The 57,671-nt window shown below is 43.9% G+C and carries 52 protein-coding genes, 1 tRNA gene and 1 pseudogene; 19 read left to right on the top strand and 35 right to left on the bottom strand.

The annotated features are described in order from the left end of the window. Nucleotides 1-73 precede the first annotated feature (73 nt). The 3 genes from ACBR23_RS03805 to ACBR23_RS03795 all read right to left on the bottom strand — a co-directional run bounded on the left by ACBR23_RS03805 (nt 74) and on the right by ACBR23_RS03795 (nt 1,431). Entirely contained in the window at nt 74-535 is a 462-nt protein-coding gene (locus ACBR23_RS03805) for a GTP pyrophosphokinase (protein WP_371115581.1), read from the bottom strand. A 303-nt stretch (nt 536-838) separates the two neighbouring features. Further along, nucleotides 839-1,138: an RNA-binding protein gene (locus ACBR23_RS03800; protein WP_341738481.1), complete on the bottom strand. Its 300-nt coding sequence runs from the start codon at nt 1,136-1,138 to the stop codon at nt 839-841. 110 nt (nt 1,139-1,248) lie between these two features. Continuing rightward, complete coding sequence (locus tag ACBR23_RS03795; RefSeq protein ID WP_371115580.1) at nt 1,249-1,431, bottom strand: hypothetical protein; 183 nt, start codon at nt 1,429-1,431, stop codon at nt 1,249-1,251. A 419-nt stretch (nt 1,432-1,850) separates the two neighbouring features. Here ACBR23_RS03795 and ACBR23_RS03790 point away from each other — a divergent pair, with 419 nt between their 5' ends. Continuing rightward, on the top strand, nt 1,851-2,984 hold the full coding sequence (locus ACBR23_RS03790; protein ID WP_371115579.1) for a cyclopropane-fatty-acyl-phospholipid synthase family protein: 1,134 nt from the start codon (nt 1,851-1,853) through the stop codon (nt 2,982-2,984). A gap of 343 nt (nt 2,985-3,327) precedes the next feature. Here the strand turns inward: ACBR23_RS03790 and ACBR23_RS03785 are convergent, their stop codons facing one another. The 4 genes from ACBR23_RS03785 to ACBR23_RS03770 form a co-directional block, all read right to left on the bottom strand. After that, complete coding sequence (locus tag ACBR23_RS03785; protein WP_371118496.1) at nt 3,328-4,467, bottom strand: fatty acid desaturase; 1,140 nt, start codon at nt 4,465-4,467, stop codon at nt 3,328-3,330. A gap of 473 nt (nt 4,468-4,940) precedes the next feature. Next, on the bottom strand, nt 4,941-6,206 hold the full coding sequence (locus tag ACBR23_RS03780) for a glutamate-5-semialdehyde dehydrogenase (protein ID WP_341738477.1): 1,266 nt from the start codon (nt 6,204-6,206) through the stop codon (nt 4,941-4,943). A 4-nt stretch (nt 6,207-6,210) separates the two neighbouring features. Further along, nucleotides 6,211-6,615 carry a hypothetical protein gene (locus ACBR23_RS03775; RefSeq protein ID WP_371115577.1) on the bottom strand — a complete coding sequence of 135 codons (405 nt, stop codon included), beginning with the start codon at nt 6,613-6,615 and terminating at the stop codon, nt 6,211-6,213. A 335-nt stretch (nt 6,616-6,950) separates the two neighbouring features. After that, nucleotides 6,951-7,022, bottom strand: a tRNA-Gly gene (locus tag ACBR23_RS03770). A gap of 234 nt (nt 7,023-7,256) precedes the next feature. Between ACBR23_RS03770 and ACBR23_RS03765 the strand changes: the two genes are divergently transcribed. Further along, the gene (locus ACBR23_RS03765; RefSeq protein ID WP_340519337.1) at nt 7,257-7,397 is read left to right on the top strand and encodes a hypothetical protein; all 141 of its coding nucleotides are present in this window, start codon (nt 7,257-7,259) and stop codon (nt 7,395-7,397) included. Between the two features lie 264 nt (nt 7,398-7,661). Next, complete coding sequence (locus tag ACBR23_RS03760) at nt 7,662-8,306, top strand: Uma2 family endonuclease (RefSeq protein ID WP_371115576.1); 645 nt, start codon at nt 7,662-7,664, stop codon at nt 8,304-8,306. Between the two features lie 330 nt (nt 8,307-8,636). On the opposite strand, the gene ACBR23_RS03755 is transcribed toward ACBR23_RS03760, so the two are convergent. Both ACBR23_RS03755 and ACBR23_RS03750 read right to left on the bottom strand, forming a co-directional pair. Beyond that, complete coding sequence (locus ACBR23_RS03755) at nt 8,637-8,975, bottom strand: type II toxin-antitoxin system PemK/MazF family toxin (protein ID WP_371115575.1); 339 nt, start codon at nt 8,973-8,975, stop codon at nt 8,637-8,639. Beyond that, the gene (locus ACBR23_RS03750; protein WP_371115574.1) at nt 8,962-9,186 is read right to left on the bottom strand and encodes a CopG family transcriptional regulator; all 225 of its coding nucleotides are present in this window, start codon (nt 9,184-9,186) and stop codon (nt 8,962-8,964) included. Before ACBR23_RS03750 ends, ACBR23_RS03755 begins: the two co-directional genes overlap by 14 nt. A gap of 744 nt (nt 9,187-9,930) precedes the next feature. On the opposite strand from ACBR23_RS03750, the gene ACBR23_RS03745 reads away from it, so the two are divergent. Then, on the top strand, nt 9,931-12,624 hold the full coding sequence (locus ACBR23_RS03745; protein WP_371115573.1) for a tetratricopeptide repeat protein: 2,694 nt from the start codon (nt 9,931-9,933) through the stop codon (nt 12,622-12,624). Nucleotides 12,625-12,646: 22 nt separating this feature from the next. Here ACBR23_RS03745 and rph read toward each other — a convergent pair whose 3' ends face one another. Together rph and ACBR23_RS03735 are read right to left on the bottom strand one after the other, a co-directional pair. Next, nucleotides 12,647-13,366, bottom strand: coding sequence for a ribonuclease PH (rph, locus tag ACBR23_RS03740; protein ID WP_371115572.1), 720 nt, complete (start codon nt 13,364-13,366; stop codon nt 12,647-12,649). Between the two features lie 183 nt (nt 13,367-13,549). Then, nucleotides 13,550-13,825 (bottom strand): adenylate kinase family protein, encoded by a 276-nt coding sequence (locus tag ACBR23_RS03735; protein WP_371115571.1) that lies wholly within the window; start codon nt 13,823-13,825, stop codon nt 13,550-13,552. Between the two features lie 225 nt (nt 13,826-14,050). On the opposite strand from ACBR23_RS03735, the gene ACBR23_RS03730 reads away from it, so the two are divergent. The 5 genes from ACBR23_RS03730 (at nt 14,051) to ACBR23_RS03710 (ending at nt 17,281) form a co-directional block, all read left to right on the top strand. Next, nucleotides 14,051-14,587 (top strand): P-loop NTPase family protein, encoded by a 537-nt coding sequence (locus ACBR23_RS03730; RefSeq protein ID WP_371115570.1) that lies wholly within the window; start codon nt 14,051-14,053, stop codon nt 14,585-14,587. A 273-nt stretch (nt 14,588-14,860) separates the two neighbouring features. After that, the gene (locus ACBR23_RS03725; RefSeq protein ID WP_371115569.1) at nt 14,861-15,769 is read left to right on the top strand and encodes a DMT family transporter; all 909 of its coding nucleotides are present in this window, start codon (nt 14,861-14,863) and stop codon (nt 15,767-15,769) included. A 97-nt stretch (nt 15,770-15,866) separates the two neighbouring features. Next, nucleotides 15,867-16,073 (top strand): hypothetical protein, encoded by a 207-nt coding sequence (locus tag ACBR23_RS03720; protein WP_340519329.1) that lies wholly within the window; start codon nt 15,867-15,869, stop codon nt 16,071-16,073. Between the two features lie 2 nt (nt 16,074-16,075). Then, nucleotides 16,076-16,342, top strand: a complete 267-nt coding sequence (locus tag ACBR23_RS03715) for a type II toxin-antitoxin system YafQ family toxin (protein WP_371115568.1) — start codon at nt 16,076-16,078, stop codon at nt 16,340-16,342. A gap of 45 nt (nt 16,343-16,387) precedes the next feature. Continuing rightward, a complete protein-coding gene (locus ACBR23_RS03710) occupies nt 16,388-17,281 on the top strand; it encodes a DNA cytosine methyltransferase (RefSeq protein WP_371115567.1) in 894 nt (297 codons plus the stop codon). A gap of 51 nt (nt 17,282-17,332) precedes the next feature. Here ACBR23_RS03710 and ACBR23_RS03705 read toward each other — a convergent pair whose 3' ends face one another. The 9 genes from ACBR23_RS03705 to ACBR23_RS03665 form a co-directional block, all read right to left on the bottom strand. Further along, nucleotides 17,333-17,686, bottom strand: coding sequence for a XisI protein (locus ACBR23_RS03705; protein ID WP_371115566.1), 354 nt, complete (start codon nt 17,684-17,686; stop codon nt 17,333-17,335). Beyond that, on the bottom strand, nt 17,674-18,090 hold the full coding sequence (locus ACBR23_RS03700; protein WP_371115565.1) for a XisH family protein: 417 nt from the start codon (nt 18,088-18,090) through the stop codon (nt 17,674-17,676). Before ACBR23_RS03700 ends, ACBR23_RS03705 begins: the two co-directional genes overlap by 13 nt. A gap of 103 nt (nt 18,091-18,193) precedes the next feature. Beyond that, the gene (locus ACBR23_RS03695) at nt 18,194-19,462 is read right to left on the bottom strand and encodes a WcaI family glycosyltransferase (RefSeq protein ID WP_371115564.1); all 1,269 of its coding nucleotides are present in this window, start codon (nt 19,460-19,462) and stop codon (nt 18,194-18,196) included. Between the two features lie 159 nt (nt 19,463-19,621). Continuing rightward, the gene (locus ACBR23_RS03690) at nt 19,622-20,059 is read right to left on the bottom strand and encodes an ATP-binding protein (protein ID WP_341733972.1); all 438 of its coding nucleotides are present in this window, start codon (nt 20,057-20,059) and stop codon (nt 19,622-19,624) included. Between the two features lie 497 nt (nt 20,060-20,556). Continuing rightward, a complete protein-coding gene (locus ACBR23_RS03685) occupies nt 20,557-21,564 on the bottom strand; it encodes a sugar transferase (protein ID WP_341739750.1) in 1,008 nt (335 codons plus the stop codon). A gap of 195 nt (nt 21,565-21,759) precedes the next feature. Continuing rightward, nucleotides 21,760-22,428 (bottom strand): DUF3318 domain-containing protein, encoded by a 669-nt coding sequence (locus ACBR23_RS03680; RefSeq protein WP_341739751.1) that lies wholly within the window; start codon nt 22,426-22,428, stop codon nt 21,760-21,762. Nucleotides 22,429-22,659: 231 nt separating this feature from the next. Further along, the gene (locus ACBR23_RS03675; RefSeq protein ID WP_371115563.1) at nt 22,660-24,288 is read right to left on the bottom strand and encodes a DUF2079 domain-containing protein; all 1,629 of its coding nucleotides are present in this window, start codon (nt 24,286-24,288) and stop codon (nt 22,660-22,662) included. 17 nt (nt 24,289-24,305) lie between these two features. Continuing rightward, entirely contained in the window at nt 24,306-25,091 is a 786-nt protein-coding gene (locus ACBR23_RS03670) for a polysaccharide deacetylase family protein (protein WP_371115562.1), read from the bottom strand. Continuing rightward, the gene (locus tag ACBR23_RS03665) at nt 25,084-25,812 is read right to left on the bottom strand and encodes a glycosyltransferase (protein WP_371118495.1); all 729 of its coding nucleotides are present in this window, start codon (nt 25,810-25,812) and stop codon (nt 25,084-25,086) included. Before ACBR23_RS03665 ends, ACBR23_RS03670 begins: the two co-directional genes overlap by 8 nt. A gap of 530 nt (nt 25,813-26,342) precedes the next feature. Here ACBR23_RS03665 and ACBR23_RS03660 point away from each other — a divergent pair. Both ACBR23_RS03660 and ACBR23_RS03655 read left to right on the top strand, forming a co-directional pair. After that, on the top strand, nt 26,343-27,266 hold the full coding sequence (locus ACBR23_RS03660; protein WP_371115560.1) for a polysaccharide deacetylase family protein: 924 nt from the start codon (nt 26,343-26,345) through the stop codon (nt 27,264-27,266). A 36-nt stretch (nt 27,267-27,302) separates the two neighbouring features. After that, nucleotides 27,303-28,790 (top strand): DUF5009 domain-containing protein, encoded by a 1,488-nt coding sequence (locus tag ACBR23_RS03655; RefSeq protein ID WP_371118494.1) that lies wholly within the window; start codon nt 27,303-27,305, stop codon nt 28,788-28,790. A 182-nt stretch (nt 28,791-28,972) separates the two neighbouring features. On the opposite strand, the gene ACBR23_RS03650 is transcribed toward ACBR23_RS03655, so the two are convergent. Continuing rightward, the gene (locus tag ACBR23_RS03650; protein ID WP_371118493.1) at nt 28,973-30,031 is read right to left on the bottom strand and encodes a hypothetical protein; all 1,059 of its coding nucleotides are present in this window, start codon (nt 30,029-30,031) and stop codon (nt 28,973-28,975) included. Nucleotides 30,032-30,230: 199 nt separating this feature from the next. Here ACBR23_RS03650 and ACBR23_RS03645 point away from each other — a divergent pair, with 199 nt between their 5' ends. Continuing rightward, nucleotides 30,231-31,088 (top strand): hypothetical protein, encoded by an 858-nt coding sequence (locus ACBR23_RS03645; RefSeq protein ID WP_371118492.1) that lies wholly within the window; start codon nt 30,231-30,233, stop codon nt 31,086-31,088. Nucleotides 31,089-31,150: 62 nt separating this feature from the next. Here the strand turns inward: ACBR23_RS03645 and ACBR23_RS03640 are convergent, their stop codons facing one another. From ACBR23_RS03640 to ACBR23_RS03610, 7 genes are all read right to left on the bottom strand, one after another. Next, nucleotides 31,151-31,504 carry a type II toxin-antitoxin system HicB family antitoxin gene (locus ACBR23_RS03640; protein ID WP_341738756.1) on the bottom strand — a complete coding sequence of 118 codons (354 nt, stop codon included), beginning with the start codon at nt 31,502-31,504 and terminating at the stop codon, nt 31,151-31,153. 7 nt (nt 31,505-31,511) lie between these two features. Continuing rightward, complete coding sequence (locus tag ACBR23_RS03635) at nt 31,512-32,732, bottom strand: hypothetical protein (protein ID WP_371118491.1); 1,221 nt, start codon at nt 32,730-32,732, stop codon at nt 31,512-31,514. 115 nt (nt 32,733-32,847) lie between these two features. After that, entirely contained in the window at nt 32,848-34,254 is a 1,407-nt protein-coding gene (locus ACBR23_RS03630) for a ferredoxin:protochlorophyllide reductase (ATP-dependent) subunit N (RefSeq protein WP_371115552.1), read from the bottom strand. Nucleotides 34,255-34,521: 267 nt separating this feature from the next. Then, a complete protein-coding gene (locus tag ACBR23_RS03625; RefSeq protein WP_371118490.1) occupies nt 34,522-35,868 on the bottom strand; it encodes a DUF5331 domain-containing protein in 1,347 nt (448 codons plus the stop codon). Between the two features lie 34 nt (nt 35,869-35,902). Further along, a complete protein-coding gene (bchL, locus tag ACBR23_RS03620; RefSeq protein ID WP_341733985.1) occupies nt 35,903-36,769 on the bottom strand; it encodes a ferredoxin:protochlorophyllide reductase (ATP-dependent) iron-sulfur ATP-binding protein in 867 nt (288 codons plus the stop codon). A gap of 48 nt (nt 36,770-36,817) precedes the next feature. After that, nucleotides 36,818-36,979: a hypothetical protein gene (locus ACBR23_RS03615; RefSeq protein WP_341738761.1), complete on the bottom strand. Its 162-nt coding sequence runs from the start codon at nt 36,977-36,979 to the stop codon at nt 36,818-36,820. A 573-nt stretch (nt 36,980-37,552) separates the two neighbouring features. Continuing rightward, a complete protein-coding gene (locus tag ACBR23_RS03610) occupies nt 37,553-39,742 on the bottom strand; it encodes a CBS domain-containing protein (RefSeq protein ID WP_371118489.1) in 2,190 nt (729 codons plus the stop codon). 261 nt (nt 39,743-40,003) lie between these two features. Here ACBR23_RS03610 and ACBR23_RS03605 point away from each other — a divergent pair, with 261 nt between their 5' ends. Beyond that, nucleotides 40,004-42,628 (top strand): PhoD-like phosphatase, encoded by a 2,625-nt coding sequence (locus tag ACBR23_RS03605; protein WP_371118488.1) that lies wholly within the window; start codon nt 40,004-40,006, stop codon nt 42,626-42,628. Between the two features lie 160 nt (nt 42,629-42,788). On the opposite strand, the gene rbsK is transcribed toward ACBR23_RS03605, so the two are convergent. Then, nucleotides 42,789-43,709, bottom strand: coding sequence for a ribokinase (gene rbsK / locus ACBR23_RS03600; RefSeq protein ID WP_371118487.1), 921 nt, complete (start codon nt 43,707-43,709; stop codon nt 42,789-42,791). A gap of 153 nt (nt 43,710-43,862) precedes the next feature. Between rbsK and nblR the strand changes: the two genes are divergently transcribed. After that, entirely contained in the window at nt 43,863-44,558 is a 696-nt protein-coding gene (nblR, locus tag ACBR23_RS03595; protein ID WP_340519303.1) for a response regulator transcription factor NblR, read from the top strand. 89 nt (nt 44,559-44,647) lie between these two features. Here the strand turns inward: nblR and ACBR23_RS03590 are convergent, their stop codons facing one another. Then, nucleotides 44,648-45,574, bottom strand: a complete 927-nt coding sequence (locus ACBR23_RS03590) for a TIGR01777 family oxidoreductase (RefSeq protein WP_371115546.1) — start codon at nt 45,572-45,574, stop codon at nt 44,648-44,650. Nucleotides 45,575-45,706: 132 nt separating this feature from the next. Here ACBR23_RS03590 and ACBR23_RS03585 point away from each other — a divergent pair, with 132 nt between their 5' ends. Continuing rightward, complete coding sequence (locus tag ACBR23_RS03585; protein ID WP_371118486.1) at nt 45,707-47,353, top strand: DUF3352 domain-containing protein; 1,647 nt, start codon at nt 45,707-45,709, stop codon at nt 47,351-47,353. A 265-nt stretch (nt 47,354-47,618) separates the two neighbouring features. Then, nucleotides 47,619-48,512 (top strand): prolipoprotein diacylglyceryl transferase, encoded by an 894-nt coding sequence (gene lgt / locus ACBR23_RS03580; RefSeq protein WP_341738767.1) that lies wholly within the window; start codon nt 47,619-47,621, stop codon nt 48,510-48,512. Between the two features lie 83 nt (nt 48,513-48,595). On the opposite strand, the pseudogene ACBR23_RS03575 reads toward lgt (ACBR23_RS03580), so the two are convergent. Together ACBR23_RS03575 and ACBR23_RS03570 are read right to left on the bottom strand one after the other, a co-directional pair. Further along, nucleotides 48,596-49,015: pseudogene (locus ACBR23_RS03575) on the bottom strand (23S rRNA (adenine(2503)-C(2))-methyltransferase RlmN); the annotation flags it as partial. A gap of 119 nt (nt 49,016-49,134) precedes the next feature. Further along, the gene (locus tag ACBR23_RS03570; RefSeq protein ID WP_371115544.1) at nt 49,135-50,193 is read right to left on the bottom strand and encodes an acyltransferase family protein; all 1,059 of its coding nucleotides are present in this window, start codon (nt 50,191-50,193) and stop codon (nt 49,135-49,137) included. A 391-nt stretch (nt 50,194-50,584) separates the two neighbouring features. On the opposite strand from ACBR23_RS03570, the gene lgt (ACBR23_RS03565) reads away from it, so the two are divergent. Continuing rightward, nucleotides 50,585-51,478: a prolipoprotein diacylglyceryl transferase gene (lgt, locus tag ACBR23_RS03565; RefSeq protein WP_371115543.1), complete on the top strand. Its 894-nt coding sequence runs from the start codon at nt 50,585-50,587 to the stop codon at nt 51,476-51,478. A 156-nt stretch (nt 51,479-51,634) separates the two neighbouring features. Next, the gene (cobM, locus tag ACBR23_RS03560) at nt 51,635-52,405 is read left to right on the top strand and encodes a precorrin-4 C(11)-methyltransferase (RefSeq protein ID WP_371115542.1); all 771 of its coding nucleotides are present in this window, start codon (nt 51,635-51,637) and stop codon (nt 52,403-52,405) included. A gap of 226 nt (nt 52,406-52,631) precedes the next feature. Here cobM and ACBR23_RS03555 read toward each other — a convergent pair whose 3' ends face one another. From ACBR23_RS03555 to ACBR23_RS03545, 3 genes are all read right to left on the bottom strand, one after another. After that, nucleotides 52,632-52,868: a 2Fe-2S iron-sulfur cluster binding domain-containing protein gene (locus tag ACBR23_RS03555; protein WP_341738769.1), complete on the bottom strand. Its 237-nt coding sequence runs from the start codon at nt 52,866-52,868 to the stop codon at nt 52,632-52,634. 229 nt (nt 52,869-53,097) lie between these two features. Further along, nucleotides 53,098-54,564 carry a cobyric acid synthase CobQ gene (gene cobQ, locus ACBR23_RS03550; protein WP_371115541.1) on the bottom strand — a complete coding sequence of 489 codons (1,467 nt, stop codon included), beginning with the start codon at nt 54,562-54,564 and terminating at the stop codon, nt 53,098-53,100. 380 nt (nt 54,565-54,944) lie between these two features. Beyond that, complete coding sequence (locus ACBR23_RS03545; RefSeq protein WP_371118485.1) at nt 54,945-56,318, bottom strand: Ycf66 family protein; 1,374 nt, start codon at nt 56,316-56,318, stop codon at nt 54,945-54,947. Between the two features lie 633 nt (nt 56,319-56,951). On the opposite strand from ACBR23_RS03545, the gene ACBR23_RS03540 reads away from it, so the two are divergent. Beyond that, nucleotides 56,952-57,392 (top strand): hypothetical protein, encoded by a 441-nt coding sequence (locus tag ACBR23_RS03540; protein WP_341738772.1) that lies wholly within the window; start codon nt 56,952-56,954, stop codon nt 57,390-57,392. Nucleotides 57,393-57,671 lie beyond the last annotated feature (279 nt).

Genomic DNA, 57,671 nt, shown 5'->3' with positions numbered 1-57,671 from the left:
TCGGAGATATCGCACAGGCTTTCGGGCCTGTGCCACGATGAAGGTGGATATCTGCGGTTGAATTTGAACGTTTTCAATAAGACTTTAAAGCCCCGCGTAACTGACTGAGGACTTTTTTGTATTTGGCAATGCGTTGAAAATCTGCCTCTGTCGGATTGGAAATGCGACGAATATCGAGGTTGTGAGTAACATCGGCGATTTTGACTCGCAAGGCGATCGGGTTGGCCATCACCCGCTCTAAATAAGCTGCGTAAGGTTCTCCTTCTATTTTGGTAATGGCGCCGATCGCGTTTACTATAAATTCAGGAAAACCTTCGCTTCTGAGTTCGTCAAGTGTCAGTTCGGAATCTTCCACCGCATCGTGGAGAACCCCTACGATTTTCTCCTCTACAGAATTGACATTTTTCATCACAAATAGCGGATGATCTATATAGGAATTGCCTGCCTTATCAACCTGCCCTTCATGAGCTTTGACGGCGATCGCGATCGCTCGTTGTAGTAACCATTCGTAGTCTGAATTCGTATTTGACGACATAGCCAAGAAGTTTGTTACTACAGGTTTTAGATAAACGAAAATAAACGCAGATGAATTTATGGTTCTCTGCGTTTATCGCTGTAGGTTCGGTCTGTGAACAAAGGACGATCGCCAGTCAATAAACTAATAGCTATTGCAACTCAGTTAATAGACACAATTAAACATAAAATTATCATCGCGAGACTCGCTATGGCCGAAGAAAGCAACCGTTGAGTTTGAGATTGGCTGACTTCGTTCAGTTTTGAAAGTTTATGTATCTCTGGCTACTTAGAGCGATCGCCAATCCTGTGACTCAGCCTAGGATTAGTAACGACGATTGAAGCCACCGCCGGAGCGACCGCCACCGCCAGGTCCACGATCTTCGCGGGGCTTGGCTTTGTTAACTTTCAGATCGCGGCCCATCCACTCAGCGCCATCAAGCGCTTCGATTGCGGCTGTTTCTTCTGCCTCAGTTCCCATTTCCACAAAGGCGAAACCGCGCATTTTGCCAGTTTCGCGGTCTGTCGGTAACTGAACTCTTTTAACGGTTCCGTACTCTGCAAATACGGTATTGAGGTCTTCTTGGGTAACTTGATAAGCAAGATTACCTACGTAAATCGACATGAAATATCTCCTAAATCAGATGTGGATGGAAGTTGAGATTTTCGATAGAGCCAGCCAAAGTCAAACGTGAAAGACTCATCAACAAGTGCTTTCTAGTTTACCATACCCAATCAGGTTGTGTGGAGGTTATTGCCAATTTTAGCAAAATATTTTCCTAATTTCATAGGATCGCGCCGTAGCACACCCATCAATCTCTTGACCAAACCAGGCAAAATAGAACGGGATTTAGCAGATTCTACCCGTGGAACACCGGCCGCTACCGCTAGAGATAGGGGTGTGGCGAAGGCTGACACCAGGGAAGTTTTGATAATTATTTAGTTAGTCTGTTAATCAACCTCTCTCGGATGTTTTGGAAAAAATGTAGCTAATGATACTAAATTTCGGAAACAGGAAAGCTGAAACCCTTGATGTTGTTCAATTATAAGTATGAGCTGATCGCCACAACGACGCGAGAACCCCCCCATCCAGCAATCCTCTGAGACCCATTTTCATCCATCACTCCGAAAAAACTACATTATTCTTAATATTTTAATTCTGCCTGAAAGCCTCATAAATTCGTTCTCTAATCCGATTACTTCGTGATAAATCTTGATATTTTTGCAAGCTCTGGCAGTGTAAACCTTACTTAGTAAGATGTTTAAGTTTTTGTGTCTCTAAAAACCTGTTGATTTTCTTGAGATAGAATAGCACCATCTTTAAAAACAGTATAAACATGAGCTCATCAACAGTCTTACAAAACATCGAAAAGCATCTCCCCATCCTGGGAAATGTACATACCAAAAGTCCCCTTGCCTACCGAGCAACCCGCGTCGCAGTCAGTGCTGTTAACGCCGTGCAAATGGCAGTAGCAGAATCTTACATCAACGGATTAGAAGTACCCGATTCTGTCTTGCGATCGCTTTTTGATACCTGTATGCCAGTCTTTTTTAAGCATTTTCCGTCCCTGCTTGCACCCTACGAATGGGTACTAACAGAAACAGATCGGACTGCTGAAGGACCGCGGGATTTAATGAAACTTCAGTACGATTTGCCTCAAGCCATGCTGAATCCAATGTTAGGCGAGGGGAAACTCATCTATCCCAAATACAGCATGGGATTATGGGAAAAAGGAGCCACCAACCTCGAACAATCCCAGATCCACATGATTGATGATGTGATTGAGAAACTAGAAATCAAAGATGGCGACAATATTTTAGACTTTGGTTGCGGTTGGGGCTGCGTTCCCAACTACATCCTCTCCAAATTCCCCAATGTCAAGTTTACGGGAATTAACTTGAGTCACCACCAATGCGAATATATGCGCCGGAAGATGCAAGATCCCGAAAGCTACCTCAGCTCAGGTCGATTCACTCTCTACGAAGGAGATTTGAACGATGCCCAATTTGAGACCAAGTTTGATAAAATTTTGTCGATCGGCGTTTTTTGTCATGTCGGTAATTTAACGAAAGCTTTCCAAAAGCTCGCCTCTTTCCTGAAAGATAACGGCCGAGTTTTCATTCACATCATCACAGTCCGTACCCCCAACAATATATCCAGCGTTTTCACCCACAAATACATTTTCCCCCACGGCCGTTACTGGAAATACGATGCAGTTCCCAGCTACAACAACGACCTCAAAACCATTGAAAGATGGTATTTGAATGGATTCAATTACTCCACCACCTTTGCTAATTGGCTGAAAAACTTTGACGATTCTCAGGCGATAGTCAAAGATTTAGACTATGGCATTGACTATGCCAAATTTCGCCGAATCTGGCGGTTTTATTTGATTTGGTTTGTGGCTAATTTCGCCAGTTGCGATGGGGAATACAATGGTAATGGTCAATATTTAATGACTCATACCTAATTATCGATTGATTAGGGCAACGGAGGACACGGCAATGCCGTTTCCCTACTCCAAAATAATGTTGTAGGGACACGGCACTGCCCTTCTTCGTGTCAACTTAAGGTCAAACCCTGTCAGAGACTGTTGTTTGACGATTAGGCCCAGATCCCCCCTAGCCCCCCTTAAGAAGGGGGGGACAGGAGTCTTCTCTTTCGTCCCCCTTCCCCCCTTGGGGGGGGCTAGGGGGGGGTGGGGATTTAGGGGGATCTGGACTCGGATATAAACGAGATTTCTCAAGGGTTTCAGGCTTAAGTTGACACGCTTTGGGCACTGCCGTCTCCTCCCTTAAGCCTTCCTAATTTCTTTAAACTTGATCTGCTTGAGACTTACCACAATCTACAGACATTTCACCTGAAGAATCAGTAAAAGTCAGTTCATCTTTGTAATGTCGCGGGGTTTCCATCAGTAACCGCCATGCTTCCCCAGCATCTATTAAATTCATGCGGCCGGGATAATGAATTTGTAACAACTCTTGCACCATCGGGTAATAGTCTGAGTTGATGCTGGGAAAAATGTGATGTTCTGTGTGGTAAGAAAAATTAAAGTGCAGTACATCGAATATTTTAGGAACTCGCAGTGAAGCACTATTAATCAGCGGGTCATTGATGCTGGTCATCCGACAACCCATATGATTGGTGTAGATGTAAAACATTGCGCCGGCATGACCAAGTGCGATCGGCAAAATGTAGGCGAGAGCAACTTTGAGGGGATTAAATTCTAGGTAGAATAAGATGCTCAGATGAATTGCTAAGATTCCCAAGCACTCAAGGGCGATTGTCAATCTATCTTTAGGGCTAACTGTAAAGGCCGCGGGTACGTAATCTACTGATTTATCATTGAATAACAACACCGAGGAGACATTGCGGAAATTATGTACAAACCATGAGCCAGCCATCCCGATAATCAACCACAGCGGATTGACTTCTACTGACGGTACAAACAGATTTTGAATCCATTTTCCCCAGGTATCTGGCTGCTGGTACAGGTAGTTGCGATCGGGATCTGCTAGGGAATTTGTGTTGTTGTGGTGTACGAGGTTATGCAGATTTTTCCACTGGGTAGGTGGCATGAATAGCATACTTAATCCCAAAAAGGCGATGGGATAAGTCAGCCAAGACTTTTTTTGAACGCTACCGTGCATGAGGTCGTGGGAGCTAAATAGCAAAACTATGATACTATTGCCCATGATTATGGCTAAAGGTAGATAGAGCCATAAAAGATAGACTGGCCATTGGTCTAGATGACTAGCAATTCCCCATCCTAGCAATAAAATTCCTAGGTTGAGTAAGAGTATTACTAATTTGTTGCGATCGGGTTCAAAGGCTTCTGATGGCAGAAGAGGACGCAATTTTTTAACGTATACTGAATGGTGAATTAGGGTTTCTTTGCCTAAAGTCGGCGTTGCAGTATTGTCGAGAGTATTCAGTATTTTTTCGGATTTCATGCGATCGCTAAGAGTATTTTTGGATAGAACTCAATAATTTTCTAAATTTAATTATATCTGAAATATTACAGCATTTTCAGCAACAGGCTTTCCGGTCTCTTCCACAAACAATAAATGTTTTTATGGAATGGATCTGAAAGCATGTTGCTAAACAGTTTATTAAAAATAATTCAAGATACCAGTTATCCGAACTTGAACCAATAACCAATAACCAATAAGCAATAACCAATAATATCAAATCCGGTAACATCGGAATTATTCATCTCTCTTATCTCCCTCTGTGTTCTCTGCGTTCTAGTAAGGTTAAATCATTCCGATGCAGCCGGAAACGATATAACTAATAACTATAGCAATCCTAAATGAGTCGCAAGTTTTTTACCCCACCCCAACCCTCCCCTTACTAAGGGGAGGGAGCAAGAAATTCACAAATGATTTAGGATTGCTATAATAACCCATAACCAATAACTAATAGATTAAAATTGTCCGTTACCCTGAACTATTTCTTTAATTGTAGTCAACGTATCCAAACCGATTAATCCGCGACGATAACCTTTCTGATTTGACATTCCCAAAAATATCGCATCTCCGCGATTTTGATAGCGCCAAAACCGGGGCGAGGCATTAATAAAAGTAGATGCACTGTTGACATCCAGGGCAAATTGGCGACTTTCTAGATAAGATTCGGTGGCGATGCTGTCGGCGTGGCCGCTGCTGTATCGGTTGATCCACCCGATCGCACTTTCTAAACTATCGACAACTTTAAACGCTATGGTTTTGTTCAAATAGGGTTGATTCCACTCCGATATTTCGGCTAACTTTAAGTCTGGGAAATCTCCAAGGAGTTCGGCGTCTCCCCTAATCTGAAAGCCTTTTTCTTTTAAACTGTTCCACAGTCTGACTAAGGAAGAAGGCTTTTGGTGGCGATCGATCAAAACTTTCTCGATCGCATTTACCGGATCTGGCACACTTTGATGGCTGTCCAAAATCATCCACCTTGCCATCTCCAAACTACCCGTAGGCGACCAATAAAGGTAACAATTGCCCATTGCCGATCGCAACACAGGTGCTGTACACTGCCTTACCACTTGTTGCACCAAACTCGGTCTGCCGTAGGGAATAATTAAGTTTAGATATTGGTCTTGAGTCACTAAGTCCCGGATCGAGACACCTCCATTGGGCGGCAATACCTGCAAACATCCTGATGGCAAACCGACTTCATCTATTGCCGACTGCAAAGCTTCCCCGATGACTGCATTAGTGTTCCCGGTTTCGCTACCGCCTTTGAGAATCAAGCTGTTAGCACTTTTGAGACACAAACCGGCCGCGATCGCCCCCAACTCTGGAAACGCCTCGTAAATTAGGGCGATCGCCCCTAGTGGCAGAGATTGACAATATACTTGACATCGATCGACCTGATAAGAAGCATTGATCACTCGGCCGATGGGATCGGGCATTTCTCCCAGTCTCTGAAGAATTTGGACTGTTGTCTTAATTCTTTCGGGTGTCAACTTCAGCCACTCCACAATCAATTCGGGAATTGCCATATCCCGACTCGCTTCTAGATCCAGAGTATTGGCTTCTAAAATTTCATTTTGGCGCAGTTTCAGCGCCTGTGCCATCGCCTGCAATGCAGCGGCGCGATCTGTACTTTTTGTCCCCGCCAACTCCAAAGAAGCTTGGTAAGCACAACGGGCGACATTTGCCGAATCGGATAAAGGTTTAGAATCGTCAATTATCATTTAGCTAACGCCTGTAAGCCAGCCAAACCATCAGCGCCGGCACCATTGCTAGTAGCACAGCAACCATTGCCCACAGAATTATATTCGTCCCTGGGGAATACAACGCCAGTGGCAACCAAATCATTAGAAGTACCAAAATCATGCCCAGGGCTAAGGGCAAGTAATGCTCTCTGAAACCCCGATGAGCTCTGTTCCATTGTTGACCTGTCCACCGCCAAGTTTGTTTGTAAGGATAGTTTGTTGATAATTGCTCGATGACGTAGCCACTTTCATCCAATACAAATATTTGCTGACAGCGGTTGCAACCAAAAGCCTCTGTCAGTATTATTGGCACTAGACGACCCCGGCGCCGACAAGGGCAGGGATAATCACCATTTAAGTCAATTTTTGGAGCTTTTTGAGATGACACGAGCTATCGGATAACAAGAGAGTTTGTGCAAAAACAATCGTTAAGATATTAATTCCATCAAACTTTTGAATTTTGGTCGATCGAGGATTTCAACTCTTTGTTGTTAAGCCTAGTTCGATCGGCAATTTTCAGTTACAAGTTCCCAACTGAATTTTACCACTTACTTAGATATTTTGAGCAAATATTTCTATTTTTCCCAAACTTCCCTGAGTTGTGCCAAATTTTTGGTCGATCGCTTTAGTGATTGTGGCTATCAAAAAAAAGCCCTTCTACACTGAATGAGCTTTCCACCCAAGTTTTTGGTAACATCGGGATTTTCTATTTAAACTTTAAAAAGCGGGTGACGCGATTCGAACGCGCGACATTCACCTTGGCAAGGTGACGCTCTACCACTGAGCTACACCCGCATTTGCTGCGGAACCGCATTTCCTGCGGTATTAAACATAGTGCCTTAACTCCCTGAGTTTGTCAAGTCTTTTTCATAAGTTTTTTTTGAGAAAGCCAGTATGGAGGCGGCAGACCCCCTAGCCACCTCAAATTTCAGCAGCCAGAATATTAACTAAATCAGTAATTGCGCGGTTTTGGGAGCCAGTAGTCAATAGCAAGGCTAAAATCAAGCTGGAATTTGGGAGAACAATGCTATGTCAGACTTAAATCGCGGAATCATGAAGTTCAAGGGAGCTGATAGCCCCATCGCGATCGCCCTTTCAGCGATCGTGATTGCTGGCGGCATCGGCTTTCTAATCTGGTGGGCCATGCAATCGGCTTACACATTCAGCTAATTTTGGCTAACCAAGTGCGGTGAGGGTGGGCTTAGCCTGGGAGTTCGAGGTCAAAAAGGGCTAGACGCTCTCGTCTAATGTACCTCCTAAAAAGATACTCAAGAACAGGCTGGCGGTTCACCCACAGTCTTAAAGGCTGCAAACAGGTTAAATAAACCCGCCCCCACCCACAAAAAAGCCCCCGATCTATCTGGGTGCAACATCTCAGATTAAACCAAGTTTTGCTAAGATGTAATAAATAAGCTAAAAAGCAAGCAGGTAGCCATGACAGCCACCTTCATTCAAAGTCAAACTTCTGGAGTTTTGCTGAAAAATATTAGTTGGCGGACTTACGAATCTCTGGTAAATGAGCTAGCAGAACAGCGGGGAATTCGTTTGACTTACGATCGCGGAACATTAGAAATTATGACTCCATCAGCACCGCATGAAGGTAACAAACAAATCTTAGGACGTTTTGTAGAAACAGTAACGGAAGAATTGAATGTAGAAATTCGCAGCCTGGGTTCTCTGACTTGCAGGCGCGAGGATTTAGAACGTGGATTAGAACCTGATCAGTGCTACTACATTGAGAATGAGGAAAATATCCGCAGCCTCAACCAAATCAACTTAAATCAAGATCCGCCACCTGATTTAGTAATCGAGATTGACATCACTAGCAGTTCGATTAACCGGATGGAATTGTATGCGAGTTTGGGTGTGCCAGAGCTCTGGCGTTATGACGGTGCGCGTTTAATATTCTATCAGTTAGAAGGTCAGGAATATGTAGAGCGGGAGGTTTCTCCTCACTTTCCTTTTTTGTCGCCCTCTGAGATTATGGGATTTGTGGAAACGCAAAAAGATGTGGGTGAAACATCGATGATTCGAGGGTTTAGGCAGTGGGTGAGGACTCGGATTGAGTTAGGGGAATGATAAGCTGTTCTGGTTATAGGGAAATGATATAAACGGAGGACACGGCAATGCTGTTTCCCTACCCAATTAATTGTAGGGAAACGGCACTGCCCATAGGTGTCAACTTAAGACTAAAACTCTTGAGAAATCTGGCTTTTACCATAGTCTAGATCCCCCTAAATCCCCCTTAATAAGGGGGACTTTGAGAAGATTCCTGTCCCCCCCTTCTTAAGGGGGGTTAGGGGGGATCTCATCTGAATAGTTAAACAGCAGTCTGTGACAGGGTTTGACGTTAAGTTGACACCAATGGGCACTGCCGTGTCCTGATGGTGGGTAATATTAATTACGATATTAATCGACATCTAAATGCAGTTTGAGAGCCACATTTACTAACTGCATGATTTCCTCATTCAAACTTCCCACTGCATCGCTGGTAATTCGCTGTTTAGAAATTGTCCTTACTTGCTGTGCTTGAACTTTAGAAGGTTTGGATAAGCCGCTATCCTCTGGATTTAGCAACACCTTGAAAGGGTAGATACGGGTTACATTCGAGGTAATTGGTAGAATTGTAACTGTATTGGCAGCACGGTTATTAGCGTCATTGCTCACCACCAATACGGGACGGCGTTTATCTATCTCAGAACCAACCGTAGGACTGAGATTAGCGTAGTAAATTTCACCACGTTTCATCTGTCAATCCATCGGCAACTGTTAGATCCCAAGCAGAGTCTACTTCACTAGATGCTTGTCGGTAAGCAGATTCTAGTTCTTGATTCCGCAACAATTCCAGAGCTAATTCAATTACTTGGGATGGCGATTTACATCCTTTAGCAATTTTGTAGCTTTCAATGAACTGTAGTAGCGATTGTGATAGGGAAATTGATATTTTTTTATCTTGCATTATCTTAGCAATTGGTAATTACAAAGATTTCTACTTGATTATAGCACAAGCAGTAAACTAGGGTAAATTCTACTATTTACAGGGCGATCGCAGAAAGCTGGCTTATTTATAGTCGCGTAGGGAGTCAGAAACCGGGTTTCTTGAGAAAATCTGGTAAGGATGCGTAAATTCTCGTAGAAACCGGGTTTCTTGGATTGGGGGCGGGGTTCAGAAACCGGGTTTCTTTGGAAAATCTGGTGAGGATGCGTAAATTCTGGTAGAAACCCGGTTTCTTGGATGGTTAGGCGTCGAGGCTATGGGATTAATTCACCCACAATCGCCAAAAAATATGGCATTGCCCCCTTTTTAAGAGTGGGAAATATATTAATTAAGGACAGTGATATGTGTTACCATGCCTGTCTATGCAAATGTTTTGAGCTACACTATGCTTCAACATCATCTTCATTGTAGCTTTTGGGGGAGTTGAGGTCGTCGCAACTTTGACATTGGTCAAAGTCGAAGGCGCGATCGCGGATATTAGCATGAATAAGGAGGAAATCAAGATTGTACCATTCATTGTCGTGTCACCTAGTCAAATTTTTGAGCAGGAACAAACGAGTTAGCGCTAACTGCTGTCTCCCTAATTCCAGGATGAGGCAGTCAGAAAGGCTTTCCGGGTGACATTTAGGTCATTATTTGGTGATGTGACTACTAGATAAGTGAACCAAAACTGAACAAAGAAAAAAGCTAAGTATAAAATCCTTTATGGCTGTGACTCTCAGAGCTTCTGACAATGGGTTAAAAAAGATCGAGCGGCTGAGAATTATCAAAGGCTGGTCAAGAAGAGAAAAAGCTTGGTATGAGTTGGCATATACTTCAGAATCTACTTTAAGGAGGTTTTGGAAAAAACAGCCAATTTCTTATGAAAATTTTGTCAAAATTTGCACAGTTATAGATGCAAACTGGCAAGATATTTTTGATGATAGTCCAGCAGGACTACTAGAAGCACAGGATATACCTGCTGCTAACTCTGTACACAAAGTCGCGATCGCTCACCCCAGTCAAGCTCAACAACAAAAAAGTTTTGCACTCCCTGAAAAAATCGCACCTGTGAGGAATTGGGTAGGCAGATCGCGCGAAATCGACACCCTCAAATCCCAGATCCTCGATCCACAAACCAGAGCCATTAGCATCACCGCCGTCTGTCTCGTAGGCTTAGCGGGAATTGGCAAAACAACTCTCGCTAGTCAGCTAATCCGCCAGCTACAAGCGGAAAACGCCCCTTTTACCGCTGCTGCTTGGGAAACATTGCGATCGTCCACGGGCAAAGCACCTCGATTTGATAGCATTATTGATTCCTTATTGCTCACTCTTTCTCATGGCGAAATTTCTGCGGCTACTACTCAAAATGAAGATCGCCAAAAAACAGAAATTTTGGTGAGATTACTAAAGGAAAAACCTTGTCTAGTTGTACTGGATAATGTCGAAACAGTCTTGCAAACAGGGCAAGCTAAAAAAACGGGGTATTTTGCCGATGACTGTCTTGAGTATAAGTGGTTATTCAACCAGCTTGTCGAAACGGAACATCAAAGCAAAGTAATTTTCACCAGTCGGGAAAGTTTGGCAGAATTGTCCGCGATCGCGGTTAGAGAACTCCCTCTCAAAGGACTAGAAAAAGAGGATGCCGTTAACTTGCTGGAATCTCATCAGCAATGTTTGAATTTGACAACTACTTCAGCAGAATTGGTACTGTTGGCGGAACGCTATCAAGGACATCCTAAAGCCTTGGAAGTAGTTTCAGCTTTGATTCGGGATGAACCCAAATTTAAGGGACAGGTAGGTAAATTTTTACGCCATCGTCAATGGCTATTGATTAATACCCTCGATCGACTCATTGATGAAGTTTTTATTCGTCTCAGTGACTTAGAAAGAACTTGCTTGAGTCGGATTTCTGTTTATCAAACTGCTGAATATCCACTCGACACAGCCGGAATTGCAGCCCAAATGCCAGAAGTCAGCGAGTATGAGTTAGAAGAGAGCATTATTCAAGGACTTAGGCGCAGGCAATTATTGGACTATGACGATCGGCAGGAATCTTATCAAATGCACCCCTTAATTCAAGAAAAAGCTCATCGCCTTCTACACCCCGATCGAAGAGTTGCGAGTTCAGAATCTCAACTTGCTAATCGCCAAGCCTATCGCTATTTTCTCACTATCCCCCTCAAAACAGAAGCTGAATGGCAAGAAATTGAGGATATTAAACCACTTTTGAGAGCGCACTATCACGCCTGCTGTGCTGAAGATTGGGATGCTGTAACAGCAGCAATTTTGGGAGTCTATGATTTCCTGCGTCTGGGATTTTTATTTCAGCTTTTGAAAGATTTATATAGCAAACTAATCCCGCCTGACTGGAGAGATGGTAAACAATTTGTCACCTCTCCAGAAGTTCATGCAGATATTCTCCAATACCTGGGAGTAGCCTGTATTTATTTAGGTCAATATCAAGCTGCTCTTGAATATCTATCTGTCAGTTTGTCTACAGCGAGTCAAATTAGATATCGCAAAGGTGAAGCAGCAGCATTATGCGAGATAGGAGATGTTTACATAGAGACAGGAGACTTCCAAATATCTTTAGACTATTTAAAACAAAGCTTAGTCATCGCGAGAGAAATTTCAGCAAGAAAAATAGAATGTAAAGTTTTGATATATCAAGGAGTTAACCAATATTATTTAGGAGATTACTATTCAGGTATAGCAAGCTTTAAGCAAGCTTTAAAAATAGCACGTCAAATTGGCTATATTGAAAGGGAAGCAAGTAGCCTTAAGGATTTAGCTATTTTCTACAATGTTTTAGGTGACTATGAATCAGCACTTAAATATATTCAAGAATATTCATCTCTTCCTGATTTATATAAAGGAATAAGCTCTCTTAAAGAAGTTCAAGTCTATTTATCTAATATATATTTTAACAAGGGTGAAACTGAAAAAGCTAAAAGTTTTGCAAGAGAAGCTCTCCGCTTAGAGGGAGATATTGGAAAAAAGTGTGGTACAGATTCATTTATTTCTTTTGGCATTAGCCACAGATTTTTTGAAGATTTACAACGAAGTCTTGAGTATTTTGACAAACGGTTTAAGAGAGCTAAGGAAATTGGTGTTAAATTCGATGAAGCCTGGGCTTTATATCAAATAGGCATGACTTATCTGCAATTAGGACAGCATGATTTGTCTTTAGAGTATTTTCACCAAAGTCTTAATATTTTTCATAAGATAGGTACTCGTGCTTATGAGGCTGAGTCATTGTTGATATTAACAAAAACCAGTTTACTCATCAATACAGTTCCTTTAGAAACCCTCCAAGATTACTGCGATCGCGCCGAAAAGATTTGTCTCGATCTCAAGTTACCACTATTAACAGAGGTACAAAAACTAAAAGCAAATTTACAGGAAAATCGCGACTAAATATATCATGAATTAGATTTGATTACTCACCCAAAGCCTGCCGCTGAGCCTCCAACAATTCCTGAATCCCGATTTCTGCCACATCCAAAATTTGATTCAACTGACTCCGACTAAAACTTCCCTCTTCCGCAGTTCCCTGAATTTCAATGATATTCAAATCCCCATTCATCACCACATTACAATCAATTTCAGCCGCCACATCTTCCACATAATTCAAATCTAAAAACAGCTCGTTTTCCAAAAGTCCCACAGAGACGGCCGCCACTTGGCGCACAAGGGGCGATCGCCCTAAATCACCTTTTTGCACCAACTTATTCAAAGCATCAGCCACAGCCACAAACGCGCCATTAATAGAAGTCGTGCGAGTCCCCGCGTCCGCTTGCAACACATCAGCATCCACCAGAATCGTCCGTTCCCCCAAAAGCTGCATATCCAAGCACGATCGCAAACTCCGCCCAATCAACCGCTGAATCTCTTGAGTGCGCCCCGATAACTTCATAAACTCCCGCTCTTGTCGCTGCGGCGTAGCCCCCGGCAACATTCGGTACTCCGCAGTCAGCCAACCTTTGCCGGTATTCTCCAGAAACCTCGGCACTCCCGGCTTAATCGTAACACTGCACAGTACCTGAGTATCACCACTTTTTGCGAGCACTGAACCACTCGCAAATTTGGTAAATTCGCGATCGAAACTAATCGGACGAAGTTGATTTGGCTGTCTGCCATCGGCACGTTTTATGGACATAAGTAATTGGGAATGGGGAATGGGGAATGGGGAATGGGGAATGGGGAATTGGGAATGGGGAATTGGTGTCAACTTAACTTCTAACCCTGTCACAGACTGCTGTTTAACTATTAAACTTAGATCCCCCCTAGCCCCCCTTAAGAAGGGGGGGACAGGACAGGAATCTTATCAAAGTCCCCCTTCTTAAGGGGGATTTAGGGGGATCAGGACTGGGGTAAAAACGAGATTTATCCAGGATTTGACGATTAATTTGACACCAAATTGAATCATCGTCGCGTCGGGAACTAATTCCCCTCTTTCGACATAAGACACGGCCAACTTGCCCAAATCTGTGTCTTCTGCGATCGCCTCCCGCAGAATGTCCCCCACAGCCAGTAAAGGAATGCTCAAATTGCTGCACAGTTGTTGTGCCTGAGTTCCCTTGCCCGCTCCTGGTCCTCCCAAAATTACTAATCTCACTGTCCCCTGCTCCTACCGCCGCGACATTCAAAGTTTACCTGTTCTGGAGATATCTGGCGCAAAATGGCTGCGATCGCCACTGTCGCTAGCTTTCGATAACTGGTATATCTAGTGTGCGATCCGATTTGCGATCGGCCAGGTACACTATATATTGTCAAGCAGGCTTCTTCCATCTCAAAGTCGAAGCCGCCCTCAAGACTTAGTTGTTGATTAGATTATTGCCCTATGGTTGCCCAGCTAAAAACTCCTAACCTCAATTTAACCCACAGCTTGCCCTACACTGTTGAAGGGCTGGTGCAAGTCTTTACAGGCCCGCACCGCTGCTTTTTTACAACTGTGATGGCTCAAGCACTCAGAATTGCAGGACAGGGGACTGCGGTGCTAGCGGTGCAGTTCCTCAAAGGGGGAATTAATCAAGGACACCAGCATCCGATGCGGCTGGGGCAGAATTTAGATTGGGTGCGGTGCGATTTGCCACGCTGCATTGATAATGCTGATTTAGATGAGCTAGAACTAGGTGCGATCGCCCAATTGTGGCAATACGTTCAAGAAGTTGTCCGCGAAGGCCGTTATGCCCTAATCATTCTGGATGAATTAAGTTTAGCAGTTAATTTGGGTTTGATTCCCGAATCAGAAGTGCTGGCATTAATTGATAGCAAGCCGCATCATTTGGATCTGATTTTTACCGGCCCATCGATGCCACAAGGAATTTTGGATGTGGCCGACCAAATTACTGAAATTCGCCGCACTCAAGGACATTGATTTAAGTTGCGATATCCCATGGAAAAACCAGTTATACCAGTTTTTTATGAAGCTGCATAGAATCTGATCCCCCCTAGCCCCCCTTAATAAGGGGGGGGACAAGATTCCGATCAAAGTCCCCCTTCTCCCCTTTTTTCCCCCCTTGGGGGGGGGTAGGGGGGGGTGGGGGATTTAGGGGGATCGAGATATATGCAACGACCCATTAAATTGGTATTAACTGTTAACTGTTAACAGTCAACAGTCAACAATCATTCCGGTACAACGGGAATTGATATGAATCTGCCCAAAACAATACCAAATTGGTCGATCGCCCCAATCATCATTATCGGCATTTTAGCCTTCTCAACATCCTCAATCCTGATTAGACTGGCGAACAGTTCAGCAAACAGTGGTGGCCTCGGTTTCAGCTTGGTACTCGCGGCCTCCCGCCTCACTTTATCAGCCTTAATTCTGCTTCCAGCTTGGTCAAAAATTCAGTGGAATACGCTGCAACCGGGAGCTCGGCGCTACGGGGCGGCTGCTGGTTTGTGTCTCGCCCTGCACTTTGCCCTGTGGATTACCTCACTTTCTTATACTTCCATCGCCGCCTCCACCGCCTTAGTCACCACAAATCCGGTCTGGGTAGCGCTGTTGTCTCGGTTCTGGTTTGGCGAAAAACTCAGTAAATTGTCGGTAGCGGGCATTGCAGTGGCTCTGGGAGGGACGATCGCGATCGCCCTAGGTAGTGCAGGTGGCGGCGGTGATGGTAGCAGCATCATGTTGGGTAACTTCCTTGCCCTGGCTGGTTCCTGGGCTGTCAGCCTGTATTTGCTTTGTGGTAGGGAGGCCCAGCGGCGGGGACTGGGAATCGGTGGCTATATTGCGATCGCATATACTGTAGCTGCGATCGTCCTTTTGCCTCTGCCCCTAGTATTCAAAACCAGTTATACTGGCTATCCGCACATTGTATATTTTTACATTTTATTAACAGCAGCCTTGCCTCAATTAGTCGGCCACACGATTTTGAATTGGGCTGTGATGCGGGTATCGCCAACTTTGGTAAGTCTGGCTATTTTGTTTGAACCTGTGGGCGCTAGTTGTTTGGGTTATTTGGTGTTTGGGGAAGTGCCGGGGCCGATGGTATTGGTGGGTGGTGGGGTGTTATTGTTCGGAGTTGCGATCGGCATTTTTGGAGCAAAATAGTTAATATAGGAATTACGCATAAATACCAAAGAAACCTGGGTTCTTCCTCCAGGACTATAATATGAACATAGACAATTAAAACGAGGTCTTGCAAACAATGACTTTTAATGATGTAGTTGAAGTAGTCAAAGGTCTTTCCACGGATGAAAAGCAGGAAATTCAACAGTTGTTGAACCAATATATCCGTGAAGAACGCCGCGATCAGATATATAACAACTTCAAGTTAGCGCAAGTAGAACACCAAAAAGATGAACTGAAGTTTTCCTCTAATATTAACGAGCTCAGACAACTGATAGAGGAATAATCGTGGAAGTTAGTTTTAGTTCGGCTTTCAAACGCGCCTTCAAAAAGCGCATCCAAGGCAACACAGATTTAGAGGAAAAGTTTTGGCAAAAATTGGAACTGTTTACTATATATCCTTATAATCCGATATTGAAAACACATAAACTATCCGGCAAGCTTAAGGAATTCTGGAGTTTTAGTGTAGATTACGATGAAAGGGTATTGTTCTACTTTACAGAAGATGACAAGGCTGTGTTTGTAGATATTGGTAGTCATGGTGAGGTGTATTAACTATTCGACTAACATATCATGGGCTCTAAGAGTAACTTGGCAAAAATGAGAACAGTAGATTTATTTGCAGGCTGTGGAGGCTTATCACTCGGATTTCAAAATGCTGGATTCAATGTAGTAGCAGCTTTTGACTACTGGCATCCAGCTATTCAAGTTTATAAAGAAAACTTCCAACATCCGATATTTGAAAAAGACCTATCACAAGCAGATATCTGTTCATTTATCGGTGATTTCAATCCAGATATAATCATTGGTGGGCCTCCATGCCAAGATTTTTCCAGCGCCGGTAAAAGAGATGAGAATCTTGGGAGAGCAGATTTATCCTTAGCCTTTGCCAAGATTGTTACTAGCATTAAGCCTAGATGGTTTGTCATGGAGAATGTTGCCAGAATTCAAAAGAGCCAAATTTTAGAGGAAGTTTTAGAAACATTTAGAACCAGTGGCTATGGTTTAAATTCTTCCGTTTTGAATGCTAGCTATTGTGGAGTTCCACAAGCTAGAAAACGATACTTTTTGATTGGTCAATTGGATGGAAAAGATGGTATTCTGAATTCTTATCTTACCAAAAATCAGTCTAAAAATCCTATGAATGTTTTTGAATATTTAGGTGATGATTTAGGCATTGAGTATTTTTATCGGCATCCGAGAAGCTATAAAAGAAGGGGAGTTTTCAGCATCCACGAACCTAGTCCGACAGTTCGAGGTGTTAATCGTCCAATTCCTAAGACATACAAAAAGCATGAAGGAGATTTGTGCGATATTGATGAGAAGTTACGCCCTTTGACGACTATTGAACGGAGTTATATTCAAACATTTCCCAAAACGTTTAAGTTTCAGGGAAATAAGTCAGATTTAGAACAAATGATTGGTAATGCTGTTCCTGTCAAGCTGGCGGAGTATGTGGCTGGCTGCATCCTTGAATATATTCAACAGGACTAAGGCAAAAGAAAACGGGTTTCTATCAAAAATCGTTGCTTTTTTTGTCTCTCATCAAACAGTAGCGAATTCCGTCAAAGGTCTTTTGCTAGGATGATGAAACCCCAAAACAATATCGCCCTTAGAAATTCCAGCCGCTAGTAAATCATCAACTACACATAAATTCGTTAAATCTTCTTCCACCCAGATTTTACCATCTTTAATCCGAAGATACATCGTCATGTAGCGAACCCGTTCTTTGCCATTCCAGCCAGAGCGAAACCAGAGATATTGATCTCGTTCTTCATCAAATGCCAGACGATCATCTGGCTCTAATTCATCTAATGCGATCGCCCCCTGGACTTTCATCTGATAATATTCAGTCAATATCTTTTTAATTGTATTGCGATAGTATTCTAATCTATCCATTGTATAATTTCCTCCTTTTTCATTTCAACTGTCATTAATAGAAGCCGATTTTCCTTAGTAATTAATTGTATCGACTTGCGTTGAAAAAAATCTTGGTAGACGATATCATCAATTGCCAAATAAAGCGTGTATTCTGGAGCCGTGAGTTGAATGAGATTTCGGTAGACAATGTATTGACCGAGTGCGCCGTGAAAATCATACATTAGCGATCGCCCAATAAAGCTCTTAATTTCAACAACTATTTTTTGTCCCTGGCGTTCTGCGGCGATCGGCTTTTCTGCTGCTAGGTCGGCATATAAATCGGCATCCTCATATTGGATGAAATATGGGTCATCCGTAATTGTCCAACCATCTTTGATTAAGGCATTTTTAACTGCATTGTGGTAGGTATCTTTGGCAGGCATAGTAAAAACAGTTAAATATTACTTACTCTTTAAACACAGTATAATCCTTAAGAGTCGGTTTCGCCAACAATCTCAATAAACCCGCCCGAACCCCACCAATAACCTACTTTGGCAAAGGCTCTAATATTTCCTCACCATCCCTAGCCGTAACCATCGTAAATAAAGCCTCATATTGATTCAAAGCTTCCTCAAATCCATAATTCTCAACAGCATAACTTCTGCCTTGCAAACCCAGCGCATCGACTTTAGCCGGATTCAGATACAAATCTTCAACCCCATCCGCTAGAGCTTGCGGATCTTCCGGTGGCACCACCACCCCGCCACCACTTTGCTGCACTGCTTTATGAGCAGTACCAGTCTCAGGAACCGAAGCCAAAATAGCCCGACCACTAGCCAACAGCACTTGAATTTTTGAGGGCATATTAAAATTAGTCACGCGCCGCTTTTGTACCACCAAACTAACATCAGCGGCAGCTAACATTTCTGGCAATTTTTCTCGCGGTTCAAAGGGCAGTAACGTCACATTCGTCGCTTTGTAAGTTTCACAATCTCTTTGCAAACGTGACAGTGCGGTGGACTCTCCCACAATTACAAAAGCTATTTCTGGTATGTGTTTCAAACGAGCCGCTGCTTGGACAACAGTTTGCAAACCTTGAGTCAGGGCAATATTGCCTGCGTAGAGAATGACAAATTTGCCCTGGAGATTGTGAGTTTTGCGAAAGGAATTATTTTCTTTAGGTAAGGGGCGGATGAAATTGACATCAACCCAATTGGGAAGGCAAACTATTTTTTCCGGGGGTACTCCCTGAGAGTGCAATTTTTGGATAAAACCGCTGTCGATGACGCTGACTTGGCTAGCTGTGCTGTAGGCAAATTTTTCTAAGGTGTCAGCAATCTGAATTAACATCCCATTCTTTTTTACCAAACCGACGCGCACGGCTGCTTCAGAGACGATATCCTGAACGTTGAGGACGATCGGGCAACTACGAATCCACCCATAAAGAGCCACTGGGACGCAAATCGGCAATGGGGGCATTGTGGAAAAAATCACGTCTGGTCGATCGCCCCTAAACGCTTGAATAGCACTAGAGATCACAAAACTACCATCTAACAGCAGTCGGTCTAGCAAACTGGGGTGAGGGCCGTTAACCCGCAGGTAGCTGCGCTGTATTGTCACACCGTTATGTTCTTCGGTAAGGTAGAATTTGCCGCGATATTTTTCATAAATCTGGCGCTGGGGATAGTTGGGCATTCCTGTAACTACTCTGACTTGATGACCACGCTGAACTAGACCCTGGGCTAGTTCTGTCATCAGGGGAGCAATGCCGATCGGCTCTGGATAGTAGTTATAGGAATAAATCAGAATACGCATAATATTTAGTTTGAAGCAAATTGTCCAGCCGCCACCAGCTTGAGCTAATACCCGCTTAATTCGCCTGGATTAGGTCTAGTTGGGCCTAACACAGCAGAGGGCGGTGCCTGGAATTTTCTAGGCTCAAAAGCAGTCGCCCTTTGTGGTTTTGAGTCATCATCAGGTAATGTTTTTTCGCATCACCAGACAGTTGCGGCGATCGTCTGTACGGATATAACGAAGCTGCTCTGTCAGCTTGTGCATAAATAGCAGTCCCCTTTCTCCTTCTTTTTCCAAGGGATCGCGCTTGTCTTGGATAATAGCGTCGAGCTTTGCTTCTAGGTCAAAGGGTTGACCCCTATCCCAAATCCTGATTTCTAAGTAATCGGAAAACACTGCGACTTCGAGGTCGATCGGTGTCGTGGAGTGCAAGTTTTTGTGAGCATGGCGAACAGCATTTGTAAACCCTTCATTCACAATCAGGCTGCACTGCCACCCCAAATCCTCTGGTAGCAGGGGCAGGACAATATTTTCCAACCACTCCAAAACTTGTTTCAGAGCCTCCATGTCCGTTTCCACTTGAAGATGCAACTCGGCCTTTGGTTGCTGATCTTTCATTTTTTTTCCCCCTGGTCGCCCCCCAGCACAACTTCAGCTACGATCGGTACCAACTCAGTACAAGTAACTGTACTCAGCTTGGCTGGGACGCGAGTGTTCAGCGTAGCGGTGGCGGGAGAATAAGGGGGGCAAGGTCTTGGCAACATATTAGTTAAGTCAAGCTTGAGTTGAAGAAGCCCGTTTTGCCTCAAGGTGAGCATTCCTTTCGCACCATTTACTCCTACTGGAAATGAGAGACTTTTGATACTTTAACCCGCCTGGGTAGGGCGTTTAAATAATTTTCAGTTTTGAGTTGGGAGTTTTGATTTTTCAACTGCTTTAGAAAACTTAGCAAAACCTATCCAAAGTTATCTTTAGATGGTAAGTGTTTACTTCCGTTGTTTATTGACGTGATTAGTTAAAATTTTATTGATTTCTTTCATCACTTATGATAAAACGTCTGAATTTTAGTAACCCCCCCTGTACCTAAAAGGTCAGCGGAGGGTTGTTCAGGCATCCTATACAGCGCCACTATTTTTGTTGAACAGAACAGCTATGGTTTTCACAATTAGTTTCAGGTCATACATCAGGCTCCAGTTTTCTTGGTACTTTAAGTCCAAGCGGATCACATCTTCAAAATTACGCACCTGAGAGCGACCGTTAACTTGCCATTCTCCAGTCATTCCTGGTTTGACATCAAAACGCTGCCACTGAGGTACTTCATAGCGGTCAACTTCATCTGGAGTAGGGGGTCGGGTACCCACTAGACTCATTTCGCCTTTTAGTACATTCCAAAATTGTGGCAGTTCATCAAGGCTGGTTTTTCGCAATATCCGCCCGACTTTGGTAATGCGAGGGTCATTATCATTTTTGAAAAAAGCACCGGAGGCTTGGTTTTTGATTTGAGATTTAAGGGCTTCGGCGTTGGTACACATCGAGCGAAACTTCCAAATCTGAAATCTTTTTCCCATCCAGCCACAGCGGGTTTGACCAAAAAAGATCGGTCCTGGATCGTTAATTGTGATGGCTGCGACTATGGGTATAAACAATATTCCTGTAATTATCAAACCTACTATGGCCCCAACTATATCGATCAGCCGTTTTACCAACGATCGCACAGAGGGGTGCGTAACTGGTAACTGACTGTCTGCACGGTTGTTTTCAGCGGGGGCTGTGCTAACTGGCGACGGCTCGATAGTCAGCACTTGATCTAGGCTGGTGAGAGCAAATACTGCCATCACCTGTGGCTTGAGACTCCGCAATACTAAGTTGCACTCCCGCTGTTTGGCAAATTTTAGATTGCTGACTAAGGCACCAATCCCGCTACTGTCGATGAATGTCGTGTCACTGAAGTCTAGGACAATTTTGCTGGGAACGGTGTTTTTCGAGTTTTCAGAGAAAAGTTGCTGGCAGGTTGTCTTAAAGTTTACGGCTTCAAGTACGCTTAATCGCACAGGTATGTGAACGGAAGGAATTTCGTCCAAGTAAGTTACCCGAAAATCTGCCTCTGGGTTTTGGGTGACCATGAAGTCCTAGTTTCAAATTTCAAGCTGATGTCTTTAGCCTATTGTGTCCTAGGCCATCCATTTTTACCAATTATTATTGTTAACAACAGCCTAGATTTACACAAACTTTACATTTTCATCACTAACCAGGCCAGCCAAGAAGTGCTTCTGGCAAGCCCACACCCTACCCGTCAAGGGGTTGGTGTGTGCCGGAGGTCAGGAATTGTAAACGTTTTCTGACTGGGAAGTTTCGCGGCCGAGGGGTTTAACCTTGGCTTTAGCTTTAGCTGCGTTGCGTTTCAGGGCTTGGAGACGGGCTTCGTATTTAGCGCGCTGCTGCTTTTTGGAAGTTTGCTCGATCAGGGTTTTTAAGGCACTACCGAGGCTTTTGTATGCGTTGGGGAGAGTATAGCCGAAGCGAGTGGCCAGGGCCAGGGCTTTTTCGTCCGCGTCTATGGCTTCTTTTAAGCTTTTCTCTCCGTTATTTTTCTGGTACAGCCTCCAGCCGGAGACGCCACACAGGGAGAGGGCTAGTACCAGCAGCAAGCCATCTTGTACCCAAAGTTCGCCGACTGCGCCACCTAAACCAATAGCAAGGGCGGCCATTTCCCAGCCATCTCTGGGGATGGTGTCGTTTTGGATTCTGGCGACTTCGTGCCAAAATAGGAGGTTTCGCTGATCCATTGCTAGCTGTTCCCAGCGGATCAGGTCTATTTGTATTTCTACCTGATCTTTGCCTATTTCTTCGCTACGGATCAAGGCGGGATTAATTTCTATGGTTTTTTCTACTGTTACCCAACTTTGTAGTTCTGGGGGGAGTATATTTTTCAAGCGCCGGATCTCACTCATCTCGGCTCTTGCTGTGGAGGTTGCATAGGATGTCATAGCTCCGACCTTAAATTTTTCAAAGGGTTAATATGCTTCTATATTTTGGAGTATAGCAAACCTTTTGGACCTTATCTTCTAGCTTTCTGGCAAATGTTCCTCACCCTAGTTTGAGTGTCTGATGCTGAAAGCAGAATTACCGTAGAGGGTCGATCGACCCTCTATACCCAATTTACTCGCTCCGAGGCGATCGACACTAACTACTCAACAGTTTTCTGCTTATTTTGCATCTTATTGTTCAATTTCTTGTCGCAATTTCACCCAAGCCGACAAAACCTCCGGTGCCGAAGTTATCCCTTTCTGCACCAAAACCACCCCATCTAATACCTTAGCAATACCATAGCTTCTGTTCCGCAGAGCCTCGTCTGTAAAACGGACTCCCGCCCTAACTCTACCTCGATCGACCGGCACCTTTAAATTATTCTGCTGCAACTGCCACAAATCTAATACAGCATAATCCACATCCACCGCGTTTCCGGCTTCATCCCGCAACTTCATCACCTCTAAACGAATGATGTTCCGACGCCCAGATAGGTGAGAAACTATGTAACCACTCGTGGAAACGCTAGCATCTGGAGGAATTAACTCCATCACAGTTTTCAAATCAGCACCATGGGCTAATTGCTCAGTCAATGATTGATAAACCAGAGGATTGAAAGCATAGGGAGAAAGGAAATACAAAGCTCGATTAGGATTAGAAGTCAAAGTAAACAATAGGGACAATCCGATACATCCCATCCAAAAGCGGTGTAGCCTTGGTTTAAATTTTTCTGGATGCTCCGACCACCACAATATTGCAGCATAAATCAAAACAGGAACTAAACTCAAAGTATAACGAGTATTGATAGAAGTCGCTGCTTTATTTTCTACTTGCAGCAGCAGCACTAACAACGGAAAGCTAGACATCACCCAAGCTGGCCAGGAAAAAATAGGTATAAAAGCCAGTGGCAGCCACAAACCCAACACAAATCTAATTCGCCTTTCTAAACTTTCTAAATCCGCAAAAAATACTTGAATTATAATTTGAGGTTGGCTAACTATTGCCCACAGTAACTGTAGCGTCGAAGGATTTTCTATGTTAACAAACTTCTTAAAATACAGAGCTAAATAAAGTCGGGAGTTGTCATTGGAAAACAGAGGCATCACAACATTAGTTATCAGCGAAACATAGCTAAAACTCAGGACACACAAAGCTATACCCGTCCGTGGATAGCGGCGGCTGAAAAATAAGTAGGCTCCAATGCCAAACAGAGTAATGCCGGTGTCTTCACGAGTTCCTAATGCTAAGGCTGCAAAAATCCAAAACACCAACCACCTTTGCTTTTCTAAGGCTAATAATAAACTAAATAAAAACAAAGGAATTTGGCAGTGTTCGTAAAAATTTCCCAGCGTCGGACCAATTACCCCATTGGCTCCATAATAGCTAGCTACGACCATTATTGACAGAGGAATAGACAAGTAATGTCTCGCTAAAAAATACAAAACTATGCCAGCAGCCGCAATTAAAGCTACTTGCAAAACTATGAGAGTAACGGAAGAGGGAAACAGGGCATAAAGTGGCATCCACAACAAAAAATCGATGACAAAATGTTGCCCTAAATGGATGTAAGATGGATAGGATAGTTCCCGATCGATCAGAGATGCACCAGAGGCCGCGGAGGAAAGGGAACTTTGAAATAGTTTGCCATGTACGCTATTCCAAAATACTTGATTAAATAAACCGTGATCGTAGGTAGCCAAAAAGCTATCATAGCGAATGATACTAAAAGTTAATACCGAGATAAAAAAAATTACTGCAATGATTGTTGCTTGACGCAATCCTGTTTGAGCTTGCCAGTAGTAGAGAGGTTTAAATTTCATATTTTTTGCTAAATTTACTAATATTTATTAATTTTATTGAAGTGGTTTTTAAATTCTGAAATAGAAATAAATTCCCCTTGTTTTTTCAGCACCGTCAGATATTTTTCTAATTTGTCAATCATTTTACTACCGGCATCTTTTTTGACATAGCTGGGGAGTTTAAACTGGGAAATATCAGTGAATTCCCAGGGGTGAAAGTAGATGTTTAGATAGGAGTCTGTTTCTAAGGTGAGCTTGGCTGCTAATTGTATCACTGAAAGTGGCAAGTTCTTAAAACTCAACCAAAATAGGGGAAATCGGATCGCGGGAGTAACTGAAATGGGCAAGTTGAGTAATTTATTCCTATAATATGCAGTTCTAGGTTTCAAGAGATTGTTGTATCTACCGGGGATGTAGGTAGGATTCATGGATGAGTTGTATTCATAGCCTGCTTGTTCTATTTCTGCGTCGTCAACAGGCTGGAGTCTTGCCATCCTGAAGCCGATGACTTTAGTATTAGTTATGGATTCTAAGGTTTGCTTAGATTTTTGTAAATCATCCACGGAAAATTGGGAATGGTAAAACCCATGGGAAGCAATTTCATGTTGTTGTGAAAGTTGCTTGATTATTTCTTGGTTGTGGAGTGCGAAGTTAGCAGTTACAAAAAATGTGGCTGCGATATCTAATTTTTCCAAAAGTGAAATAACATTGCATAACCCGGTTTTAGAAACTGCAAATTTGATATCCTCTGTGAGGGGTTGACCGTATTCTTCGGGAATGTCAAATTCTTCTATGTCAAAGCTCAATAAAATATATTTAGTCATAATTACCAACGCGATTATTATAGCGAATCTTTAACAAGCAAAAGAACATTTTGAGAGAATCTTTAAGTATATTTACTTTAGAAGCTTTGGATAAATGTTGTTCGGAAATTCTAGCGGGAATTTCACCGATTGTATATCCTTTTTTGTGTGCTAAGAACAGGAGTTCGGCATCAAAAGAAAATCCCGCAATTGTCTGTTGCTTGAAGAGTTCTTGGGCCGCATCTTTTTTAAATCCTTTGAGTCCTGCCTGCATATCTCGATAGGGCAGATTGAGGATTTTGCGGGAAATAAAGTTAAATATTTGACCTGATATTTTTCTCAGTAATGTGAGATTGCGGAAGTTGTCTTTGTCGAGGTTTCTGCAACCAATTACCACATCAAATTTTTCTAGTTTTGCTATTAAGGGTTCTAGATGCTCTAGGGAGTAAGCTAAGTCACCATCCATAAAGCAAATGCAGTCAGATTTTATAGAATCGCTACCTTTTTTTACTGCGTAGCCTTTTCCTTGACGATGGTTGTAAGAAATTATTTGGATATGATTTGTGGGGAATATTTTTAGTTTATTTTCGAGGATTGTCAGTGTATCATCTGTTGACCCGTCATTGACAATGATAAAATTATAAGGGTGATTTGTTTGAGAAAAATCGAAAATTCTGTCAAAGGTTTGTGCTATGCAATTTTCTTCGTTGTAAACAGGTAGAATTACCGTGATTTTCATCATTATTATGGAATCAAGCTTTCGCAGAAGTATCGTATCACCTTAGTAGCAAAATCACAAGTAAAAAATAGATATGCTGTTTTTCAGTTAGGTGAGATAAACCTGTGAATGGGTTATGGGTAATGGGTAAAGGCGCGTGGCGCATACTTTATTGTCATAAAATCTGGATGGGGAGAGAGATTAGCAACTGAAGTGAAAATCTGATGGAAATCCGAACTCAGCCTTAAAGCTAAATTGCGTTATGTAGTTTGATTAGATGTTTTCGGGCTTGGGCTTTGCTCCGAAGGGCTGCTGACGATCGCCCAATAGTTGCAAATATATCTCACGTCATGACTTTTTGACAAGACAACTCCCGCACTCAGTCAATTTTCGGCTATGGTTGTGGCCTAGGCGCGATCGCATAGATTTTACTATACTATTGGAATTGACCTAGCTCATCTTTGGAAAAAACCGCAGCAATCCTATACAATCTAAATGCAGACCCAGCTCTACCAGACCACCTAAACCCATACCTCATGAGGTCGTTATTGTCAATGGTAAATTTTTTAGTTGATAAATTGCCTGAGTATTTTCAACCGATTACCATCCGTAAAAAACGCATGATTCAATTTTTTATAGCATTTCTCATCACCTTAATTAGTTATCAAGTAATCATAGAATTAATTACAGTACAAATTCCGATTTTCGGCTTTCACGATATTGTCGATTTGCAAAATCCCCAAGAAATACCTCCGCGACGGCGAGACTTTCCCGGCGACTATAGCCAGCAAAAATTAGAACCTTTTTTAGAGTCTTTAGTGGTCAATAACTATTGGTTTTTGTCAACCCAAGAACTTTATGATTATTTTTTAGCAACTACCCCAAAAATAGTTCCTGCTGAATATCGCGATCGCAAAAAAGTCATCATTTCATTTGACGATGGAAACAAAAGCATTTATACACACTTACTACCTATCTTAGAAAAACTAGAAAATAAATACGGTAAAAAAATTAAAGTAGTAGTATTTATTAACTCCGGCTTTTTCGGAACTCATCATTCCCTAATCAAAAAAGTCAACTGTCAAGACTTGAGAGATGGATTTAAAAAAGGATTTTACGATATTCAATCTCACGGACTAAATCACGAAAATTTAACCAAAATTTCCCTTCAAGCTTTAGACAGAGAACTGTCACAAGACCAAATCCGATTGAGAAAATGCACCCAAGACTTAGACCCCAATCAAACAGTCGCCTCTCACATAGCCTACCCCTTTGGTGCTGTCAACAAACAAGTTGAAAATCATGTTGGCAAATACTACACATCAGGATATTTATACGACAGTTTAAAATTAAAAATACGCTTTTTTCCCCACAACCCCTATCGAATTTCCCGCTTGACTATCAACAACAAACACTCCACAAAAAAACTAATCCAAATGGCTTCAGGAAACTGGCTACACCGAACTATTGGCAAGTAAATTTAATGAAATATATAGTTATTAAAAATACCAGAGGTGAGTACATTGGAATACACAAAATCAGAGCCAAAAGACACAAAAAAAAACGAAAAAGTGTTTCCTATAGCTGCGGTTGCCAAACGCGCTGATGCCCTAGATGCACTGCGTGGCATCGCAGTTTTAGCAATGGTTTTATCAGGGACAATAGCCCGCAAAACATTACCCGCATGGATGTATCACGCCCAAGAACCGCCACCCATCCATGTCTTCAATCCTCAACTAGCTGGACTAACTTGGGTAGATTTAGTTTTCCCCTTTTTTCTGTTTGCAATGGGGGCTGCTATACCACTTGCTTTATCTCGTCGCATTGCTAAAGGAGAGAGTATAAATAAAGTGATTAGTTCTCTTTTACAAAGAGGATTTCTCCTAGGTTCATTTGCGATATTCCTGCAACATATTCGACCCACTGTCATCGATCCCAACGAACCAGGCCCGCAAAAATGGTGGTTAGGCCTCTGTGGATTTTTAATCCTATTTTTTATGTTTCTTCGCTGGCCAACTAAGAAGTTTTCCTGGTTGCAAAAAGTCATAACCATTGCTGCTTGGAGTGCTGGATTTTTATTTGTATCTCGGATCAAATATCCCAACGGAATTGGGTTTGATTTCAACCGTAGCGATATTATCTTAGTTGTGCTGGCAAATATGGCCGTTTTTGGATCGGTAATTTGGCTGTTTACTCGTTCAAATACCTGGTTGCGAGTGGGATTATTAGGATTGCTGTTAGCCCTAGGACTATCTGCCCAAACTGATGGTTGGATTAAGTCAATTTGGCTGTATTCTCCTGCACCTTGGATTTTTCAATTTGATTATTTGAAGTATTTGTTTGTTGTGATTCCCGGTACTATTGTCGGGGATTTACTGTGTCGGTGGATAGAATATCATTCGCCAGAAGATGATAGGTATTCTCACTGGAACAATCGGCGATATTTCTGCATCATGGTTTTGATGTTTACGATTAATTTAGTGTTGCTAGTGGGATTACAAGCTAGATGGGTGTGGCAGACTAATTTAGTAGTTTTTGTGCTGTGTTTGTCTGGTTTAGTTTTTTTGCAAAAACCAGGAAATGTCACGGAAAATTTATTAAATCGCCTTTACGAATGGGGTTTTTATTGGGTGGTTTTGGGTTTACTATTTGAGCCTTATCAAGGTGGCATCAAGAAAGATTCAGCGACAATGAGTTACTTTTTTGTAACTACAGGTATGGCAATTTTTATGTTGATTGGCTTGACAATAATTATCGATGTGTTTCACCATAAACGCTGGTTGCAGCTATTTATTGACAATGGGGTGAATCCGATGATTGGTTATGTGGGATTTGCGAATATTGTGTGGCCAATTCTGGTGTTAAATAACTGGGAACCTGTGATTATTGAGATGACGGCAACCGATCCATTTATGGGTTTTTTGAGGGGGTTTGGATATACGGCGATTGTGGCGGTAATAGTGATGGTGTTTACGAGGTTTAAATTGTTTTTGAGAACGTGAGATAATTAAAGGGAAAGTTTATCTTCACGTCTTGTATCGGAATGATTTAACCGCAGAGAACACAGAGGACACAGAGGGAGAGAATCGGACTCCGACAGAGAAACCGGGTTTTTTACTGAATCTGCGAGTAAAAACGGAGTATTTTTGTAAAAAACCCGGTTTCTCAACCCCGTGCGTAACTCCTATGGAAGTGATTTTAAAATGCCACTTTCTAATTGATAAATTGCTGCCATGATTCCGGTTTCAGGATTTTTTAGGAGTGATATTTTGACATCTTTCAAGTAACTTACAATGTGTTCCCGCAAAATCGGTCTTTCGACTTTCACTGTGTGATTGTAATCCCATAAATCCCACATGATAATCCCGATGCCGACAATCGGATCGATTAAACCTACTCCCAATTGACTCGCAACTGTACCGCCTGTTTTTGTAGCCATCTTGGCTGCGGCTTTTGTGGCAACTTTTGCTGTAACTTTGCTGCCAATCTTGCTAGCAATCCCCAAGATTAATGGCTTGGCAACTAAATAACCGCTGCCACCCACTAATACTTTTAATGATAAATTTGAGGGGTTTCCGTTATTGCTAATTGTGGTGGCAATATCATTGAGATATTTATCCCACTTTGCTTGAGGTATGTTATAATTACTTTGAACTACTTTGACATTTTTACTGATTTCTGCGATATATAGATTAACGGTATCTTGAGTGATTAATTGAAACCGCATTTGAGAGTTTCTGGGAACCAAGACGCGGTTGGCAAATTCTCTTTGAAAGTCTTCGGTTAATTTTTCGGAAACAGCTTGAGAGGCTGCATTCATATCAAATTTGTTGAGTACGGCTGATTTGAGGAAGTTGAAAGGTACGGTAAACTCCATCTTTTTTTGATTGAAGTAATCGAAGTACCAATCGAGGAAACTGTTGTCAACTCGCGCAATTAGTTCTGTTTCCCATTTGTCCAATTCTTTTGAAGCGAAATTTTCGGCAGTTGTATGGGCGGTTTGGATGGCGTTTTTAATGTCTTGGTTGACTTTGCTAAAATCGTGGGGCGGGGAAACTATGACTGCTGTGGTTGCAGTATTTGTTAAGGACTTGGAAATGATAAAATTACCTAACAGGGGAATAATTACTACCAGAATGACGATCGTCCAAATCATCGGTGTTACAGTTTTGATAAAGTGAGCGATCGCCTTGAGACGCTCTGTTTTCTGTGAATAGGTAACTTTTTCCCGATCCTGATTCATGGTGATTCTGCAAGTGAGGAGAACTACTGGCTTGTTTCAATTATAGGTGGCGATTTGTGCGATCGTCTAAGATAATCTGGCCCAAGTTGGAAAAAACTGCGTAAAACTGAGCTATCCGAAAGGCGATCGCGATTTTTGCTTGTTGACTCTATAAAAATTAAAGTGGTACTATCCTTGAATATACTTCAAGGTTTTAAATATGACCTTAGATCCTTTTGTCCGCAAGCTAGCTGCGATAAATCAAGCTTTATCTGCTCTTTCAGCAGAAAGCTGCACAACACCGGGATGCAATCAACCAGTGTCAAAACCAGGTCACAAATTATGCTATGACCATTGGAAAGCTAACAATGTTAAACCTGTTCAAGCTGTGTCACCGCCCAAACCTAAACCTCAACAATTTTCTGCCCCTTCACTTCTCTCCGCTACCACTATCAGCGAAAAACTAGAAATATCAAAACACAAAGTCAACCCAATTTTAGCAGAGTTAGGATTGGTGAACAAAGAGGGTAACGGCTGGGTAGCAACTAAACGGGGGATGGGTTTTGGGGCGGTGCAAAAAACCCACCCTCAAGACAATACTCCTTATGTACTTTGGCCAGAATCTATACTGACAAATCAAGTTTTTCTGGCGACCATTGAGAGCCTTAAAGGTAACAATTCCGAACCTATAAAAACAGAAGTAAACACAAAGCTAGGGTTCCGCGAGAAGTTTCGGGCTAGCGCTCAGCATCGGACAACCGATGGCCATTTTGTGCGGTCTAAAGCTGAAGTTTTGATTGATAATTGGCTGTATATGGCGGAGCTAGTTCACGCCTATGAACGTCGCCTACCCATAGAGGAAGAAGCTTACTGTGACTTTTATATTCCTCGGGGGAAGGTGTATGTTGAATACTGGGGATATGAAAACGAGCCGGAGTATGCGGCGCGCAAGAAAGTGAAGCAAGAAGTGTATCAGAAGTACGAACTAAATCTGATTGAGCTTAATGATGAACATATCAAGAATTTGGATGATTATTTGCCGAAAATGTTATTAAAATTCGGCATAATTGTAAGTTGATTTAAAAGTGCGATCGCCCTTGAAGCGTGCCTCAAACTCGATCGTCCTTATCTGATTATCTTTTAGCCTGCTTTACTTAACACAAGCAGAAGGTACTGGTCAAGACTAACTCCTTCCCTTTCCGCTTTTTCTGCTAAACTTAAATGTAGAGATTTAGGAATTTGTAAAGATAGACTTCCACTATACTCAACCTCCGTTGCAGGTAAAGGAATCTCATCCCCGCACTCATAAGCAGTCTCTATCCACAATTCCCTAGCTTCCTGAATATTCTCCATCGCTTCGGACAAAGTTTCACCCTGAGACATACAGCCAGGAAGGTCTTTTATTATAGCTGTATAACCTTCAAGTTCTGGATAAAAACTGATAGCATATTTCAGGCTCAAGTAATAGTCTAGAGATTTAAGCTTGACTTTCATCTTTTAATTAAACTGTATCAGGAGCAGCTTGAATCCCCTTCAAAATACTCACTTCTAACTGATTAATTGCTGCCATAATGCCACTTTCTGGATTTTTTAGCAGTGAATTTTTAACTTGATCCAAGTAGGCTAAAATGTTCTGACGCAAAATCGGTCTTTCTACTTTGACTGTGTGATCGTAATCCCAAAGATCCCAAATCAATATACCTACACCCACAATAGGATCTATCAGACTAACCCCAAGCTGACCGGCAACGGTTCCACCAGTTTTTGCTGCCATTTTTGCCGCAGCCTTTCCAGCAAACTTGGTCATAATTTTACTTCCTACCTTGCCTGCTAATCCAATAAGTAAAGGTTTAGCAACTATGTAACCGCCGCCGCCAATTAATACTCTTAATGAAAAATTGGATAGAGTGCCCTCCGTGTCATTAATGGTTACAGCAATATCATTCAGATACTTTTCCCACTCTCCTTGAGGGATGTTATAACTGCTTTGAATGCCTTTAATGTTATTGCCAAGTTCCGAGATATACAAGTTAGTGGTTTCTGTAGTGATTGACTCCAATCTCATTTGTGCAAGTTTGGGAACCAGTACCCGCTTAGCAAATTCTCTTTGAAAATCTTCAGTTAACTTCTCCGTAACCTTTTGAGATGCTGCTGACATATCAAACTTGTGAGTTACAGCAGAAACAATAAACTTAAAAGGAGTCGCAAACTCCATTGTTTTCTGATTAAAATAATCAAAGTACCAATCTAAGAAGCTATCGACGCGCCCGTTTAATTCTCCTTCCCATGTATCTAACTCTTTAGAAGCAAAATTCTCAGCAAGAGCGTGGGATTTGTTGATAGCACCTTGAATCTCTAGGTTAACTTTGCTCAAGTCAGGGGGTGCGGGAAGCGTAACTTTTGATACTGGAGATGATAATGAGCGGTTAGAAGTTACCGACTGTGAAATTATCCAGTTACCTAAAAGTGGAATAATTACCAGCGCAATAACACCTGCCCAAATTAAAGGGGTCACTGCTGTGAGCAACTTAGTTATGACTTTTAATCTATCTGTCTTTTCAGCATAAGTCGCGTTTTCATTTACTACCTGCTGCTCTAATTTAACTTGGCTATTTGAATCGATCGAGGGGCTGTCGGCTTGATTGGTAACATTAGTAACTAAGGCGATCGCAAGTTCGCTGGCAGGCACAGCCTCTAAATTCTGGCTTGGCTCATCGTTCATATAAATTCCTTTGTTAATTAGAACTAAACGTTCATCTGCGTCAATCTGTCTACATCAGCGGTTCGTAAAAAAAATAAGGTGAGCAACGCCCACCCTACTATCTTACTAAAAACGACTAAACCTTCGCTTCATTCTTCACCAAATTACCCCAACCCAAATCCTTCAGCGAATTATTCCGGCGCAGCGGACGAGTCACCAACTCCAAAATATCCCGCGCATTTCCAAAGCCGTGAATTTGAGCAAAAGTAAACTCAACGGACCATTTAGTATTGATTCCCCGCGCTTCCAAAGGATTAGCGTGGGCCATACCAGTAATCACCAAGTCGATATTCTGCTCATAAATCCGCTGTAGCTGATTGTAATTGTCTGGTTTCTCGACAATCCGAGGAGTCGGAACTCCCATCTCGTGACAAGTCTTTTCTAACAAGGCTAATTCGGCGGCTTGATAGCGTTTGTCCATGTAAGGAATACCGATTTCAGGACAAGTCATGCCGCAGCGAATCAAGAAACGTGCTAAAGAAATCTCTAGCAAATTGTCCCCCATGAAGAAGACTGATTTGCCGCGAATTATTTGCAGATAATCTTCTAAACCAGCCCAGATTTGTGCTTCCCGTTCGTCTAAACCTTTGGGTTCTATTCCTAACACTGAGCAAATTTTTTCAATCCAGGCGCGGGTTCCATCAGGTCCGATCGGGAATGGAGCACCAATTAGCTTACACTTACGACGGCGCATCAATGTAGAAGCGGTACGGGACAAGAACGGATTCATGCCAGATACATAATAGCCTTCTTCCAATACTGGCAATTCAGTGTAGCGCTTGGAAGGAAGCCAACCGGAAACTTTGATTCCTTGCTTCTTCAATTCTAAGGTTAGCTGAGTGACAACTGGATCGGGTAAAGAACCGAAAAGTACCAGCGGTGTGTGCTTGACATATTCCGATTCATCTGCTGCAACTTCCTCTTTTTTCTTGCCGAAATTCAGCAGTTGAGAGATAGCATTGCGTTCTACTTTCTGAGATTCCATGACAGGTGCTTTTTCAGGGCACTTAGCAGCCATGGCGGCCAAAACGGTATCTTCCCCTTGGGTAAAGGCGTAGTCTAAGCCATTGGCGCGGGCTGTGACGATGGGAATGCCAATTTCGGCTTCCAGCCTTGGTGCTAAACCTTCCAAGTCCATTTTGATGATTTCGGTGGTGCAAGTGCCGATCCAGACAATTACACTGGGGTTGCGATCGCGCTTAATTTGCAAACACAGCCGCTTTAACTCTTCATAATCATTCAATTGAGCGGAAATATCACCCTCTTCCAACTCAGCCATCGCATAGCGAGGTTCAGCAAAAATCATCACACCCATGGCATTTTGCAAGAAATAGCCACAAGTTTTAGTACCGATGACCAAGAAAAAGCTATCTTCAATTTTTTGATAAAGCCAAGCTACGCAGCTAATCGGACAAAATGTGTGATAATTACCAGTTTCGCATTCAAAATTTAAAGCTTCCGGTTCATTTGTAATAGCAGTCATAGCCTAAATCTTCTCCGTTTAAATTAATTGTTTTTTGTCGGGAACTGGAACTTACGCAAGAGAATACAAAATTTGAGCAAATAAGATCTGTGTGAGGGGGAAACTGCCCTCACAGCAGGCATTTAGTTTATCTAAACCCGTGAACGCAAAATACCTTTTGGTAGTTGTGAGTTTGAGCTGATTAAGAATTAATAACTCGAAACTCACAACCGCAAGATTCCTGAAGGAGAGGAGAGATTAGGAGAGATTTGGGCGATCGCCAAAACCTTACTTAAAATCCGACAAAAAGCCCGAAATTTCTTCATCCTCGTCGTCGGAATCCAAATCACTCAGACCTAAAGCATCTAAATCATCTTCATCAGGGTCTCCGGTGGTCGCTTCCCCCAAATCATCAAGTCCCAGATCGTCGAGATCGTCATCATCAGATACAGAGAATTCGTCAATTCCATCTTCATCCAAGTCACCTAGATCGAGTTCCAGGTCATTGGAGGTCGCGTCTCCAAAAGGGTCGGGTATCACTTCCGCCACAAAATCTTCATCTTCTTCTCCAAAGGGATCGGATATCTCTGTTTCGATATCCCCTGAAGTCAAAGTCCCAAATTCTGAGGCTTCATCTTCGTCGTCATCACCTAGGTCAAAAGCGCCCAAAGCCGAGGCTTCTTCATCTTCGTCATCATCACCTAAGTCCAGGCCCAAAGCTGAGGCTTCTTCATCCTCGTCATCATCCATGGCGAAGTCGGAGACAGCCTCTTCTTCGTCATCATCATCCATGTCGAAGTCAGAGACAGCCTCTTCTTCGTCATCATCATCCATGTCGAAGTCGGAGACAGCCTCTTCTTCGTCATCATCCATGTCGAAATCGGAGACAGCCTCTTCTTCGTCATCATCATCCATGTCGAAGTCAGAGATTGCCTCTGCTTCGTCATCATCATCCATGTCGAAGTCAGAGACAGCCTCTTCTTCCTCATCATCCATGTCGAAGTCAGAGATTGCCTCTGCTTCATCATCATCATCCATGTCGAAGTCGGAGACAGCCTCTTCTTCCTCATCCTCAAACCCATCCAAGGATTCCTCATCAGAGGAACTAAGTGCTGACGCTACCGCGGCAGCACCGGCTACTCCAGCGACCAATCCTGCTCCCGCTAAGACCGCAGCGCCTAATGGATTAGATTTGGTGGCTGCGGGGGCTGCTGGCTCAGGGGTGGCTGCCGGAGCAGCGGTGAGAGTTGCAGCGGCTGGGGTCGGAACGGCGGTCGGTGCTGTGACAGTTAGAGATTGACCAGCAGTAGGTTGAGCCGTAGGTTGAGCAATAAGTTGAACAGCATCTGAGGACATACCCAGAGCTAAGTCTGGGTCAAAATTTAGCCCCAGCACTTCGATGAGGCTGTCTGCATCCGGCTTGAGTTTTGAGAAGGGCAGCATTAATTGCTGGAGTTCCGGCTCCAGAGCAGCCGCAATTCCCAGGATGAGGTAAGAAACAGGCCTTTTCCCGCCGTCGGGTGTGGCGACCGTGTTGTCAGCCGTCATGTGCAGGAGCAGCCAAGCTCGATTTGCCTGGTAGTAGTCCAACCACTTCTGTTTGAGAGCAACTGAAAAAGTATCAAAAAAAGCCATAACCTCTTTATCCTCATCCTGATCGCTAGACCTATTAAACCATCATCAGGTTTAGCTCATCTTCCTCTTTCTTGACCACAGGTTGAACTGGATTTAGATAAAAATCTGACAGCAAGGAGAATAATTCGCGATCTGGCGTGTCATTGGGCACTACTCCTTCAGGTCTTGCCAAGATTTGATCGGCGATGTTGAGGTAGTAGTCGCAGACGTAGTTGAGGGATGGATCGTTCTCGGCCATTTCAAACAATGTTTTGCCTTTGACACGAGAAACGCGAATGTCTTCAATTAGGGGCAACACTTCCAGCACTGGCATGGGTACTGAGTCTATGTACTTGTCAATCAAGTCACGCTTGGAGGTGCGGTTGCCAATTAAACCAGCGAGTCGCAGGGGGTGAGTGCGGGCTTTTTCGCGGACTGAGGCGGCGATGCGGTTGGCGGCAAATAGGGCATCGAATCCGTTATCGGTAACAATCATGCAGTAGTCAGCGTAGTTCAATGGGGCGGCAAAACCACCACACACGACGTCGCCCAGGACGTCAAACAGGATGATGTCGTATTCGTCAAAGGCATTGAGTTCTTTGAGCAGTTTGACGGTTTCCCCGACGACGTAGCCACCACAACCAGCTCCTGCGGGTGGGCCGCCTGCTTCTACGCAGTCAACGCCGCCGTAGCCTTTGTAGATGACATCTTCAGGCCAAACGTCTTCGTAGTGGTAGTCCTTTTCCTGAAGGGTGTCAATAATTGTTGGGATCAGGAAGCCTGTCAGGGTAAATGTGCTGTCGTGCTTTGGATCGCAACCGATTTGCAAAACTTTTTTGCCACGTTTGGCTAAGGCAACGGAGATGTTGCAGCTTGTTGTCGATTTGCCAATTCCACCTTTTCCGTAAACTGCTAGTTTCACTCTTTGTTCTCCTATAGGTTTCTCTGAAAACGATCGGGGTTTGGGGTTTCACGCATTCATGTTGCGATCGCCCGGTGCGGCCATACCCAACTCCTGTGCCCTTAATGCAATGCCCCACTGCAATGCTTTTTTTGTCTCTTTCGGAGTCGGCTTTGTTATCTCTTTGAAAGCATTATTAGCTAACTTGCTGGGAAAAGAAAGGGGGCACAAAAATGAAAACGCTAGTAAATTAGTTCATTTTGCATCTTTGGGAATCTTAGCTGGTTTTTCAATCTCACAGTCTATTTTTAGGTTTTTTTTAGATTTAAAAGCTATTTTATAGTATTACTTTTAAATAAATAGGTACAAAAATAAAACAAAAGTTTACTTATGAAACAATCTGGACTTTGAGCTTTGAGTCTGGGATACAGACAGTTGGGGACTTGTGCGGGGAATTACTGCGGGTAAAAAGCGACTGATGGATGGGGCGAACTCGGAGTGAGTTCGACTAATGGGCTCTGGCGAGGTCAAATTCAAGTTAGCAGAAAGGGATTGCAGGTGATTTTGATGCGCTTTATGGGATTTTGTAAAATATTGTAAATTTTCAGGAATACTTGGCTGATGACGGTTGACATTCCTGGATGCAATCCGACTAAAGAAACAGGGTTTTTTACCGACTGTGCGGGATGCAACCTGTGTATTTTTGCTAAAAAACCCGGTTTCTCAGTCCCCATGCGTCCAGAACTATGTTGACTAATGTTATGGGTTATTAGCAGCCCCAAGGGAGTAACAAATAACCAATAACTAATGACAACTGACGATCGGAATTTCGATCGCAAACTCAGTACCTACTCCAGTTTCAGAAACGCATTCCAGCCGCCCCCCGTGTTGTTCCACAATTAAGTGGTAAGAAATAGACAGTCCCAACCCCGTACCCTTACCCACAGGTTTTGTTGTAAAAAATGGGTCAAATAATTTAGAACGAATACTATCCGGTATGCCGCCACCGTTGTCGGAAATTCGGATCGCCACAAAACCCGTGTCAATCACTTCCGTGCGAATAGTAATAGCGGGAAGACTCAAGGGAGAACTAACACTTGGCGAGGGTGGATTTGTGCTATTTCCCATGAACCATTTACCCTTCTTGATTTCTTCATCTACAGCATCTATAGCATTACTGATAATATTCATTAACACTTGATTTATCTGACCTGCACAGCACTCAACGTGGGGCAAATCGCCGTATTCTTTAATGATTTGAATAGCTGGATGTCCGCCTTGAGCTTTGAGTCGGTGCTGCAAAATCAGCAAAGTGCTGTCAATGCCTTCGTGAATGTCCACTAGCTTGATGTTAGCTTGATCCGATCGCGAAAAATTACGCATTGACAAAACTATTTGGCGGATGCGATCGGTTCCTACCTGCATGGAAGACAGAATTTTAGATAAGTCTTCTACTAAAAAATCGACTTCAATATCTGCTGCTGCTTCCCTAATTTCCGACACTGGTTCCGGGTAGTGATGCTGGTAAAGTGCCAAGAGTTGAATTAATTCTTTGACGTAATGACTGGTGTGAGAAAGATTGCCATAGATAAAATTAACTGGATTATTAATTTCATGGGCGATACCGGCAATCATTTGTCCCAAAGAAGACATTTTTTCTGTTTGGACAAGTTGACTTTGAGTTTGCTGTAACTTCCGCACAGTTTGCTCTAATTCCTGGGCTTGTATCTTCAAGGAATTTTGCTTGCGTCGCAGCACTTCTTCAACTCGCTGACGTTTAATAATATCTCGTCTCAACAATTCATTAGATTCTAAAAGTTGAGCAGTGCGTTCTTCAACTTGTTTTTTCAAGTCGTCATGAGCTTGGCGTAGAGCTTCTTCTGCCCGTTGTCGCTCTAAAATTTCTTGCTGCAATTGCTGATTTGCCAGTTGAAGTTGGGAGGCTCTATCATCCACTGCTTGTTGCAAAATTTCGATGGTGCCGTACATTTCAGATGGATTAAAAACGGGCGGCAAACTTGACTGAGACAGTACACCCAAAAGCTCTCCCTGAGTGCCAATTACGACCAAGCGGCGGACACAATGCCGCTGCATTTCCTGGTGAGCTTTCCACAGGGAATCGGTGGGAGATATACAAAATAAGGGGGAACTCATGGCATCAGCCACGGAGATTTGGGAGAAATTTAATTCGAGGGCGTGAAACTGCACGATATCGCGCTCAGTGACTATACCTACAGGAATTAATGGTGCGGAATTGGTGGTGAGAAATGGACTATTTTCGGTTGGTGCGATCGCGGGTTGTGTAGGGTCAATTGGGGTGTCAACGATCGCGATGTAATTGACTTGATGCTTGACCATGAGCTGCGCTAAATCGAGGGCTGAGGCAGTTTTTGGCGCATAAATGACTTCTTTGGTCATCACATCTGCTACACAGCGTAAATTGCTTTGTAGGTTAACTGGTTGCAGAGCTTCGTAAATTGCTTCGCGGGTGATGATTCCCAAAAGTCGATCGTCGGCGTCCACTAAGGGTAAATGCCGGATTTGGTGTTGTCGCAACAGGAAGATGGCGGTGAAAATATCTGGAGAATCGGATTGTTTGAGAGTAATGGGCGATGAAGTCATCACGTCAGCCATCGTCAGACCGATCGAACAAGCGGATGCCGTGGTTAACTTGATGATATCCCGCTCAGTGAAAATACCTATGAGTCGCGATTCTTTGACTACTAACACGCAACTGCGTTTGGTAGCGTTGGAAACTGGGTGTGGTCGATCGCCCGAAATGTGACAGGATATCCGCATCGGGTTCATCAGAGCCAATACCTTGGCGATGGGAGTTTCTGGAGTAACTATGAGAGGATGGCGATCGATCGCGCTATCTAAAGGTGACGAATAGAGGGGGCGAGTTTTTTGTCTGGTGGTTTGTGAACAGGATTTAATGGGTAATGGCTGTGGGTCACAATTTCTGAAATGTTGCAATTTGTGTTCCTGGAGCATAGTTTTTTATTAATTTTTCTTAATGAATTGTTACAATTTTGAAAACTTTTCTGGTCAGACGCAAGTATTAAGTACAGAACTTATGCAAAAGCTAAGAAAAAAAGGGTTTTTGAGTTAAGCGTTGGGCTTAAATCACACCAGGTTTGTTGTTCAGAAACCCAGTTTCTGAATCCTTCGTGAAGTAGTAGATGAAAGATGTTCGATCGCCTTAAATCTCATTTTTGGCCAAACCCCTTGTTTAATTTTTAATTTTTAATTGTTATGTCGTGGATGCCCTTAAGTCACCGGATTCATCATTTGCCCCTGATTCTAGCCGGTCCAATTTTACGTCGAACAGAAAGTCAGGCTGTGACTGTTTGGCTAGCTCTGAAAGCACCCCGCCAAGTCGAACTCCAGGTTTACTCGACGGAGGGGGGAACTGGCGAAACGATCGCTCAACCTTTGCTCCAAGGTACTGCTTCTACCGTGCCACTGGGCCAATACCTGCACGTAGTGGCCGTGACTGCCAAGCCGATCGACAGCAATTGCTTGACATCTGGGCAAATATATGCTTATAATATCGAGTTTGCTGGTTGCGAGTCGTCCGCAGTTCCAGGAGTGGAAAATGAGACAGAAAATCTCCTTTCTTGCCTGTGGCCTATCGCCGAGGATTTGTCTTGTTTGGGACCTGGGACGATCGGTTATTTCGATCACCAGTTGCCCACTTTTGCCCTACCACCGCAGGATTTAAACTATTTGCGGATTGTTCACGGTTCTTGTCGCAAGCCGCACGGAGGCGGACGAGATGCACTGCCAATCTTGGATAGTTCGATCGAACAGTTCGCAGGAATGGCAAATTCCAGACCTCACCAACTGTTTTTAACGGGTGACCAAATTTACGGGGACGATGTTGCCGATCCGATGTTGTGGGCTTTAACCGATGCTGGTGATGCACTATTGGGCTGGAAAGAGAATTTGCCCCTGACGAATGTTCAAATTCAAGATAATTTGTGTACCAGTATACCTAAAAACGGCAAAAAAACAAATAAGATTCGCGATCGAGTGACAGTTTCTACAGAGCCCCAGTTTCAGCAACAGCCAGAAATTCAGTATAAATACAAGCAACCAGTTGATTTGAAACCGGGAACTCGCACCGATATTGCTAGAGATTTTGGTGGCTTTACAGCAATGTTGGTGAATAAACCAGACAATGCGAAAAATCATTTGTTTGGTTTGGGCGAATATTGTGCGATGTATTTGTTAGTTTGGTCCCCTGTGCTTTGGTGCAAGGGTTTTCCGAAAGGTCAGGATATTTGCGATAATGCCAAGCAGGCAAAAGTCTGGGACCGAGAAGCTTTTGAACTGGAAAGTTTTGCTCGCAATCTGTGGAGAGTCAGGAGGGCGATCGCCAATATTCCTACTTATACCATTTGTGACGACCATGATGTGAGCGATGACTGGTATTTGAATCGAGAATGGTGTCACCGGGTGCTGGGTAAACCCTTCGGGCGACGGGTGGTGCAGAATGCTTTGCTGGCTTATGCTGTGTTTCAGGCTTGGGGAAATACGCCGCAACAGTTCGATGCAGGAACAGTGGGAGAGAAATTATTAACAACTGCTGCAAAATGGTCGGATTCTGCTGGGAGTGATGATTTAGCTTGGGAAAAAGTGGCTAAGTATTTGGGGATTCCGGCTGTTGATATTGAGACTAATTTGCCGAAGTTTAAATTAGATGAAGATGTTTTAATTTTGGATCGGGATGATGAGGCGTTGGAGTGGCATTTTACGATTAGAAGTTTTAAGCATGAGGTGATTGTGCTGGATACGCGGACTTGGCGGGGCTATCCGACGGAAAGTGCGATCGATCCGCCAATGCTTTTGACTCATAAAGGTTTTGAGGAGCAAATTCAGCAGCCTTTGAAAGAAACGGAATTGTTGAATGCAACTGGGAAGTTGGAGATTGAGGCAACTTTGGTTGTTTTACCTACAAATTTGGTGGGTTTGTGGATTATTGATGCGGTGCAAAAGTGGGATGTGGAGCACGGGAAGGTTTTTAATAGTGATGCGGGGGATGCTTGGAATTTTCATGAGTTGGCTTTTGTGAAGTTATTGGCGGAGTTTTTTAAGCGGCGCGGGAGGGTGATTGTGTTGACGGGGGATATTCATTATGCTGCTGCTGTGCGATTGAGTTATTGGTCGGATTGTCATTTTGGGGATTGTCGATCGAATATATCGAATATTGAGTCTTTGTCAAGGGTGGATGTGGATTTGGAAACCGCAAAGGCGCAGAGAACGCAGAGGGAGGAGAAGGAGGGTGTTTTGGGTTTGGATGGGGGGAAGGATAGAGCGAGTTTTCAATATTCTGTGTTGGCGCAATTAACTGCTAGTGCTTTGATTAATGAGGAGTGGAAAACTCATTTGATTCATACTAAGATTAAGTCATTGTTTCCTGAGCGGACTCACGAGTGTTTGGGATGGAATAAGCCACTGGAATTGGTGAAAGTTTCGAGGGTTAACAGCAAGAAGTCTGTCGCTGCTGCGGTGAGAAATAGACAATCTTTGCCGGATTGGGGTTATCGGATTGATTGGATGAAACGACAAAAGGCTCGTGTATTTTTGCAGCCTGAAAGTGGGATTGTGTCAAGTAAATCTGGTCGGAATCAGGGATGGTCTTTGGGGCAGAGGTTGTGGCAGATTGTGTCGCTGTTGTGGCGCAATCGCTGGCTGCAAGAGGGTGATGAGATTGTGGGATATAGCAATATTGCGATCGTTAGTTTTCAGTGGCCCGCTGATGGTGATGGGGAGAAGGCGGCGATCCAAAATGTTTATTGGCGGCCTGTTTGGGCACCGGATAGTGTGGTTTATAGTCAATATTTTGTGTCGTTAGAAACAAATCAGGATGATTAGAAAGCAGGTAGTTGAAACCCCATCTACACAGTGATAGTTATTGGGGATTATTCGTGATATCAAATTCCTTGACATTGGAATTATGATTTCTCTCATCTCTTTCTCTGTGTCCTCTGTGTTCTAGTCAGGTTAAATCATTCCGATACAACCGGGATTGATCTTATAGAGAAACATCAAGAAAAGCATCAAAAGTTGCCCGATCGCACATAGCAACTTGAGCACCCATTTTAGTGACGCACAAAGCGCCCGCAGCCGCCCCCCAAACCACCGCCTCCTCCAAGGACAAACCAGCATCTAAGGCGGCCGCAAAACCGCCGTTAAAAGCATCACCAGCACCCACAGTATCGATCGCCTGCACCGCAAAAGCCGGGACAAACAAAGTCCGATCGGCAGTCACAGCAACCACACCGCGATCGCCCAATTTGACGATCGCATTCTTCACACCCCGCTCCTGCAATTTTTTGGCCGCTTTAATCGCAGTTTCTGTATCATGCACCGCAAAGCCGACTAATTGACTAGCCTCCACTTCATTGGGCGCGATCGTATCAATTAGCGGATAAAGCTCTAGTGGCAAATCGGAACGAGCCGGAGCCGGATCTAGAATCACTCGCACCCCCGCTTCACAAGCAATCAAAGCAGCCCTGTGGACAACTTCCAGGGGAATTTCTAACTGCAACAACAAGCTTGTAGCACCGGGTAACAGTTTTTGGAGACGTTCGATATCGGCATCACCAAGATGATTATTCGCGCCCGGAATCACAATAATATTATTTTGACCGCCATCGTCTACGGCGATAATTGCTACACCTGAATGAGAGTTTTGGTCGATCGATATATTGTCTGTATTTAAACCAAAAGATTGTAAATTTGTCAACAATTCTTCCCCAAAATTATCATTGCCGACGCGCCCAATCATGTGAGTAGAAACGCCAAGACGGGCGGCCGCCACCGCTTGATTGGCTCCTTTGCCACCGCCGGTCGTCAAGAAATTGCTACCAATAATAGTTTCCCCTGGTACTGGCAACCGAGGGGTTTTAGCCACCAGGTCGAGATTGATACTTCCAAATACGATGATGCTCATAGGGGATGGGGGATGGGGGATAGGGAATGGGGCGATCGGGCATGGGGACGAACAACTAACTAATAACTAATAACAAATTAACTAATAACTAATAACTAATAACAAATAACAAATAACGTGTTACAACAGGTATGATCTACATCGGTCAATTCAATGGCTGCACTCACTCTCGATCGCAATCCCTGTGTCCTGCTGGTGGAAACCGACGAAGTTCTCGCCGGACACTTGAGTCTGGACTTGAAATCCTCTGGCTACGAACCGATAGTGGCTTCTAACATCGCCACGGGGAAACTTTTAGCCCAGGAATTGCACCCAGCTTTGATTGTGATTGACAGGATGTTAGGCCCTGAGTCGGGACTATCCCTATGTTCTCACATCAGGAGTGGGGGGAGTCGAGTGCCGGTGTTGCTGTTGATCGGGCGTGATACAGTGGACGATCGGGTGGCTTGTCTGGAAGCTGGCGCTGATGATTATTTTCTTAAACCTTACCGCACCGAGGAGTTTTTGCAGTTGGTGCGGTTGTATTTGCAGCCGGATACTACCAGCAACAACCAATTGAGGTTTGGGGATTTAGTCTTGGATTTGGCTAGTCGGCGCGCCTTACGCAACGATCGCGCGATCGACCTGACTATGAAGGAATATGAACTGTTAAAGTATTTGATGGAACATCCCCGCGAGGTGTTGACTCGCGAACAAATTCTGGAAAATGTTTGGGGTTACGATTTTCTGGGTGAATCAAACGTAATTGAGGTTTATATTCGCTATTTGCGGCTCAAGATTGAAGATGAGGGTGAAAAGCGGTTGATTCAGACGGTACGTGGTGTGGGCTATGTGATGCGGGAATCTTGAAAAAGTTTGAGGGAAGCAGAATTGCAGGTAGTGGAAAGTAGAGAAACCGGGTTGATTTTGCCAAACCCGGTTGGGGCTACCTACCAGCCTTAAAAATGCTTGACAATCTCTTCTATGGCCGATCGCAACTGGGGATATTCATACTGAAAACCACTAAGTAAAGTGCGTTTCGGCAACACTTGTTGACCTTCCAAAACAACTTTTGCCCCATCTCCCAACAGCAATTCTAAAGCAAAACTTGGCACCGGCAACCAAGAAGGTCGCTGCAAAACTTCTCCTAAAGTTTCGCACAATTCATTCATCCGCACTGGATGGGGTGCTGTTGCATTCAACACACCTTCAACTTGGGGATTTTGCAAAGCATACAAAATTAAATTCACCACATCATCCCGGTGAATCCAAGAAAACCACTGTTTCCCAGTGCCAATGGGCCCGCCAGCAAATAATCTAAAAGCAGGTAGCATTTTTGCCAGAGCACCTCCCATTCCCAAGACGATTCCCAGGCGCAAAATTACTAAGCGGGTTCCGGTATTTTTCACTTTTTCGGCTGCACTTTCCCACTCTTTGCAAACCGCAGCTAAAAAATCATCTCCCCCAGGGCTATTTTCCTCAAACTCAGCGGTTTCGCTAGTGCCGTAATAGCCGATCGCCGATGCACTCACCAACACAGATGGTTTAGGATTAGCATTGGCGATCGCCTCGACCAATTTTGCCGTTGTTAATTTGCGACTATCAAGAATTGCTTGTTGGCGCGCCGCCGTCCACCGTTCCTCAGCAATCGGAACTCCCGCTAAATTTACCACACCATCGCAGCCCCCGATCGAATGCTGCCAATCACCAGACTCGGCCGGAGAGTAACCGACAATTTCCAAATTCGGATAAGCTGAAGCGGGAAAAATTCGCCGAGCTCGCTCCGAGTCGCGGGCTAAAACCAGTATGCTATGTCCTTCCGAATGTAGCCTTTCTACCAAAGGGCTACCTACAAATCCCGTTGCTCCCGCGATCGCTACTTTCATCTTTTACCCGCAATTCACATTTTTAGTATTTTAGACCATCGTCCAAACAGTCTTAGATTATACAAAACTAGAGAACCAGGTCGATCGCCTCACCACAAGCCAAAGCTTGTTTTTTCGCTAAACTGATAATGAATGCAAGGATCGCAAACAATGCCTGGAAAACAACCAAAGCTTCTAATTGCTGCCACCATCATCGCAGCAGGTAGCGCCGCGGTCTACTTTTACTTCAAGGGTTTGACTGAACAAGTATCCAACCCTCTCGAAAGTGCCAAAGTCGTACCGGAAAAAGCAATCATGGCCGCGTTCATCTCCCCCAATCCCCAAGCGCTGTCACAGTTGGAGCGATTTGGCACCCCAGGGGCTCAAAAATTAATCGGCCAGGGTTTGAAGACTTTTCAAGAACAAAGCTTAGCAGGCACTGAAATTGACTATGACAAGGACTTAAAGCCTTGGCTGGGCGGCGTGATGGTGGCTTTACTCCCCCCTGATGGCGAGGCGAAGACTGAGCCTCCCAAACTGCTGCTAGTTGTCAGCGTCAAAAATAAAATTAGTGCTTGGAATTTTGCCAATAAATTAAAATCTCAGCAAGGTGCAAAAACTCAGGAAAGCGAATATCAAGGGGTAAAAATTTCTGAGATTACAGAACCAACAGGAAAGGGCTACAGCGTGGCTTTGCTTGACGATAAATTAGTTATAGCTCCGTTGAAAAAGCCTGTGCAATTGGCGATCGATACTTTTAAAGGACAGCCTTCCCTCGCCACTAAGCAGAGTGCAACTAAGTTTTTGTCTGACAGTGCAGGGGTAGAAAATCCGATCGCCACTGTTTATATTGCTGACTACCAGGCTGCAATGCAGCAATTTCAAGCTAATTTGCCACCGAATGTTAAGTTACCTTCCACACTGTTTTCCCAGTTCCAGCAAGTCAAGTCAATGGTTGCAGGAATTGGGGTAGACAGTGCGGGGTTGAGGGTAAAAACTATTGCTCAGTTAGACCCCAATTTTCCTGGGCAAAAGCCCCAAGCTGCCTCGAAATTGTTGCCGAGATTTCCTGGTGAAACTATCGCTGTAGTTGGCGGCCAGGACATCGCTAAAATCTGGTCTCAAGCTACCGCAGATGCCAAAGATATCCCCGAAGTTGACCGGGGAATTCAGCAAGTGAGGGATAGTTTTAAGCGGTTGAATTTGGATGCGGATCGAGATGTTTTTGGGTGGATGAATGGGGAATTTGCGATCGGGGCGATCGGTTCCAATCAAGGCATTTTGTCTCAGTTGGGGATGGGGGCTGTGATGATTTTTGAAACGAGCGATCGCCCCGCAGCCGAAACCATGCTTACCAAATTAGATGCGATCGCCAAAAGCAATCCCAGTGTCAGCGTCGCCCCCAGACAACTTCAGGGTAAGGAGGTGACGGAATGGAAAATACCCCAGCAAGGAACTTTATTCGGGCACGGCTGGCTGAATCAAAATACCATGTTTGTCGCTTTCGGCGGGCCTTTAGTTGAGGCGATCGCCTCACCACCGCCACAGCCTTTAAGCACCAGTCCGAGTTTTCAGGCGATCTCGACTTCTGTGTCCCCAGGCGATCGGGGTTACTTTTATTTGGACATGGACAAAACCATGTCCTGGGCTAACCAATATTTGCTCAAAGCAGCACCAACTTTGATTTCACCGCCCACCGCCGAAGTGCTTAATTCTCTGCGAGGAGTTAGCGTTGTCACCAGCGCCCCAGAACCGTCCATTACTCAATTGGAAATGCTGTTTTCTTTCAAATCTAATTAGCACTTTTAACCTGATTCCTGGGCGAAACCTCCATTTTTCAATTACACAGATGTTGAGTTTTGTCAACCCTCTGTTAACCAAGATGATTATGGGCAGTCACAAACACAACTCTAGACAAAAATCTGCCAAGTCAAAAATTAAGTTGATTTTGTGGTAAGTTTGCCAAAAATTGCATCTAAATGACCGCAGCCACCTAAAATAAACTTTGTAGTTTGTTCAAGGGTGTGCAATCTGACTGCTTTCCAACAAAATTAATGCAACTTTCATGGTGCTAAAAATTCTCCTGCTGCCCCTAGGGTTTCAATTTACATCCCCAGGCCCGATCGTCTTTGAATTCGGCCCCCTAGCTGTCCGGTGGTACGGCTTGTTGATTGCTTCTGCTGTTTTGATTGGGGTGAGTCTATCCCAATACTTAGCGGCCAAGCGTCGCGTCAACCCTGACTTGCTGGGCGACTTGGCAATTTGGCTAGTTGTGGGCGCTATTCCTTGTGCCCGAATTTATTACGTTGCTTTCGAGTGGCACCAGTATGCCCAGCGCCCGGAGGATATTATTGCGATTTGGAAAGGGGGAATTGCTATTCATGGGGCGATTTTGGGCGGCACGATAGCCGCTTTAATTTTTGCCAAAATTCAGCAAGTTTCTTTTTGGAAATTGGCAGATTTAGTTGCCCCTTCGGCAATTCTTGGTCAAGGGATTGGACGCTGGGGAAATTTCTTTAACTCAGAAGCCTTTGGCCGTCCTACAGATTTACCTTGGAAACTGTATATTCCTCTAGAACATCGACCACAGGAATACGCGAATTTTGAATATTTTCATCCCACATTTCTCTACGAATCTCTGTGGAATTTGACAGTATTTGGGTTGCTACTGACTTTGTTTTTCCGTGATTTGCAGGGTAAGATTCGCTTGAAAATCGGTAGTTTATTTTTGGTTTATTTGACCGCTTACAGTTCTGGTAGAGTCTGGATTGAAGGGTTGCGAACTGACAGTTTGATGTTTGGGCCGCTGCGGACAGCACAGATGGTAAGCTTGACTGGGATTGTTTTAGGTTTGGGCGGGTTGGCTTGGCTTTATTATTTCGATCGCGCTTTGCCTGATGTTGTTTCCCCTAAATGCGATCGGGCAGAACTCCCTCAGCAGTCTCCTGAAGATCAATAAAAAACCCCAGAGATTAATCTCTAGGGTTCAAACCAGGGTGCATCTACCATCCCTTTGTTCTAGCCGAAAGAGGTGCATCAGGAAACTTGGGCTGAGACGCACACAGTCAGCCGTTTTTCGGTGGGAATGCCGACTGTTTCTATGATTTGACCGTCGGCCAATTTTAAGAGATACTTGACGGTGGAGTCTGGTGCGACCGATCGATAGTGAATAGTCGATCGCCCGATCGGAATATCCGCAACAGTCTCGCGCCACTGTTTCGAGAATACAGAAATCTCAGACAGCGATCGTGCGCCTCTCTCATAAATCCATTGGTACAACTGCTTTCCACGATAAGCAGGTTGCCCATGTTGCTGCACCCACTCCGTTAACTCAGCCAAACTCGCCCCCAACAGAGGTGGAATTTTACCAGACTCAACAGCAAAAATACCAGTCTTGCCAGACTGATTCGCACCCTTGGAATTACCAGAAGAGTACACCTGAGAAACGGAAGTAGGAGACATAGGTCATCAAAAAATTTAAAGCCACCCTCTATCTTAAAACTTTTCGACCAAAGCTGCCGACCATCTGGTGCGAAGTTGGCCACAATGGACTTGATCAATATTTTCTGCCAATTAATTCGTCAGGATGAAAATTGCTTGCGTAGCTTGGCGAATGGCAGATCTATATATGTATACATTGCATAGGCTAATACAAAGGAAATCAGGAGACTCATCGCTCCCTGCAAAGCCATAGGCATTTTAGGTAAATAAAGATAAACAAGTTGAAGCACAGTATCGTGTACTAGATAAAGCGAGTATGAAAGCAAACCAATAAACCGCATCCAACTCCAATTGAGAATTTGAAATACTCCCCAATCTGGAAAACGGATAGCAGCAATAAAAACAGAATATAGTCCAATACCTTGAATAGTGTAACGCAATGTATACCGAAACTCAGGATAACGACAGATAAACGAGAACATAAGTAAACTGATTCCTGCTGGTAGTAAGAAATACTTCCACAGTCGGTCCGAACCATAGTGAACATCTAATACTGGGTTGCCATAGACCGCTAATGCACAGCCAAACAGTATGCTATCTATTCGGGTATCTGATAAATGCAAGATACGAGCTTCCGTTGCTCCCATCCCAAACACTAGAACACATCTCCAAATTAGAATCACCAAGCAAAGTCCCAAAAAAATCAACATTTGCCTTTGGCGACTCACACGCATTTTGAGTAAAGTCATGTATAGAAAAGGGAAAACAAGGTAGAAGTGTTCCTCAACCGCCAGAGACCAATAGGCACCACTACCAGGAGCTACTCCATAGGCACCAAAAAAAGTTTCATAATAATTATAATAATGTAGAATCTGACTCACCAAAGCTGATAGTCTGATGGGTTCTTTAAATACACCTATTAATGTCAAGGTAGTTCCTAGGAATAAGGCTAGATAGAACCCAGGCCAAATTCGCAGAATGCGTCGCAAATAAAAATGTTTTAAATCAATGAACTGATTTTGTTCATATTCACGTCTCAGCAAAGTTGTGATCAAATATCCACTTAAAAAGAAAAAGACTGTTACACCAAAGGCTCCAGGGATAATATGATTCAGCCCTGCATGAGATAAAAAGACAATCAGAAAAGCAATAGTCCTAATGCCGTCCAAGGAAGGGATGTAAAATTTGGATGGTGTCATGATAAATCTTTTGCGAAGGAATTGACCTTTTTTTGATAAGTGCATATTACATCAAATAGTTTTTGTATGTCCAGTCCCACTTACTCTTACTTATAGTCCTCGACGCATTTCAAGCTAATTACGTTTCACCGAACGGGTGACAAGCTAGCTGAAAGTCATAGAGGAAATAGCTTTGGGGGATATCGCCTCTTTAAAAATTTGTTGGCTGCGATCGCACCTAACAAGTTATGGTCAATAAACCTGTCAATAACCGAAAGGCCCACAAAGTTGATTTTTGGCTAAATTTGCCAAAAATTGCGTCTAAATGACCACAGCCACCTAAAATAAACTCTGTAGTTTGTTCAAGGGTATGTACATTTAACTGCTTTCCACAAAAATTAATGCAAATTTCATGGTGCTAAATATTCTCAGGCTGCCGATCGGGTTTCAATTTACATCCCCCGGCCCGATTATCTTTCAACTAGGCCCTCTAGCGGTTCGCTGGTACGGTTTGTTGATTGCTTCTGCCGTCTTGATTGGGGTCAGTCTTTCCCAATATTTAGCCGCCAAGCGTCGCGTCAACCCTGACTTGCTTGGCGATTTGGCAATTTGGTTAGTTGTGGGCGCTATTCCTTGTGCCCGAATTTATTACGTTGCTTTCGAGTGGCACCAGTATGCCCAGCGCCCGGAGGATATTATTGCGATTTGGAAAGGGGGAATTGCTATTCATGGGGCGATTTTGGGCGGCACGATAGCCGCTTTAATTTTTGCCAAAATTCAGCAAGTTTCTTTTTGGAAATTGGCAGATTTAGTTGCCCCTTCGGCAATTCTTGGTCAAGGGATTGGACGCTGGGGAAATTTCTTTAACTCAGAAGCCTTTGGCCGTCCTACAGATTTACCTTGGAAACTGTATATTCCTCTAGAACATCGACCACAGGAATACGCGAATTTTGAATATTTTCATCCCACATTTCTCTACGAATCTCTGTGGAATTTGACAGTATTTGGGTTGCTACTGACTTTGTTTTTCCGTGATTTGCAGGGTAAGATTCGCTTGAAAATCGGTAGTTTATTTTTGGTTTATTTGACCGCTTACAGTTCTGGTAGAGTCTGGATTGAAGGGTTGCGAACTGACAGTTTGATGTTTGGGCCGCTGCGGACAGCACAGATGGTAAGCTTGACTGGGATTGTTTTAGGTTTGGGCGGGTTGGCTTGGCTTTATTATTTCGATCGCGCTTTGCCTGATGTTGTTTCCCCTAAATGCGATCGGGCAGAACTCCCTCAGCAGTCTCCTGAAGATCAATAAAAAACCCCAGAGATTAATCTCTAGGGTTCAAACCAGGGTGCATCTACCATCCCTTTGTTCTAGCCGAAAGAGGTGCATCAGGAAGATCGGGTAAACTGAGCACTTTTTGTTTAAAGTTGAGTTTGACAGACCAAAATCCCCAATCCCCCATCCCCAATGCAGAGTGAATCCTTGATGCCCGGAGTGTATATTGTGGGTGCAGGCCCAGGAGACCCGGATTTATTGACTGTTAAGGCTCAAAAATTACTGGCTGTCGCCGATGCCATCTTGTTTGCTGATTCCCTAGTACCAGAGCAAATTTTGCAGGGGGTGCGCGCCGATGCTGAAATTATCCAAACTGCCGATAAGACTCTCGAAGAAATTGTACCTTTGATGGTGGAGCGAGTGCGGGACGGCAAAAGTGTCGTCCGCCTCCATTCAGGAGATCCATGTCTCTACGGGGCTGTGGGCGAACAAATGCAAGCTTTAGCCTCTGCCGGCATTCCTTTTGAGGTCATACCGGGAATTAGCGCTTTTCAACTGGCTGCTGCTAAACTAAAAATTGAGTTGACAGTGCCGGGAATTGTCCAGACAATTATTCTGACCAGAATTAGTGGTCGAACAGAAGTACCCCAACGGGAAGAATTGGCCAGTTTAGCGGCTCATCAAGCCAGTTTGTGTCTGTATTTGAGCGCCCGCCACGTCGAAGTGGCTCAAACTAAATTGATGGAACATTACCCATCTGATTTACCTGTAGCGATTTGCTATCGCCTAGGCTGGCCTGATGAAAAAGTTTTGCTGGTTCCCCTTGACAAAATGGCTGTTGTTACTCGCGAAAATAACTTGATTAGAACGACTATGTATGTGATTAGTCCGGCCTTGGGTCAAAATGTGGAAGGGCGATCGCGTCTTTATCATCCAGAGCACGATCGGCTGTTTCGTCATTAGTCATATCAAATCCGGTAACATCGGAATTATTCATCTCTCTTATCTCCCTCTGTGTTCTCTGCGTTCTCTGTGGTTAAATCATTCCGATGCAGCCGGAAACGATATCATTAGGTATTAGTCATTAGTTAGTTGGCAGTTTCCATGCCCGATGCCCAGCCCCCAAGGGGGGAGGGAATTGGGAATTGGGAATTGGGCATAGTTTCTTCCTTCTTCGTTCTTTTATTAATTACCAAACCGGGTCAACATAAAGATTAATTGTTACTTGGTCTTTTCCTGAAGGTATGCCGGAAATACAAGCACAAATTACCTCTCCGTCTTCCAGTTCCACTTCGCAAGCGTGACAAGAACCCATGAGACAGCCGGTGGGAATAGAAATTCCCGCACGTTTAGCGACATCCAGCAACAGTTCTCCCGGTTCAGCTTCAACCGTTACATTTTCTGGTAAAAAACAAATTTTTGTCATTCAAACTTCACCTCATATTTTTATGACTGTTGACTAATGTTATGGTTTATGGTTTATGGTTTATGGTTTATCAGTTATCAGTTATCAGTTATCAGCAACCCCAAGCGAGTAACAAATAACCCTTCGACTTCGCGGTTCCTGAGCGTAGCCGAAGGACCCGGCACCGCCAAGAACCAATAACAAATAACCAAGAACCAATAACCAAGAACCAATAACCAAGAACTAATAACTACCCTAAAATATGTTTGATATCTAAATGCTTTTCAACCGTATCTGCAAGACGGTCTAACAGAGCTTCCCGATGTTCCCGGTAATTAGGAATTCCTGTAGGTAGGGCTTGCAATCCTCGCTGCTGCCGCAAGTGATTTAACCAAGCCCGCCGCCAAGCTCCGTTATCAAAAATACCGTGCAAGTAAGTACCCCAAATAGATTGGAAATTATTGACCATCCCCAAACTAGCATCGTCAAACAGGGATTTAGTCAAATCTGACTCCAACATTTGGGTTATTCCTTGGTGGATTTCGTAACCTGAAACTGGTAAACCCGGTTGAGGATAATGAGAAGTTACGGTGCGCTGACGGGCTATTTTATTAGGTGCGATCGCAGTTTTCAAAGGTAACAATCCCAAGCCTTTAAATTCTCCCTTTTGTCCCTCAAGGCCTTCTCGATCGACTATACTTTCTCCCAGCATCTGAAACCCCCCACAAACTCCCATTACAGTGCCGCCAGACACTAAATATTTTTTAATGGCTTCTGCCATACCCGTTTGTCGGAGTACCTGCAAATCAGAAATTGTAGTTTTAGAACCTGGTAAAATTACTGCATCTGGATGGCCTAACTCGTCTTTGGGGCTGACATATTTGACTGTGACAGTAGTTTCCGACTCCAGGGGGTCAAAGTCGGTAAAATTAGAAATACGGGGCAAGCGGATGACAGAAATATTCAGGTCTGTGTGAGAACTGGAAGAACGTCGATCGAGTAAATCGAGAGAGTCTTCGGCAGGAAATACTTCGTCTATCCAAGGAATTACACCAACTACGGGAATGCCTGTACGTTCTTCTAGCCAAGTTAGCCCTGGATCTAAGATAGATTTTTGTCCTCGGAATTTATTAATAATGAAGCCTTTAATTAAAGCTCGTTCGTCTGGATCGAGCAATTCCAAAGTACCGATAATGTGAGCAAAAGCTCCGCCGCGGTCTATATCAACTACTAGCAAAGTCCGAGCATTCAAATGTTTAGCTACGCGCATATTTGTTAAATCCCGGTGCTTGAGATTAATCTCCGCAGGGCTGCCGGCTCCCTCGCAAACCACCATGTCAAATTGGTGACTCAACAATTCTAAAGATTCCCGAATAACTTGCCAACCTCGATCGAAATATTCTTCGTAATATTGAGTAGCTCGAATATTGGCGATCGCCCGACCCTTCATAATTAATTGAGAAGTCATATCTCCTTGGGGTTTGAGCAAAATGGGATTCATTTCTACCAAAGGTGCTACACCGGCGGCCCAAGCCTGAACTGCTTGAGCGTAGCCAATTTCTCCCCCAGCCGCAGTGACATAGGAATTCAGTGCCATATTCTGACCTTTAAAGGGAGTGACTCGCCACTGGCGGCGAGCAAAAATGCGACACAAAGCTGCAACCAGTAAAGATTTCCCTGCGTGAGAAGTTGTTCCCACTACCATAACTGCTTTCATAATATTGATTTCACCTAAATTTAATCCAAAAATTATCGAAGATTTTGTGAATGCTGAATACAAAAAGAAAAAAGTTTTTTCTAAAAAATCTGTTTTTTTACCTGGTTATGAAGGCAGAAAGCAGAATGTGACATACTCCCACATCAAATCTGAGTACAGATTATGATGTGGGCTTCTTAACAGCCCGATGAAGGGTATGTAAGATTTCCTTGATGGTACTGTTATCCATAGAACCAACTATAGAAAGATTCCCACTAGGGCGTTTTATATGGAATCCTCACCTCACACGCCTTTCATCCCACACTAACCGAGGCGGTATAGTGTGGGGATTCCCGTCTGTCTAGCTAAAAAGTTCTAATTTCTACCTTTTGGTTGGTGTTTTAGAGAGTCTTTTGGTCAGAGTCGGAAAGATTTTCCGACTTGGATTCATCGGCGGCTTTGTCAGTTTTCAGCAGATTGGGAGTTGGGGGATTGGGATGAATCAATTCCGGTGTATTTGCTGAGGCGATCGACTCTACCTGCTGTTTTATGGAATTGTCGATCGCCTCTGATAACAGTTCCACTTCCGCAGGTGTTGGCGAAACCACATCCACCACTGTAATTTCAGTAATTTGAATCGGAGAAATCACTGTTTCTTCTGAAATCAATTCTGCCATTGCTTCCACATCCAGAGGAAATGGTACTCCTGGAATTTCATCAGGGACGGTGCTGCTAGTTTCTGCCGCCACTTCTAGGGCTGCTTCGGCTAATTCAGATGCGATAATTTGGTCAAACTCCGGTGTAGAAATTGCCCCTACTTCAGATGCAAGTTGTTCGATCGACTCTGAAGGCACTTTCGGTGTTGTCACCGGAGTATTGGGTATGGACTTGGTTTTCTCAGCCCCCCGGCCCAATAAACCGCCCAGACTATTTTTGATATTGCCAAACAGACTGCTGAAACCCGCCGATTTTTTAGGGGCTTTGACAGCAGTTGATTCGGCTGCTGGGGCTGCCGTTGGGGTCGCAGACGGGGACCCTTTAGCTGCTACCCTCCACATCTCCTCAAAGTCATCGACTTCTGGCTCTTGTTTAAGGTCTGGTTGAGCCTCTGCTGTCTCCAAAGTTGGTGTGGTGGCAATTTCTGAAACTTTTGCCCCGATTGTCGTGTCGCTAGTTGGTGCTGATTCTACAGAGGCTGGCGAGGTGTCAGCCACAGGAATTGCGATCGACTCCTGTATTTCCTTAGTTGCTGGTGGTGTCGAGTCTGGAAGTGGCAACAATTCAGGGGCGATCGCACTTTCTGCCACGATTTCGGGTAATGGGGAAACCACCGCAGGTTCCTCTGTTTTTACCAGGCGATCGGCAACAGGTGCTGGCACCACATCAGATTTCGGCTTGGGCGCTCTCACAAACTTAGGTTTTTTCGTTGCTGGTTCTGGTTTTTTAGCAAACATCCCCGTCAACGCGCCACCCATACCCCCCGGCAAATTTACCGACTGAGGAATCGGCGTTTGCTGAGCAATAGGTGTAACTTGTCTGCGTAAACTCAAAGTTTCCCAGGCGAACCAGCCCAAAAGAGCCACGGCCGCCATTTGACCAAGCAGGAGAGCACCGGTAATTCGCCCCGCACAAGCCCATAAAATTAACGCATAGAAAAGTCCCACCCCACTCCAGGCAAAATCGCTTTTGCGGTGAACTTCTGGAAAAAAGAAAGCAGCCATGTAAATACTGAAGCTGCCTAGACCGACCGCCAACGCTAGAAAGTATGCAAGCATATTGTCGGCACCTCCGCTTTGTCAAATAACCTCTACGGGCTAATTCTACCTTTCAGGGGTGTCCGGTGGCAGCTTTCTCTAGGACAATTTTTGACTTCTGTGAGGGAATAGGCAAGAGGGAAGAGAGAAGAAGGGGAGGGGGTAGGAGCAGTCGCGGGGGGGAGCCCCTACCAGAGAATCAAACAGCCCTGCCCTCTCCCCCTTCGGGACTATGTGTAACTTGTGATACATATCACTGATATAGATCGATGCGATCGCACGGAAAGGTGAAAGATGTTTGTATCTTGATGGTGTAAGAGAAATGATGCCAGAGTGCATCTTAATATTGGAGGCAGTGCCATGTTGGAAAAAATGTTGTTAGCCCTCGGCTTAACCCTATCACTGCAAGTATTTGCCGGACTAAGTACGTCCCCAAAATCACCTCAAAATTACGTATTTCGCTCGAACCAAACTTTGACTCAATTCCTAAAACTTCCCCTCGTTGCATTACCGAACCGTGCCGAGAGTGAAATCTAATCCTAATTTTACTTGCCAGTGCGATCGGACTGACCAAGAGTATTTTTTTGATATTTTCCTTGATAGGTTCTATTTTCGTTGTAGAGTATAGTCACTGTTAAACCTAGGAGAGTTAAAATGGCGCTTAGCGATATTCTATTGAATGAAAATAACCGAGACAATTTTGTTGATGATTGTGTAAAGTTGATCGACGAACAAGTTGCTTCCGCGTCGGGATTGGGTGGTTTGGCTCTGAAAGCGGCTTACTCTACTGTCAAGGGGATACGAGCTGATTATTGTGCCCAAGTCGTAGATCAACTGCTGCCAGACATCTCTAGCGCACTCGATCCCATGTGGACTGAAGCAGTAACCAATGGCAACCCCGTCGAATATCTTGCCCAAAGAAAATCTCAAGTAGCTGACGAATTGCTCCAAATCAGCGACGCCAGAGTCGAAAACAGCACCAGAGCCATGGTAAAAGGAGCCTATGGCAAACTGCGCCCCTCAGCTAAGAATTACGTGGAAAAGGGAATACCTGATTTAGCCAAAATCATTGATAAATATAATAGTGCCGGCTGATAACTAAGCCAAATTCAAACAACCGAATACTCACCCCGAACCCCGATTTTTTATAAAAAATCGGGGTTCTAAGTAAATCCACTTAATTAAACGTAAAATACCCATGACCGAAAAGCTGACTGCATAAGTCTTCTTCCTGAATTTCCCTCCTAGGGGGGGCAGGGGGGGGGTTCTTCTTCCTGATTCCTGATTCCTGAATTTCCCCCCTAGGGGGGGGCAGGGGGGGTTCTTCTTCCTGATTCCTGATTCCTGAATTTCCCCCCTAGGGGGGGGCAGGGG

The organism is Microcoleus sp., from assembly GCF_041354475.1.
Taxonomy (GTDB): Bacteria; Cyanobacteriota; Cyanobacteriia; order Cyanobacteriales; family Microcoleaceae; genus Microcoleus.
Note: the sequence above shows the minus strand (reverse complement) of the source record. Positions and strands in the feature narration are given on the sequence as shown.

What these genes read in the sequence shown, in the direction of transcription:
- ACBR23_RS03695 (WP_371115564.1), bottom strand. Translation starts at nt 19,462, where the DNA reads ATGCGTATTCTGATTTATTCCTATAACTACTATCCAGAGCCGATCGGC.
- ACBR23_RS03725 (WP_371115569.1), top strand. Translation starts at nt 14,861, where the DNA reads ATGAATCTGCCCAAAACAATACCAAATTGGTCGATCGCCCCAATCATC.
- lgt (WP_371115543.1), top strand. Translation starts at nt 50,585, where the DNA reads ATGGTGCTAAATATTCTCAGGCTGCCGATCGGGTTTCAATTTACATCC.
- rph (WP_371115572.1), bottom strand. Translation starts at nt 13,366, where the DNA reads ATGTCCATAAAACGTGCCGATGGCAGACAGCCAAATCAACTTCGTCCG.
- ACBR23_RS03590 (WP_371115546.1), bottom strand. Translation starts at nt 45,574, where the DNA reads ATGAAAGTAGCGATCGCGGGAGCAACGGGATTTGTAGGTAGCCCTTTG.
- ACBR23_RS03675 (WP_371115563.1), bottom strand. Translation starts at nt 24,288, where the DNA reads ATGAAATTTAAACCTCTCTACTACTGGCAAGCTCAAACAGGATTGCGT.
- ACBR23_RS03800 (WP_341738481.1), bottom strand. Translation starts at nt 1,138, where the DNA reads ATGTCGATTTACGTAGGTAATCTTGCTTATCAAGTTACCCAAGAAGAC.
- ACBR23_RS03720 (WP_340519329.1), top strand. Translation starts at nt 15,867, where the DNA reads ATGACTTTTAATGATGTAGTTGAAGTAGTCAAAGGTCTTTCCACGGAT.
- ACBR23_RS03660 (WP_371115560.1), top strand. Translation starts at nt 26,343, where the DNA reads ATGGTAAATTTTTTAGTTGATAAATTGCCTGAGTATTTTCAACCGATT.
- rbsK (WP_371118487.1), bottom strand. Translation starts at nt 43,709, where the DNA reads ATGAGCATCATCGTATTTGGAAGTATCAATCTCGACCTGGTGGCTAAA.
- ACBR23_RS03755 (WP_371115575.1), bottom strand. Translation starts at nt 8,975, where the DNA reads ATGAAACGTGGTGAAATTTACTACGCTAATCTCAGTCCTACGGTTGGT.
- ACBR23_RS03760 (WP_371115576.1), top strand. Translation starts at nt 7,662, where the DNA reads ATGACAGCCACCTTCATTCAAAGTCAAACTTCTGGAGTTTTGCTGAAA.
- ACBR23_RS03545 (WP_371118485.1), bottom strand. Translation starts at nt 56,318, where the DNA reads ATGCTTGCATACTTTCTAGCGTTGGCGGTCGGTCTAGGCAGCTTCAGT.
- ACBR23_RS03665 (WP_371118495.1), bottom strand. Translation starts at nt 25,812, where the DNA reads ATGATGAAAATCACGGTAATTCTACCTGTTTACAACGAAGAAAATTGC.
- ACBR23_RS03750 (WP_371115574.1), bottom strand. Translation starts at nt 9,186, where the DNA reads ATGCAAGATAAAAAAATATCAATTTCCCTATCACAATCGCTACTACAG.
- lgt (WP_341738767.1), top strand. Translation starts at nt 47,619, where the DNA reads ATGGTGCTAAAAATTCTCCTGCTGCCCCTAGGGTTTCAATTTACATCC.
- ACBR23_RS03630 (WP_371115552.1), bottom strand. Translation starts at nt 34,254, where the DNA reads ATGACTGCTATTACAAATGAACCGGAAGCTTTAAATTTTGAATGCGAA.
- ACBR23_RS03650 (WP_371118493.1), bottom strand. Translation starts at nt 30,031, where the DNA reads ATGAATCAGGATCGGGAAAAAGTTACCTATTCACAGAAAACAGAGCGT.
- ACBR23_RS03540 (WP_341738772.1), top strand. Translation starts at nt 56,952, where the DNA reads ATGGCGCTTAGCGATATTCTATTGAATGAAAATAACCGAGACAATTTT.
- ACBR23_RS03700 (WP_371115565.1), bottom strand. Translation starts at nt 18,090, where the DNA reads ATGCCTGCCAAAGATACCTACCACAATGCAGTTAAAAATGCCTTAATC.
- ACBR23_RS03585 (WP_371118486.1), top strand. Translation starts at nt 45,707, where the DNA reads ATGCAAGGATCGCAAACAATGCCTGGAAAACAACCAAAGCTTCTAATT.
- ACBR23_RS03745 (WP_371115573.1), top strand. Translation starts at nt 9,931, where the DNA reads ATGGCTGTGACTCTCAGAGCTTCTGACAATGGGTTAAAAAAGATCGAG.
- ACBR23_RS03670 (WP_371115562.1), bottom strand. Translation starts at nt 25,091, where the DNA reads ATGACTAAATATATTTTATTGAGCTTTGACATAGAAGAATTTGACATT.
- ACBR23_RS03555 (WP_341738769.1), bottom strand. Translation starts at nt 52,868, where the DNA reads ATGACAAAAATTTGTTTTTTACCAGAAAATGTAACGGTTGAAGCTGAA.
- ACBR23_RS03570 (WP_371115544.1), bottom strand. Translation starts at nt 50,193, where the DNA reads ATGACACCATCCAAATTTTACATCCCTTCCTTGGACGGCATTAGGACT.
- ACBR23_RS03790 (WP_371115579.1), top strand. Translation starts at nt 1,851, where the DNA reads ATGAGCTCATCAACAGTCTTACAAAACATCGAAAAGCATCTCCCCATC.
- ACBR23_RS03640 (WP_341738756.1), bottom strand. Translation starts at nt 31,504, where the DNA reads ATGAAAGTCAAGCTTAAATCTCTAGACTATTACTTGAGCCTGAAATAT.
- ACBR23_RS03635 (WP_371118491.1), bottom strand. Translation starts at nt 32,732, where the DNA reads ATGAACGATGAGCCAAGCCAGAATTTAGAGGCTGTGCCTGCCAGCGAA.
- ACBR23_RS03780 (WP_341738477.1), bottom strand. Translation starts at nt 6,206, where the DNA reads ATGATAATTGACGATTCTAAACCTTTATCCGATTCGGCAAATGTCGCC.
- ACBR23_RS03765 (WP_340519337.1), top strand. Translation starts at nt 7,257, where the DNA reads ATGTCAGACTTAAATCGCGGAATCATGAAGTTCAAGGGAGCTGATAGC.
- ACBR23_RS03625 (WP_371118490.1), bottom strand. Translation starts at nt 35,868, where the DNA reads ATGGCTTTTTTTGATACTTTTTCAGTTGCTCTCAAACAGAAGTGGTTG.
- ACBR23_RS03680 (WP_341739751.1), bottom strand. Translation starts at nt 22,428, where the DNA reads ATGACATCCTATGCAACCTCCACAGCAAGAGCCGAGATGAGTGAGATC.
- ACBR23_RS03705 (WP_371115566.1), bottom strand. Translation starts at nt 17,686, where the DNA reads ATGGATAGATTAGAATACTATCGCAATACAATTAAAAAGATATTGACT.
- ACBR23_RS03685 (WP_341739750.1), bottom strand. Translation starts at nt 21,564, where the DNA reads ATGGTCACCCAAAACCCAGAGGCAGATTTTCGGGTAACTTACTTGGAC.
- ACBR23_RS03690 (WP_341733972.1), bottom strand. Translation starts at nt 20,059, where the DNA reads ATGAAAGATCAGCAACCAAAGGCCGAGTTGCATCTTCAAGTGGAAACG.
- cobQ (WP_371115541.1), bottom strand. Translation starts at nt 54,564, where the DNA reads ATGAAAGCAGTTATGGTAGTGGGAACAACTTCTCACGCAGGGAAATCT.
- ACBR23_RS03710 (WP_371115567.1), top strand. Translation starts at nt 16,388, where the DNA reads ATGAGAACAGTAGATTTATTTGCAGGCTGTGGAGGCTTATCACTCGGA.
- ACBR23_RS03610 (WP_371118489.1), bottom strand. Translation starts at nt 39,742, where the DNA reads ATGCTCCAGGAACACAAATTGCAACATTTCAGAAATTGTGACCCACAG.
- ACBR23_RS03805 (WP_371115581.1), bottom strand. Translation starts at nt 535, where the DNA reads ATGTCGTCAAATACGAATTCAGACTACGAATGGTTACTACAACGAGCG.
- ACBR23_RS03645 (WP_371118492.1), top strand. Translation starts at nt 30,231, where the DNA reads ATGACCTTAGATCCTTTTGTCCGCAAGCTAGCTGCGATAAATCAAGCT.
- nblR (WP_340519303.1), top strand. Translation starts at nt 43,863, where the DNA reads ATGGCTGCACTCACTCTCGATCGCAATCCCTGTGTCCTGCTGGTGGAA.
- ACBR23_RS03605 (WP_371118488.1), top strand. Translation starts at nt 40,004, where the DNA reads ATGTCGTGGATGCCCTTAAGTCACCGGATTCATCATTTGCCCCTGATT.
- cobM (WP_371115542.1), top strand. Translation starts at nt 51,635, where the DNA reads ATGCAGAGTGAATCCTTGATGCCCGGAGTGTATATTGTGGGTGCAGGC.
- ACBR23_RS03730 (WP_371115570.1), top strand. Translation starts at nt 14,051, where the DNA reads ATGGTTGCCCAGCTAAAAACTCCTAACCTCAATTTAACCCACAGCTTG.
- ACBR23_RS03785 (WP_371118496.1), bottom strand. Translation starts at nt 4,467, where the DNA reads ATGAAATCCGAAAAAATACTGAATACTCTCGACAATACTGCAACGCCG.